51 protein-coding genes (1 of these 51 running past the window's edge) are annotated in these 57,589 nt (G+C 72.7%); 33 read left to right on the top strand and 18 right to left on the bottom strand.

Going from position 1 to position 57,589, the window contains the following annotated elements:
• Nucleotides 1–195: 195 nt before the first annotated feature.
• The 13 genes from DEI82_RS07205 to DEI82_RS07145 all read left to right on the top strand — a co-directional run bounded on the left by DEI82_RS07205 (nucleotide 196) and on the right by DEI82_RS07145 (nucleotide 14,044).
• Nucleotides 196–1,521: an FAD-binding oxidoreductase gene (locus tag DEI82_RS07205; RefSeq protein WP_111036324.1), complete on the top strand. Its 1,326-nt coding sequence runs from the start codon at nucleotides 196–198 to the stop codon at nucleotides 1,519–1,521.
• Entirely contained in the window at nucleotides 1,518–3,041 is a 1,524-nt protein-coding gene (locus tag DEI82_RS07200; protein WP_111036323.1) for an aldehyde dehydrogenase family protein, read from the top strand. The genes DEI82_RS07205 and DEI82_RS07200 overlap by 4 nt, the downstream gene beginning before the upstream one ends.
• Entirely contained in the window at nucleotides 3,038–3,628 is a 591-nt protein-coding gene (locus tag DEI82_RS07195; RefSeq protein ID WP_111012917.1) for a UbiX family flavin prenyltransferase, read from the top strand. The genes DEI82_RS07200 and DEI82_RS07195 overlap by 4 nt, the downstream gene beginning before the upstream one ends.
• Entirely contained in the window at nucleotides 3,625–5,175 is a 1,551-nt protein-coding gene (hutH, locus tag DEI82_RS07190; protein ID WP_111012918.1) for a histidine ammonia-lyase, read from the top strand. Before DEI82_RS07195 ends, hutH begins: the two co-directional genes overlap by 4 nt.
• Nucleotides 5,172–6,599 (top strand): UbiD family decarboxylase, encoded by a 1,428-nt coding sequence (locus tag DEI82_RS07185; RefSeq protein ID WP_111036322.1) that lies wholly within the window; start codon nucleotides 5,172–5,174, stop codon nucleotides 6,597–6,599. The genes hutH and DEI82_RS07185 overlap by 4 nt, the downstream gene beginning before the upstream one ends.
• Nucleotides 6,600–6,629: 30 nt before the next feature.
• Nucleotides 6,630–7,316 (top strand): IclR family transcriptional regulator, encoded by a 687-nt coding sequence (locus tag DEI82_RS07180; RefSeq protein ID WP_111012920.1) that lies wholly within the window; start codon nucleotides 6,630–6,632, stop codon nucleotides 7,314–7,316.
• Nucleotides 7,317–7,426: 110 nt separating this feature from the next.
• Entirely contained in the window at nucleotides 7,427–8,491 is a 1,065-nt protein-coding gene (locus DEI82_RS07175; protein WP_111036321.1) for a LacI family DNA-binding transcriptional regulator, read from the top strand.
• A 1-nt stretch (nucleotide 8,492) separates the two neighbouring features.
• Nucleotides 8,493–9,995 carry a sugar ABC transporter ATP-binding protein gene (locus DEI82_RS07170; RefSeq protein ID WP_111036320.1) on the top strand — a complete coding sequence of 501 codons (1,503 nt, stop codon included), beginning with the start codon at nucleotides 8,493–8,495 and terminating at the stop codon, nucleotides 9,993–9,995.
• Nucleotides 9,996–10,101: 106 nt separating this feature from the next.
• A complete protein-coding gene (locus DEI82_RS07165; protein ID WP_111036319.1) occupies nucleotides 10,102–11,073 on the top strand; it encodes an ABC transporter permease in 972 nt (323 codons plus the stop codon).
• A 140-nt stretch (nucleotides 11,074–11,213) separates the two neighbouring features.
• The gene (locus DEI82_RS07160; RefSeq protein WP_111011669.1) at nucleotides 11,214–12,155 is read left to right on the top strand and encodes a substrate-binding domain-containing protein; all 942 of its coding nucleotides are present in this window, start codon (nucleotides 11,214–11,216) and stop codon (nucleotides 12,153–12,155) included.
• Nucleotides 12,152–13,075 carry a ribokinase gene (locus tag DEI82_RS07155; protein WP_111036318.1) on the top strand — a complete coding sequence of 308 codons (924 nt, stop codon included), beginning with the start codon at nucleotides 12,152–12,154 and terminating at the stop codon, nucleotides 13,073–13,075. Before DEI82_RS07160 ends, DEI82_RS07155 begins: the two co-directional genes overlap by 4 nt.
• Entirely contained in the window at nucleotides 13,072–13,455 is a 384-nt protein-coding gene (rbsD, locus tag DEI82_RS07150) for a D-ribose pyranase (protein WP_111036317.1), read from the top strand. Before DEI82_RS07155 ends, rbsD begins: the two co-directional genes overlap by 4 nt.
• A gap of 115 nt (nucleotides 13,456–13,570) precedes the next feature.
• Nucleotides 13,571–14,044: a GNAT family N-acetyltransferase gene (locus tag DEI82_RS07145; protein WP_181434723.1), complete on the top strand. Its 474-nt coding sequence runs from the start codon at nucleotides 13,571–13,573 to the stop codon at nucleotides 14,042–14,044.
• A 101-nt stretch (nucleotides 14,045–14,145) separates the two neighbouring features.
• Here the strand turns inward: DEI82_RS07145 and DEI82_RS07140 are convergent, their stop codons facing one another.
• Nucleotides 14,146–14,919, bottom strand: a complete 774-nt coding sequence (locus DEI82_RS07140; protein WP_111036316.1) for an IclR family transcriptional regulator — start codon at nucleotides 14,917–14,919, stop codon at nucleotides 14,146–14,148.
• A 178-nt stretch (nucleotides 14,920–15,097) separates the two neighbouring features.
• On the opposite strand from DEI82_RS07140, the gene DEI82_RS07135 reads away from it, so the two are divergent.
• The 10 genes from DEI82_RS07135 (at nucleotide 15,098) to DEI82_RS07095 (ending at nucleotide 26,383) form a co-directional block, all read left to right on the top strand.
• Complete coding sequence (locus DEI82_RS07135; protein WP_220037246.1) at nucleotides 15,098–16,786, top strand: urocanate hydratase; 1,689 nt, start codon at nucleotides 15,098–15,100, stop codon at nucleotides 16,784–16,786.
• Nucleotides 16,783–18,015: an allantoate amidohydrolase gene (locus tag DEI82_RS07130; protein ID WP_111036315.1), complete on the top strand. Its 1,233-nt coding sequence runs from the start codon at nucleotides 16,783–16,785 to the stop codon at nucleotides 18,013–18,015. Before DEI82_RS07135 ends, DEI82_RS07130 begins: the two co-directional genes overlap by 4 nt.
• Nucleotides 18,012–19,325, top strand: coding sequence for a formimidoylglutamate deiminase (locus DEI82_RS07125; protein ID WP_111036314.1), 1,314 nt, complete (start codon nucleotides 18,012–18,014; stop codon nucleotides 19,323–19,325). The genes DEI82_RS07130 and DEI82_RS07125 overlap by 4 nt, the downstream gene beginning before the upstream one ends.
• A complete protein-coding gene (hutI, locus tag DEI82_RS07120) occupies nucleotides 19,322–20,518 on the top strand; it encodes an imidazolonepropionase (protein ID WP_111036313.1) in 1,197 nt (398 codons plus the stop codon). The genes DEI82_RS07125 and hutI overlap by 4 nt, the downstream gene beginning before the upstream one ends.
• The gene (locus tag DEI82_RS07115) at nucleotides 20,515–21,174 is read left to right on the top strand and encodes a HutD family protein (RefSeq protein ID WP_181435136.1); all 660 of its coding nucleotides are present in this window, start codon (nucleotides 20,515–20,517) and stop codon (nucleotides 21,172–21,174) included. The genes hutI and DEI82_RS07115 overlap by 4 nt, the downstream gene beginning before the upstream one ends.
• An 89-nt stretch (nucleotides 21,175–21,263) precedes the next feature.
• Complete coding sequence (locus tag DEI82_RS16490) at nucleotides 21,264–21,398, top strand: hypothetical protein (RefSeq protein ID WP_258368802.1); 135 nt, start codon at nucleotides 21,264–21,266, stop codon at nucleotides 21,396–21,398.
• A complete protein-coding gene (locus tag DEI82_RS07110; protein ID WP_111011666.1) occupies nucleotides 21,398–21,598 on the top strand; it encodes a hypothetical protein in 201 nt (66 codons plus the stop codon). Before DEI82_RS16490 ends, DEI82_RS07110 begins: the two co-directional genes overlap by 1 nt.
• 45 nt (nucleotides 21,599–21,643) lie before the next feature.
• Entirely contained in the window at nucleotides 21,644–22,228 is a 585-nt protein-coding gene (locus DEI82_RS07105) for a MarR family transcriptional regulator (protein WP_111036312.1), read from the top strand.
• Nucleotides 22,229–22,300: 72 nt separating this feature from the next.
• Nucleotides 22,301–23,824 carry a sugar porter family MFS transporter gene (locus tag DEI82_RS07100; protein ID WP_309146641.1) on the top strand — a complete coding sequence of 508 codons (1,524 nt, stop codon included), beginning with the start codon at nucleotides 22,301–22,303 and terminating at the stop codon, nucleotides 23,822–23,824.
• 192 nt (nucleotides 23,825–24,016) lie between these two features.
• Nucleotides 24,017–26,383, top strand: coding sequence for a protease pro-enzyme activation domain-containing protein (locus DEI82_RS07095; RefSeq protein ID WP_111036310.1), 2,367 nt, complete (start codon nucleotides 24,017–24,019; stop codon nucleotides 26,381–26,383).
• Nucleotides 26,384–26,401: 18 nt separating this feature from the next.
• On the opposite strand, the gene DEI82_RS07090 is transcribed toward DEI82_RS07095, so the two are convergent.
• The gene (locus DEI82_RS07090) at nucleotides 26,402–27,592 is read right to left on the bottom strand and encodes an ATP-binding protein (RefSeq protein ID WP_258371993.1); all 1,191 of its coding nucleotides are present in this window, start codon (nucleotides 27,590–27,592) and stop codon (nucleotides 26,402–26,404) included.
• 294 nt (nucleotides 27,593–27,886) lie between these two features.
• Here DEI82_RS07090 and DEI82_RS07085 point away from each other — a divergent pair, with 294 nt between their 5' ends.
• On the top strand, nucleotides 27,887–28,102 hold the full coding sequence (locus DEI82_RS07085) for a hypothetical protein (protein ID WP_111012934.1): 216 nt from the start codon (nucleotides 27,887–27,889) through the stop codon (nucleotides 28,100–28,102).
• Between the two features lie 30 nt (nucleotides 28,103–28,132).
• Nucleotides 28,133–28,549: a hypothetical protein gene (locus DEI82_RS07080; RefSeq protein ID WP_111010561.1), complete on the top strand. Its 417-nt coding sequence runs from the start codon at nucleotides 28,133–28,135 to the stop codon at nucleotides 28,547–28,549.
• A gap of 171 nt (nucleotides 28,550–28,720) precedes the next feature.
• Here DEI82_RS07080 and DEI82_RS07075 read toward each other — a convergent pair whose 3' ends face one another.
• From DEI82_RS07075 to DEI82_RS07055, 5 genes are all read right to left on the bottom strand, one after another.
• Nucleotides 28,721–29,719: an ABC transporter permease gene (locus DEI82_RS07075; RefSeq protein WP_111012936.1), complete on the bottom strand. Its 999-nt coding sequence runs from the start codon at nucleotides 29,717–29,719 to the stop codon at nucleotides 28,721–28,723.
• The gene (locus DEI82_RS07070) at nucleotides 29,716–30,657 is read right to left on the bottom strand and encodes an ABC transporter permease (RefSeq protein WP_111010563.1); all 942 of its coding nucleotides are present in this window, start codon (nucleotides 30,655–30,657) and stop codon (nucleotides 29,716–29,718) included. Before DEI82_RS07070 ends, DEI82_RS07075 begins: the two co-directional genes overlap by 4 nt.
• Nucleotides 30,654–32,390 (bottom strand): ABC transporter ATP-binding protein, encoded by a 1,737-nt coding sequence (locus DEI82_RS07065; protein WP_111036308.1) that lies wholly within the window; start codon nucleotides 32,388–32,390, stop codon nucleotides 30,654–30,656. Before DEI82_RS07065 ends, DEI82_RS07070 begins: the two co-directional genes overlap by 4 nt.
• Entirely contained in the window at nucleotides 32,387–34,051 is a 1,665-nt protein-coding gene (locus DEI82_RS07060; RefSeq protein WP_111036307.1) for an ABC transporter substrate-binding protein, read from the bottom strand. The genes DEI82_RS07065 and DEI82_RS07060 overlap by 4 nt, the downstream gene beginning before the upstream one ends.
• A 93-nt stretch (nucleotides 34,052–34,144) precedes the next feature.
• A complete protein-coding gene (locus DEI82_RS07055; RefSeq protein ID WP_111036306.1) occupies nucleotides 34,145–35,680 on the bottom strand; it encodes a hypothetical protein in 1,536 nt (511 codons plus the stop codon).
• A gap of 277 nt (nucleotides 35,681–35,957) precedes the next feature.
• Here DEI82_RS07055 and DEI82_RS07050 point away from each other — a divergent pair, with 277 nt between their 5' ends.
• The 4 genes from DEI82_RS07050 (at nucleotide 35,958) to DEI82_RS07035 (ending at nucleotide 41,394) form a co-directional block, all read left to right on the top strand.
• Nucleotides 35,958–37,661 (top strand): bifunctional 3'-5' exonuclease/DNA polymerase, encoded by a 1,704-nt coding sequence (locus DEI82_RS07050; protein WP_111036305.1) that lies wholly within the window; start codon nucleotides 35,958–35,960, stop codon nucleotides 37,659–37,661.
• 204 nt (nucleotides 37,662–37,865) lie between these two features.
• On the top strand, nucleotides 37,866–38,846 hold the full coding sequence (locus DEI82_RS07045) for a hypothetical protein (protein ID WP_146242855.1): 981 nt from the start codon (nucleotides 37,866–37,868) through the stop codon (nucleotides 38,844–38,846).
• 107 nt (nucleotides 38,847–38,953) lie between these two features.
• The gene (locus DEI82_RS07040; RefSeq protein ID WP_111036303.1) at nucleotides 38,954–39,718 is read left to right on the top strand and encodes a hypothetical protein; all 765 of its coding nucleotides are present in this window, start codon (nucleotides 38,954–38,956) and stop codon (nucleotides 39,716–39,718) included.
• Nucleotides 39,719–39,729: 11 nt separating this feature from the next.
• Complete coding sequence (locus DEI82_RS07035) at nucleotides 39,730–41,394, top strand: serine/threonine-protein kinase (RefSeq protein ID WP_111036302.1); 1,665 nt, start codon at nucleotides 39,730–39,732, stop codon at nucleotides 41,392–41,394.
• Between the two features lie 69 nt (nucleotides 41,395–41,463).
• Here the strand turns inward: DEI82_RS07035 and DEI82_RS07030 are convergent, their stop codons facing one another.
• Both DEI82_RS07030 and DEI82_RS07025 read right to left on the bottom strand, forming a co-directional pair.
• A complete protein-coding gene (locus DEI82_RS07030) occupies nucleotides 41,464–43,056 on the bottom strand; it encodes a hypothetical protein (RefSeq protein WP_111036301.1) in 1,593 nt (530 codons plus the stop codon).
• A 160-nt stretch (nucleotides 43,057–43,216) separates the two neighbouring features.
• A complete protein-coding gene (locus DEI82_RS07025) occupies nucleotides 43,217–44,410 on the bottom strand; it encodes an FAD-dependent monooxygenase (RefSeq protein ID WP_111036300.1) in 1,194 nt (397 codons plus the stop codon).
• 74 nt (nucleotides 44,411–44,484) lie between these two features.
• Here DEI82_RS07025 and DEI82_RS07020 point away from each other — a divergent pair, with 74 nt between their 5' ends.
• On the top strand, nucleotides 44,485–44,997 hold the full coding sequence (locus DEI82_RS07020) for a MarR family winged helix-turn-helix transcriptional regulator (protein ID WP_258371992.1): 513 nt from the start codon (nucleotides 44,485–44,487) through the stop codon (nucleotides 44,995–44,997).
• On the opposite strand, the gene DEI82_RS07015 is transcribed toward DEI82_RS07020, so the two are convergent.
• On the bottom strand, nucleotides 44,982–45,749 hold the full coding sequence (locus DEI82_RS07015; RefSeq protein WP_111036299.1) for an SDR family NAD(P)-dependent oxidoreductase: 768 nt from the start codon (nucleotides 45,747–45,749) through the stop codon (nucleotides 44,982–44,984). The two genes, DEI82_RS07020 and DEI82_RS07015, sit on opposite strands and share 16 nt — an antisense overlap.
• A gap of 177 nt (nucleotides 45,750–45,926) precedes the next feature.
• On the opposite strand from DEI82_RS07015, the gene DEI82_RS07010 reads away from it, so the two are divergent.
• Both DEI82_RS07010 and DEI82_RS07005 read left to right on the top strand, forming a co-directional pair.
• Nucleotides 45,927–46,136 carry a hypothetical protein gene (locus DEI82_RS07010; protein ID WP_111036298.1) on the top strand — a complete coding sequence of 70 codons (210 nt, stop codon included), beginning with the start codon at nucleotides 45,927–45,929 and terminating at the stop codon, nucleotides 46,134–46,136.
• Between the two features lie 98 nt (nucleotides 46,137–46,234).
• Nucleotides 46,235–47,419, top strand: coding sequence for a methionine synthase (locus tag DEI82_RS07005; protein ID WP_111036297.1), 1,185 nt, complete (start codon nucleotides 46,235–46,237; stop codon nucleotides 47,417–47,419).
• 59 nt (nucleotides 47,420–47,478) lie between these two features.
• Here DEI82_RS07005 and DEI82_RS07000 read toward each other — a convergent pair whose 3' ends face one another.
• Nucleotides 47,479–47,658 (bottom strand): hypothetical protein, encoded by a 180-nt coding sequence (locus DEI82_RS07000; RefSeq protein WP_146242854.1) that lies wholly within the window; start codon nucleotides 47,656–47,658, stop codon nucleotides 47,479–47,481.
• 113 nt (nucleotides 47,659–47,771) lie between these two features.
• Here DEI82_RS07000 and DEI82_RS06995 point away from each other — a divergent pair, with 113 nt between their 5' ends.
• Nucleotides 47,772–48,635 carry an oxidoreductase gene (locus DEI82_RS06995; protein ID WP_111036294.1) on the top strand — a complete coding sequence of 288 codons (864 nt, stop codon included), beginning with the start codon at nucleotides 47,772–47,774 and terminating at the stop codon, nucleotides 48,633–48,635.
• Between the two features lie 93 nt (nucleotides 48,636–48,728).
• On the opposite strand, the gene DEI82_RS06990 is transcribed toward DEI82_RS06995, so the two are convergent.
• From DEI82_RS06990 to DEI82_RS06955, 7 genes are all read right to left on the bottom strand, one after another.
• A complete protein-coding gene (locus tag DEI82_RS06990; RefSeq protein ID WP_181435135.1) occupies nucleotides 48,729–49,658 on the bottom strand; it encodes an aldo/keto reductase family oxidoreductase in 930 nt (309 codons plus the stop codon).
• Nucleotides 49,659–49,722: 64 nt separating this feature from the next.
• Nucleotides 49,723–52,245: an ATP-binding protein gene (locus DEI82_RS06985; protein WP_111036293.1), complete on the bottom strand. Its 2,523-nt coding sequence runs from the start codon at nucleotides 52,243–52,245 to the stop codon at nucleotides 49,723–49,725.
• Between the two features lie 11 nt (nucleotides 52,246–52,256).
• Entirely contained in the window at nucleotides 52,257–52,865 is a 609-nt protein-coding gene (kdpC, locus tag DEI82_RS06980; RefSeq protein ID WP_111036291.1) for a K(+)-transporting ATPase subunit C, read from the bottom strand.
• Between the two features lie 25 nt (nucleotides 52,866–52,890).
• Nucleotides 52,891–55,032, bottom strand: coding sequence for a potassium-transporting ATPase subunit KdpB (gene kdpB / locus DEI82_RS06975; protein ID WP_111036289.1), 2,142 nt, complete (start codon nucleotides 55,030–55,032; stop codon nucleotides 52,891–52,893).
• Entirely contained in the window at nucleotides 55,029–56,714 is a 1,686-nt protein-coding gene (gene kdpA, locus DEI82_RS06970) for a potassium-transporting ATPase subunit KdpA (RefSeq protein WP_111036287.1), read from the bottom strand. Before kdpA ends, kdpB begins: the two co-directional genes overlap by 4 nt.
• Nucleotides 56,714–56,803 carry a potassium-transporting ATPase subunit F gene (locus DEI82_RS06965; RefSeq protein WP_111036285.1) on the bottom strand — a complete coding sequence of 30 codons (90 nt, stop codon included), beginning with the start codon at nucleotides 56,801–56,803 and terminating at the stop codon, nucleotides 56,714–56,716. Before DEI82_RS06965 ends, kdpA begins: the two co-directional genes overlap by 1 nt.
• A 255-nt stretch (nucleotides 56,804–57,058) precedes the next feature.
• Nucleotides 57,059–57,589 carry the 3' portion of a CAAX protease gene (locus tag DEI82_RS06955; RefSeq protein ID WP_111036282.1) on the bottom strand. 123 nt of this gene lie beyond the right edge of the window, so 531 of the gene's 654 nt are visible here — the last part of the coding sequence; the start codon falls outside the window, past its right edge; it ends in the stop codon at nucleotides 57,059–57,061.

Genomic DNA, 57,589 nt, shown 5'->3' with positions numbered 1-57,589 from the left:
GGGGCTGGGTGCCGGTGGGTGGTGCGACGAGCGGGTGGTTCCGGGGTGGGGGGAGCGCCGGGGTGGCGTTTGTTAACTCCCCGTTACGAGTTGGCGGTCCGACCCTGGACGGCGTTTGCCGCTGTGTGGGATGCAGTACCGTCAGGCAGCAAACGTACTGGCGGTGGCAGCACGCCCTCTACCCGGAAACAAGAAATGAACCAACTCGTAACACGCCCGAAAAACTCGGGCCGCACGGCGGACGTCGTCGTGATCGGCGCCGGGGTGCTCGGTTGTGCGATCGCGGTGAGCGCGCTCCGCACGGGGCGGCGCGTGACCGTGGTCGACGGGAACCGGACCGCGGGGTTCGGGTCCACGAGTTCCTCCGCCGGCATCATCCGCGTCCACGCGTTCGACGCCGAGAGCTCGGCGATGGCCGCCGAGTCGGTGCTCGCGTGGGAGGACTGGCGGACCGTCACCGAGACCCCGGCCGAGCAGGAGGTCGCCCGGTTCGTGCGGTGCGGCTCCTACCTGCTCGAGGACGACGGGGTGCTCGACACCATGGCCGGCGTCATGGACCGGGCTGGCGTGCGGTACCACGAGGTCGACGGCGACGCGCTCGCCGCGGCCCTGCCGTGGATCGACACGCGCCGGTTCGGGCCCCCGAGCCGGACCGACGCCGCCGAGTTCTGGCGCGAGCCCGACGGCCGGTTCGAACGCGCCCTGCACACGCCGTCCTCCGGCTACGTGGGCGACCCCGCCCTCGCGGCGCAGAACCTCGCCGGACAGGCCGCACGGCTCGGCGCCGTGTTCCTGCTCGGTGCGCGCGTGGTCGCGATCGACGACCCCGTCGCCGGGTCGACCGTCCTCCGCCTCGCAGACGGGTCGACGGTCGAGGGGGCGACGGTCGTGAACGTGGCCGGGCCCGGCTCGCGGGCCGTGAACGCCCTCGCGGGCGTGGGCGGCGACTTCCGCGTCCGGCTCGAGGCGCAGCGGCACGAACTGCACTGGTTCCGCATGCCCGAGGGCGTGGACATGGCCCGGGACGGCGCCCACATCGTCGACGGCGACCTCGGCCTCAACTTCCGTCCCGACGGCGAGGGGGCCGTGCTCGTCGGGGGCAACGGTGCCGCGGTCGACGGGGTCGAGACGATCGACGACCCCGACGCGCTCGTCGCCACCCCCACGCGGGCCTCGTGGTTCCGCGACGCGGCGCGCCTGGCCCGCCGGGTCCCCGGACTGCGCGTCCCCGCGACGCCCAGCGGACTGGCCGGTGTGTACGACGTCACCGAGGACTGGTTGCCCATCTACGACCGCACCGACCGCGACGGCTTCTTCGTCGCCATGGGCACGAGCGGCAACCAGTTCAAGACCGCGCCCGTGGTGGGGGACCTCGTCGTCGCGCTGCTCGAGGCCACCGATGGCGGGCGCGACCTCGACACCGATCCCGTGGCCGTGACCCTCCCCCGGACCGGCCGGACCATCGACACCGCGGCGTTCTCCCGGCGCCGCACCCCGCAGACAGGAGCGTCCCGAGGATGACGACCACCCCCACGACCCCCGCCGGCGCGACCGACGCCGACGCCACCGCTCCGCGGTACGCGGAGGCCCTCGCCGCCTTCTGGCCGGACGGCCGCCCCCGCAACTTCGTCGGCGGACGGTGGACGGACGCCGCGGCCCGCGCGGTGACCCACGACCCCTCGACGGGCACCCCCTACACGGACGTGCCCGAGACCTCGCGCGCCGAGGTCGACGAGGCCGTCGCGGTGGCACTCGCCGCGCAGCCCGCTTGGGCCGCCCGGACGGTGAGCGACCGCGCCGCCGTGCTCGGAGCCCTGCGCGCGGCGCTCGCCGAGCACGGCGAGGCCCTGGCCCGACTCGAGGCCATCGACAGCGGGAACCCGATGCCGTCCACCCGCCGCGACGTCGGCCTCGCCCTGCGCTACCTGCAGGAGTGGCCGGGGATCGCGCTCGCCCAGGCGGGGCGCGTCACCCGCCCGCACGCGGACGGCATCTCGATCGTCACGAGCGAGCCGTACGGGGTGGTCGGCAAGATCATCGCCTACAACCACCCGAGCCTGTTCGCGCTCGCCGGTCTGGTGTTCCCGCTCCTCGCCGGCAACACCATCGTCATCAAGGCCGCCGCGCAGACCCCCGTCGCGACGCTCGCCCTCGGCGCGCTCCTGCAGGACACGGTCCCGCCGGGCGTCGTCAACATCGTCTCCGGCGGTGTGGAGGCCGGGGACGCGCTGGTCGTGCACCCCCGCGTCAAGCGCATCGCGTTCACCGGCAGCGACCGCACGGCCGTCGCCATCCAGTCCCGCCTGTCCGAGAGCGGGACGGTCAAGCACTTCTCCGCCGAGCTCGGCGGCAAGAACCCGTTCGTGATCTGCGCCGACGCCGACCTCGACGAGGCCGCGGCCGCCGCCTTCGCCGGGCTGAGCTTCACCGTCAGCGCCGGCCAGTCCTGCCAGGCGACCGCGCGGATCCTCGTGCACGAGTCCGTGCACGACGCCGTCGTCGAACGGATGGCGGCCCGCATGGACGCACTCCGGCTCGGGGCCGCGTACGACGAGACCACCGAGATGGGTCCGCTCGTCTCCGCCGCCCAGCGGGACCGGGTGCTCGACCACGTGCGCTCGGCGGTCGACGAGGGCGCCCGGCTCGTCACCGGCGGGCACGTGGTGGACCGCCCGGGGTACTTCGTCGAGCCGACTCTGTTCACCGACACCACCGCCGCCATGCGCATCGGCCGTGAGGAGGTCTTCGGCCCGGTCGCGATCACGCAGCGGTTCCGCGACGAGGCCGAGGCGATCGCGCTGGCGAACGAGGGTGCCCTCGGGCTCAGTGCGGCGGTCTGGACGAACGACCTCGACCGCGCGCTCCGGCTCGGCAGCGCGATCCGCGCGGGGTACGTGTGGGTCAACGACGCGAACCGGCACTACCCCGGATCGCCCTTCGGCGGCGCGGGCGGCAGCGGTGTCGGGCGCGAGGAGTCCGTCGAGGAGTACCGCAGCTACTCCGAGTCGAAGGCGCTCAACATCCGGGTGCGTCCCGCATGACCCGGCGCATGGTCGTCGGCATCACCGGCGCGAGCGGCGCCGCGTACGGCATCCGGCTCCTCGACGAACTCCGCGTGCTCGGGATCGAGTCGCACCTCGTCATGTCGAAGGCCGCGGAACTCACGCTCGCGTACGAGTCCGACCTGACCCCGCGCGAGGTCCGCGCGAAGGCCGACGTCGTCCACGCCGTGCACAACGTCGCGGCGAGCATCGCCTCGGGGTCCTTCCGGACGATGGGCATGGTCATCGCGCCGTGCTCGGTCCGCACCCTCGGCGAGATCGCGAGCGGGGTCTCCTCGAGCGTCCTGACGCGCGCCGCGGACGTCACCCTCAAGGAGCGCCGGCCCCTCGTGCTCATGCTGCGCGAGTCACCGCTCAACCTCATCCACATCCGCAACCTCGAGACGGTGACGCTCGCGGGTGCGACCGTGTGCCTCCCGGCCCCCGCCTTCTACAACCGCCCGCAGACCGTCGACGAGATCGTCGACGACGGTGTCGGGCGGCTCCTCGACCAGTTCCACCTCGAGTCCACGCTCATCCGGCGTTGGACCGACGACCACCCAGCCCCGACGGAGGACGCATCGTGACCACCACCATCGACATCAGCCCCGACGGCGCCACCCTCGCCGAGCTCCGCGCCCCGTTCCGCGGACCCGTGCGCGTGCGGCTCCGTCCCGAGGCCGCCGAGGCCGTGGAGGCCGGCCACCGGGTCATCGCCGACGCGATCGAGCGCGGTGACGTCGTGTACGCGGTGAACACGGGCTTCGGCAAGCTCGCCGACCGCCGCATCTCGCCGGAGGACCTGGTCGAGCTGCAGCGTCGACTCATCGCCTCGCACATGGTCGGCGTGGGCGACCCGCTCCCCGACGACGTCGTCCGGGCGGCGCTCTTCATCAAGCTCCTCTGCCTCGTGCAGGGGCACTCGGGTGTGCGCCGCGTCATCGTCGACACGATCGTCGCGATGCTCGAGGCCGACGTCCTGCCGGTCGTGCCGAGCCAGGGATCCGTCGGTGCGTCCGGCGACCTCGCCCCGCTGTCGCACCTCGTCGGCGCGATGACCGGGATCGGCGCGGTCCGCATCCAGGGCGTCGAGCACCCGGCGACCGAGGGCCTCCGGTCCGTCGGGATCGACCCGGTCGTCCTCGGGCCGAAGGAGGGCGTCGCGCTCATCAACGGCACGCAGATGTCGACCGCGCTCGCGCTCCGCGGGCTGTTCCAGGCCGAGAACGTGCTCAACGCGGGGCTCGCAGCCGGTGCGCTCACGCTCGAGGCGACGGCCGGGCGCCAGATGGCCCTCGACGAGCGCATCCAGCGCATCCGCCGCCAGCCCGGACAGATCCGGACCGCGGCAGCGCTCCGCGCGCTCGTGGCCGACAGCGTCGTGCTCGACACCGAGTTCGAGGGTCGGCGACTGCAGGACCCGTACAGCCTGCGCTGCATGCCGCAGGTGATGGGGGCCTCCCTCGACCTGCTCGAGAACGCGTCGCGCGTACTCGAGCGCGAGTCGAACGCCGTCTCCGACAACCCGCTCATGTTCCCCGAGGACGGGATCGTGCTCTCCGGCGGCAACTTCCACGGGCAGCCCGTCGCGTTCGCCGCGGACACGATCGCCATGGCGCTCTGCGAGGTCGGCTCGCTCGCCGAGCGCCGCACCGCCATGCTCATGGACACCTCGATGAGCGGGCTGCCGCCGTTCCTCGTGCAGGGCGCCGGTCTCAACTCGGGATTCCTCATGGCGCAGGTGACGTCCGCCGCGCTCGTCGCCGAGAACCGCGCGAGCGCGTTCCCGGCGAGCGTCGACTCGATCCCGACGTCCGCCGGCCAGGAGGACCACGTCAGCATGGCGACGCACGCCGGCACCCGACTGGCCCGGATGGCGCGCAACGCGGCGTACGTCGTCGCGATCGAGCTCCTCGCCGCGGCGCAGGGCAGCGACCTCCGGAGCGAGGGCGCCTCGGCGCCCGGACTCGTCCCCGTCTACGAGGCGGTGCGTGAGCGTGCGGCTCGTCTCGACGACGACCGCGTGCTCGCCGGCGAGATCGAGGCGGTCGCCGCGGACGTGCTCGCCGGGCGGTACAACACCGCCGGGTCGGTCGTCGTCGCGGGGCTCGCACAGGACGGCGACGCGCGATGAGCCGCCCTGACCTGCGGAGTTGGCTCGCGACGCTCGGCGCCGACGAGCTGCTCGAGGTCGACCGCCGGGTCCGCCCGGGCGGGGAGATCGCCGCCGTCGTCAAGGGCCTCGAGCCGCACGGGGCACCGGGCGTGCTCTTCCGCGACGTCGAGGGTTCCGAGCTGCCGGTGCTCATGGGCGTGTTCGGCAAGCGCTCCCGTGTCGCGTCGGCTCTGGGCGTGCCCGTGCGCCAGGCGCTGGACCACGTGCTCGCGGTCCAGCGCGGACCGGTCCCGGACGCGGTCGTCGTCGACGACGCACCGGTGCACGAGGTCGTCGTGACCGGCGACGACGTCGACCTCGGCGCACTGCCCTTCGCGGTGCACTCGCGCGCCGACGCGGGGCGGTACATCACCGCGGGGGTCGTCATGGTCCGGGATCCGGCGACGGGGTCGATCAACACGGGGATGTACCGGCTGATGATCACGGGCCGGAACACGATCACGGTGAACGCCGCGCCCGACCACGACCTCGGGCGTGTCCTCGCCGCCGCCCGCGAGGACGGCCGGACGGTCGAGATCGCCGTCGTCATCGGTCACCACCCCGCCTACGCGATCGCCTCGCAGCTCAAGAACCCCGTGACGATCGACGCGCACGGCCTCGCCGGGGCCCTGCTCGGCGACCCGCTCGCCGTCACGCCCGGGCGCACGGTGGACCTGCCGATCCCGGCCGACGCCGAGCTCGTGCTCGAGGCCGTCGTCGACCCGGCCGACCGCGTCGACGAGGGCCCGTTCGGCGAGTTCTCGTACCACTACGGCAAGGCGCAGGCGCCGGTGGCGACGATCACCGCGGTCACGCGACGGGCGGACGCGCTGTTCCAGGACCTCCACCCGACCCATGCCGAGCACCTGTGTCTGTGGCTCTTCCCCGGACGGGAGGCGCGCCTCCTGGACGCCGTCCGGCGTGCGGTCCCCGGGACGGTCGACGTCCGCATCCCGTTCCGCGGCGGCGCGTTCAGCGCCTACATCGCGGTGCGGAAGCGTCGTCAGGGCGACGGCAAGCAGGCGCTGCTCGCGGCGTTCGCCGCCGACCACTTCCTCAAGACCGTCGTCGTGGTCGACGACGACATCGACGTGCACGACGAGCCCGGGGTGCTCTGGTCCGTGAACGTCCGGTTCCAGGCGGATCGCGACCTCATGGTGCTCGGCGACATGAAGGGCATCCGGATGGACCCGAGCGCACACCAGTTCACGACGGAGCGGGGGTCGGACGCGCTCACGGCGAAGCTCGGGTTCGACACCACCCGGCCGCTCACGGGGTTCCCCGAGCGCTCGGACCTGCCGCCCGAGGGCTTCGAGGACCTCGACGCGCTCGGGTACCTCGACCCGTCGCTCCGGGAGCGCATCACCGCCGCGGCCCGCGTCCGACAGACTGTGGGGGAGTGAGCGGCGGCATGAGGGGGAGGGGCGGCGCGGATGCCTGACCAGAGCGACGGGACCGGTGGCGCGCGGAGCGTGGAGCGCGCACTGCGGTTGCTCGAGGCCATCGCGTCCTCATCGTCCGGGATGACCCTGAGCGAGGCGGCGCGCGCCGTCGACCTGCCGACGAGCACGGTCGCGCGCCTCCTCCGCACCCTCGAGCCGAGTCGGTTCCTCGCGCGCGACGGCGGGACCTACACGGCCGGTCCGCGGATCCTCCAGATCGGCGCCGTGGCGATCTCGAACCTCGCGCTCTTCGACATCGCGGAGCCGCACCTCGTCGACCTCTCGGACTTCACGGGCGAGACGGCCTACCTGGCGGTCCCCGACGGCCCGGACCACGCGGTGTACCTGCGCCAGGTCGAGAGCCGGAGCGCGATCCGGCACGCGACCTGGACCGGCCGGTCCATCGACACCACAGGCACCGCACTCGGCGCGGCGCTCACCGGGGACACCGGCGACCAGGGCTTCGCCGTCTCGCGGGGGACCGCCGTGGAACCGGACGCCGCCGCCGCCGCGGCCGCGGTGCACGACGGCGATGGCCGCACCGTCGCCGCGCTGAGCGTCATCGGCCCGTCGTTCCGGATCTCGGACGACGACCTGCAGCGGTTCGGGCGGCGGGTGCGGGAGCGGGCGGACCTGCTCGGGCGGCAGCTCGCGGGCGGCGGTCACGGCGCGCGCTGACTCACCCCTCGGGGACCGAGTCATTTGACATCCCCGCGGCGCTCCCCGTACAGTCATGGAATCGATCCCATGGAATCGATTCCACGACTCGCCCAACGGAGTGCTCACCGATGAACACCGTCACCATCAAGGACGTCGCCGCGCGCGCCGGCGTCTCGGCGGCGACCGCGTCGCGGGTGCTCTCGGGCAACCCGGCGACGTCCGAGGACTCCCGTCGGCTCGTGGAACAGGCCGCGCGCGACCTCGACTTCCGGCCGAACCTGCAGGCCCGGGCGCTCCGCTCGACCCGCACGGACACCATCGGCCTCCTCGTCTCGGACGTGCGGAACCCGTTCTTCGCGGACCTCGCGCACACCGTCGAGCAGGCCGCGCTCGAGACCGGGTACGTGACCATGCTCGGCAACGCGAACGAGCGTGCCGAGCAGCAGAACCGGTACCTCGACACCCTCATCGCCCGGCGGGTGGACGGCGTCATCGTGGCGCCGCAGGGCGACGACACCGAGACGGTCCAGCAGCTGGTCGACCGGGGCATCCCGACGGTGTTCGTCGACCGCGTCGTCCCCGGCATCGACGTGCCGACCGTCACGACGGACAGCAGCACGGGCATCCGCCACACGGTCGAGCACCTGGCCGCCCTCGGGCACACCCGCATCGGCTACATCGCCGGCCCGCAGAGCGTCTCGACCGGTCGCGAGCGGTTCGAGGCCTACCAGGACGCGATCGTCACGGCAGGGGTGAGCGCCGACCCGGACCTCGTCGTGTTCGGTGACTTCCAGGCCGCGTCCGGGTCGGCCGGGGTGAGCGCGCTGCTCGCCCTCGACGAACCGCCCACCGCGATCTTCGCCGCGGACAGCCTCATGGCGGTGGGTGCGATCGCGATCCTGAACCGGCTCGGCCTCCGCATCGGCGTCGACATCGCCCTCGTCGCGTTCGACGACATCGAGTGGTTCTCGCTGCTCGAACCGGCGCTCAGCGTCGTCGCCCACAGCGTCGAGGACATGGGCCGCGTCGCCGTCGAACTCCTGCTCGACGTCATCGCCGGCAACCACCCCGCCTCCGTCCGCCTGCCGAGCGAGCTCATCGTCCGGGCCTCGTCGGCCGACCCCATCGCCACCGATCGGCAGACCGCATCGTCGCGCTCCGCCGCCGAACCGTCCCGTCCCGGGAGGAACTGACATGTCCCCGCAGCCACTCATGACGCTCGATCGCGTCAGCAAGTCGTTCGGACCGGTCCAGGTCATCACCGACGTCACCCTCGAGGTGCACGCCGGGAAGGTGCAGGTGCTGCTCGGCGAGAACGGCGCCGGCAAGTCGACGCTCATCAAGATGATGTCCGGCATCCACCAGCCCGACGGCGGTCGCATCCTCGTCGACGGCCGCGAGGTCACGATCCCGTCCGTGACCGCGGCCGAGGAGCTCGGCATCGCCACGATCCACCAGGAGCTCAACCTGGTCGGGTCGCTCAGCGTCGCGGAGAACGTGATGATGGGCCGGATCCCGACCCGGTTCGGCCTGGTCGACCGGAAGGCACTCCGTCGTCAGGCCGAGGCGGCGCTCGCAACCATCGGTCTCGACGTCGACGTCATGACGCCGGTGTCGAGCCTGGGGATCGCGCGGCAGCAGCTGGTCGAGATCGCGAAGGCGCTCAGCCAGGAGGCCCGGATCCTGATCCTCGACGAACCCACCGCCGCGCTGACCCGCCACGAGACCGAGGCGCTCTTCCGCGTCGTGGCGGACCTCCGCGCCCGCGGCGTCGGCATGCTGTTCATCAGCCACCACCTCGACGAGATCGCCGAGATCGGGGACACGGTCGCCGTGCTCCGGGACGGACACTTCGTCGCCGAGGTGCCGGCCACCACGCCCGAGCAGGAACTCGTCGGGCTCATGGTCGGCCGGAGCATCGAGGAGCAGTACCCCTCGGGTACCGCGGTGATCGACACCGCGTCCGAGGTGCTCCAGGTCGAGCACCTGACCTCGGCCGGTCGCTTCGAGGACGTCAGCTTCTCCGTGCGCGCCGGCGAGATCGTCGGCGTCGCGGGCCTCGTCGGCGCCGGGCGCACCGAGCTCGTCCGTGCCATCGCGGGCGCCGACGGCTACGACTCGGGAACGGTCCGCGTCCGCGGTCAGGTGCTGCCGAAGAAGAGCATCGCGGCAGCGGTCCGCGCGGGCATCGGACACGTCCCCGAGGACCGGAAGGCACAGGGCCTCGTCCTCGGTGCGTCCGTCAACGACAACCTCGGGTACGCGACCCTCGCCTCCACCGCGCGCGGTGGCCTCGTCGACTTCGCCGGGCAGAAGCGCCGGGCCGAGGAGGTCGCGAACCGGCTGCGGATCCGGATGCACGACATCGGCCAGCCGATCGGCTCGCTGTCCGGCGGGAACCAGCAGAAGGCCGTGTTCGGTCGGTGGATCCTCGCCGGGTCGAGCGTGCTGTTGCTCAACGAACCCACCCGCGGCGTCGACGTCGGCGCGAAGGTCGAGATCTACGAGCTCATCAACACGATCACGGCGGCGGGCGGTGCGGTCGTCATGGTGTCGAGCGAGCTGCCCGAGGTGCTCGGCATGAGCGACCGCGTGCTCGTCATGCGGGACGGCCGCATCGCCGGCGAGATCCCCGGGTCCGAAGCGACCGAGGACCGCGTCATGACCCTGGCCGCCCGCGACGTCGAGACCGTCTGAGTCCCGGGGCACCGCCCCCACCCCGCCACGTCACGACCGCCCCGAGCGGACGGTCGTTCCTGCCCCCACGCGTACAGCGCAGTACCCATCAGAAAGCACCCGTCGCATGTCAACGACCACCGTGAAGGCCCCCGCGCGGTCCTTCTCCTTCAAGAAGTTCCTCGCCGACAACGGGGCGCTGGTCGGCCTCGTCGTCCTCTGCATCGCCCTGTTCATCGCGACACCGGACTTCCTCACCGGCCGCAACATCATCAACATCGGCATCCAGGTCTCGACCGTCGCGGTGCTCGCGTTCGGCGTCACGTTCGTCATCGTGGCCGGCGGGATCGACCTCTCGGTCGGCTCGGTGGCCGCACTGTCCGCGATGGTGTCCGGCTGGTTCTTCAGCACCGCGGGCCTCCCGGGCTGGCTCGCCCTGCTCGGCGGCCTCGTCGCCGGCCTGCTCGCCGGGGTCGTGAACGGCCTCGCCGGCGCCTACGGCAAGCTGCCCTCGTTCATCGCCACCCTCGCGATGCTCAGCGTCGCCCGCGGCCTGACCCTCGTGATCTCCGACGGCAACCCCGTGCCGACCTCGCCGCAGGTGTCGTTCCTCGGCGGCGACATCGGGCCCGTCCCCGTGCCGATCATCGTGCTCGTCCTCGCGGCGCTCGTCGCCTCGTTCATCCTCAACCGCACCGTCCTCGGCCGCTCGATGTACGCCGTCGGCGGGAACGCGGAGGCCGCGCGCCTGTCGGGTCTGCCGGTCAAGGGCATCGTCGTCATCGTGTTCGGCCTGTCCGGGCTGTTCGCCGCGCTCGCCGGGCTGCTGCTCGCAGGGCGCCTCGACTCCGCCCAGCCGCAGGCGGCCAGCGGGTACGAGCTCGACGCGATCGCCTCGGTCGTGATCGGCGGCGCCTCGCTCGCGGGCGGTGTCGGTCGGATCTCGGGCACCTTCATCGGCGCGCTCGTGCTCGTCGTGATCCGCAACGGCCTCAACCTGCTCAACGTCAGCTCGTTCTGGCAGCAGGTCGTCATCGGCCTCGTCATCGCGCTCGCCGTCGGTGTCGACGTGCTCCGCCGCAAGACGCGCAGCAGCTGACCGCGAACCGCCCCGGCGGGCGCCGGCGGGCCGGTGGCCGCCAGCCGGTCGGGAGGCGACCCTCCCGGCACACCGACCCCCCACCAGTACGACTCCCTCATCCCCCCACCAGCACCACAGACAGACCAAGGACCCCAACGATGCAGTTCTCCTCCTTCCAGAAGGTCGCCACCGTCGGCACCGTCGCCGCCCTCGTCATGCTCGGCGCCTCGGGCTGCAGCCGCTTCGGCGGCGGCTCCGGCGGCGACCAGAAGGTCGTGCTCGCGCTCTCGACCCTCAACAACCCGTTCTTCGTCGAGGTGCGCGACGGCGCGAAGGCCGAAGCGAAGAAGAAGGGTGTCGACCTCGAGGTCGTGGACGCGCAGAACGACTCCGCGCAGCAGGCCAACCAGCTGCAGACCGCGTCCTCCGGCAGCGCCAAGGCCATCATCGTCAACCCCGTCGACTCCGACGCCGCCGGCCCGTCGGTCAAGGCGCTCAACAAGGCGGACATCCCCGTCGTCGCCGTCGACCGCACGGTCAACGGTGCGGACGTCGACTCGTTCATCGCGAGCGACAACGTCGCCGGCGGCAAGCAGGCGGCGGACGACCTGGCCAAGGCGATCGGCAAGAAGGGCGACATCCTCGTCCTCGAGGGCCAGGCGGGCACGTCGGCCGCCCGTGATCGCGGCAAGGGCTTCACCGAGGGGATCAAGCAGTACCCCGGCATCCACGTCGTCGGCGAGCAGACGGCGAACTTCGACCGCGCCACCGCGCTCGACGTCACCACGAACCTGCTGCAGGCCCACCCCGACATCGTCGGCATCTTCGCGCAGAACGACGAGATGGCCCTCGGGGCGATCAAGGCACTCGGGTCGAAGGCGGGCTCGAGCGTCGAGGTCGCGAGCTTCGACGGCGAGGACGACGGCCTCGCGGCGATCAAGGACGGCACGTTGAGCAGCACCATCGCCCAGCAGCCGGCGAAGCTCGGCTCGCTCGCGATCGACCAGGCGCTCAAGGCGATCGACGGCAAGGCCACGAAGACCGTGTCGGTCCCGGTGCTGTCGGTCACCAAGAGCAACGTCGACACCTTCAGCAAGTGAGCACGGCCGCCGGAACCGTGGTCGTCGTCGGATCGCTCAACGTCGACCAGGTCGTCACCGTCGACCGGCACCCGTCCCCGGGTGAGACGCTGATCGCCACCTCGATGACCCTCCTGCCCGGCGGCAAGGGCGCGAACCAGGCCGTGGCGGCCGCCCGTCGGGGCGCCGCCACGGTCATGGTGGGGCTCGTCGGGGATGACGGATCCGCGGAGGTCGCCACGGTCCTCCTGGCCGAGAGCGGGGTGGACGTCGCGCACGTCGGCGTCGTCGACCAGCCCACCGGGCTCGCGACGGTCACGGTCGACGCGACGGGGGAGAACACCATCGTCGTCGTGCCGGGGGCCAACGCCGCGATGACCGCGGAGGCCGTCGATCGCGTCGCGTCCGTCGTGGCCGAGGCGGCCGTCGTCGTCATGCAGGGTGAGATCCCGGCCGCCGGGATCGCCGCCGCGGCCCGTCACGCCCGTGGTCGCGTCGTGCTCAACCTCGCACCCGTCATCGACATCGACGCCGCGGTCGTCCGTCTCGCCGATCCGCTCGTCGTGAACGAGCACGAGGCGGCCCTCGTCCTCGCGCGACTCGTGCCGGGAGGCGCGGTGCCGGCGGACGAGGAGGCGCTCGCGATCGCGTTGCTCGCGCAGGGCATCCGCACGGTCGTCATCACCCTCGGCGCGCGCGGCGCGGTCGTCGCGGACGCGACCGGCACCACCGCGGTGCCGTCACCCCGGGTCGACGCGGTCGACACGTCCGGCGCGGGCGACGCGTTCGTCGGTGCCCTCAGCGCGAGCCTCGCGGCCGGGGAGTCCCTGCTCGACGGCGTCCGGCACGCGGTGCGGGTCGGTGCGTTCGCCGTGCAGGGGGCCGGGACGCAGCCGTCGTACCCGACGCTCGACGACACCCTGCCGGAGGTGACCGCGTGAAGCGCGCCGGCATCCTCAACGCCGAGCTCAACGCCGGTCTGAGCCACCTGGGACACGGGGACCTCGTCGTCGTCGCTGACTGCGGTCTGCCGATCCCGCCGGGCGTCCCGCTCGTCGACCTGGCCGTCGTCCACGGGGTGCCGCGGTTCGAGGACGTCCTCGACGCGCTCCTCGGCGACGCCGTGTTCCAGGACTGCATCGCGGCGGAGGAGGTCGTGGGCACCGAGGCCGAGGGGTGGATCACTGGACGCTTCGACGGCGTCCGGCACGTGGATCACGAGGCGCTGAAGCGGATGTCCGCGGGCGCCAAGCTGTTCGTCCGCACCGGTGAGGCGACGCCGTTCGCGAACGTCGTGCTCGTGTGCGGCGTGCCGTTCTGACGCGCTCGGGCTGGTGCCGGGCGGACGCGCCGGGCGTGCCGACGCGCCCGGTGGACCCGTCGCCGCTAGCGTGAGCACACTCCCGAACCGTGCGCATGGAACGAGGCGATCCCCGGTGCCCTACCTCAAGCCCGAGCCCTGGTCGTTCACCATCGCGCCCGAGCCGTACGACGCCGAGAGCGCGATCCGCCTCCGTGCCGCTGCCCGGATCGAGCTCAACAGCGTCAACGCCGGACCGGACCTCGGTCCCGAGCTCACGGCCGACGAGGTGCCCGTGCACCTGCTCGCCCGGGACAGCGCGGGCGTCCCGATCGGGTGTGCGGGGCTCACGCCGGTCCAGGACGGGGTCCACGAGGTCCGGAAGCTCTACGTCCGGTCCGACGCGCGGAGTCTCGGCGTGGCCGATGCGCTCCTGGAGCACCTGATCGCTGCCGGCCGCGAACTGGGCGCCCCGGCCCTGGTCATGGAGACGGGATCCCAGGCGACGCAGACCGTCCGGTTCCTCGAACGATCCGGGTTCTCGCGGATCGCGCCGTTCGGCCGCTACGCCGACAACCCGAGCTCGGTCTGCTTCGCGCGGGTGCTCTGACCGCCTGCGCCCCTGGTGACCCGCCATGAGTCGACGGTGTTGGTGTCGGACGACGCGCACCCCGTCGGAAACAGGCGGATCCCGGGGCGGGGGATGGCGGCTCAGCCAGTGGTGGCGGGGCCCGCCACGCGGCGCTGCAGCTCCCGCGCGAACGGCCGGACGCGCTCGGCGAGCTCGGGCCACCGTTCCTCGGCGTAGTCCTCGGTGCGGAACGTGACGGCGATCGACGCGACGGGCCACCCCGTGCTGTCGCGGACGCAGAGTGCGACGGACGCGAGCCCGGCGCTCACGCCCTCGTGCTCCCACGCGAACCCGCGCGCCCGGGTGGCGGCGAGCACGGTGCGGAGACCGCGGGGGTCGCGGGGGTCGTCCCCCTCGGCGAACACGGTCCGATCGGGGAACAGGGCGCGGATCTGGGGGGCGTCGAGCTCGGCGAGCATCGCCCGACCGCTCGCGGTGACGTGGCTCGGCAGTCGGACCCCGACGTCCGAGACCAGGACGGGGCGGTGCGGGGCGCGCTCCTCGAGGACGTAGACGACGTCGCGGCCCTGGAGAACGGCGATGTGCGCGCTCTCGCCGAGTCGGTCGACGAGCGAGCCGAGGACGGGGGCGCCGAGCCGGGCGAGCGGCGCCTGCCGGAGGTACCCGGACCCGAGTTCGAACGCGGCGACGCCGATCCCGTACCGCCGCTCCTCGGGGTAGTGCACGACGAACCCCTCGGCCTCGAGCGCGGCGAGCAGGTGGTACGTCGACGACCGGGGCAGGCGGAGTTCGCGGGCGACGGCCGCAGCGGTCACGGGCCCGCGTTGGGCGCCGAGGTACCGGAGCAGCCGGACCGCGTTCGTGGCGGCGGGGACAGGGCGGGGCTCGGCCACGGTCCTCCCGTCCGTCCTGCGGCCGCCGGGGTGCGTGACGGGCCGGATCGACCGCCACGTGACGGGGCTGTTTCCGCCACGTGACGCGTCTCGTATCCGAGACCCTAGTGCCTCCGGACTCGCTGTGCCGGCGACGGGGGTGCGCTGTCATGGGGACGACGACGATCCGGAGGACCCCTTGACCGACACCACCACGCACTCGGTGCGCGCGCCGCGCGGCCCCGAGATCACCGCCCGCTCGTGGCAGACCGAAGCCCCGATGCGGATGCTCATGAACAACCTCGACCCCGAGGTCGCCGAACGCCCCGAGGACCTCGTGGTCTACGGGGGCACCGGGCGGGCGGCGCGCAGCTGGGCCGCGTACGACGCGATCGTGCGGACGCTGCGTGCGCTCGAGGCGGACGAGACCCTGCTCGTCCAGTCGGGCAAGCCGGTCGGTGTGTTCCGCACGCACGAGTGGGCGCCGCGGGTCCTCATCGCGAACTCGAACCTCGTGGGCGACTGGGCGACCTGGCCCGAGTTCCGGCGCCTCGAGCAGCTCGGGCTGACGATGTACGGGCAGATGACCGCGGGCTCCTGGATCTACATCGGGACGCAGGGCATCCTGCAGGGCACGTACGAGACCTTCGCCGCTGTCGCGGCGGAGCGCGCCGCGCGAGCGGGCGAGGACGAGCGGACCGCGTCGCTCGCGGGCACGCTGACGCTGACCGGTGGTGCCGGTGGCATGGGTGGCGCGCAGCCCCTCGCCGTCACGTTGAACGGCGGCGCCGTGCTCGTGGTCGACGTCGACGCGGCACGGATCGCCCGCCGCGTCGACCACGGCTACCTCGACGAGATGACCGAGGACCTCGACGACGCGCTCGACCGGGTGCTCGCCGCCAAGGCCGACCGTCGGCCGCTGTCCGTCGGACTGGTCGGCAACGCCGCCACCGTGTTCACGGAGATCCTGGAGCGGGACGTCGCCGTCGACGTCGTCACCGACCAGACCAGTGCGCACGACCCGCTGAGCTACCTGCCCGAGGGCTACACCGTCGACGAGTGGCACGAGCGGGCCGCGGCCGACCCCGAGGGCTTCACCGCCGACGCGCGGGCGAGCATGGCGAAGCACGTCGCCGCGATGGTCGGGTTCCTCGACGCGGGTGCCGACGTGTTCGACTACGGCAACTCGATCCGACGCGAGGCCGAACTCGGCGGGTACGACCGGGCGTTCGCGTTCCCCGGGTTCGTGCCGGCGTACATCCGCCCGCAGTTCGAGGAGGGCCGTGGACCGTTCCGCTGGGCGGCGCTGTCCGGCGACCCGGAGGACATCGCCAAGACGGACCGCGCGATCCTCGAGCTGTTCCCCGAGAACGAGCGCCTGCGCCGGTGGATCGAGGCCGCGGGCGAGACGGTGCACTTCGAGGGACTGCCGGCCCGGATCTGCTGGCTCGGTTACAAGGAACGGCACCTCGCCGGCCTCGCGTTCAACGCGATGGTGGCGAGCGGCGAGCTGAGCGCACCCATCGCGATCGGCCGCGACCACCTCGACTCCGGATCGGTCGCGTCGCCCTACCGCGAGACCGAGGCCATGAAGGACGGCTCGGACGCGATCGCCGACTGGCCGCTCCTCAACGCCCTGCTCAACACCGCGTCGGGCGCCACCTGGGTGTCGATCCACCACGGCGGCGGCGTCGGCATCGGCCGGTCGATCCACGCCGGGCAGGTCGTCGTCGCCGACGGCACGGACCTCGCCGCGCAGAAGATCGAGCGGGTGCTGACGAACGACCCCGGCACCGGGGTGATGCGGCACGTCGACGCCGGGTACGAGCACGCGGCGGACGTCGCCCGCGAGCGCGGCCTGCACATCCCGATGATCGAGGAGGCGTGACCACGAGCCGCACGGACGCCGTCACGCTCCTCCGCGAGCTCGAGGACATCGGACGCGACCCCGTCCGCGGTGGCCACAGCCGACACCTCCTCGACGACGCCGACCGCGCGATGCGGGCGTGGTTCGTCGCGACGGCGGAGGGCCTGGGCCTCCGCGTCGAGGTGGACGGGAACGCGAACGTGTGGGCGACCTGGGACGTCGACGGCGTCGCGGACGACCTCCCCGCGGTCGTCACCGGCAGCCACCTCGACTCGGTGCCCGGCGGCGGCGCGTACGACGGTCCGCTCGGCGTCGTGACCGCACTCGCCGCGGTCGCACGGTTGCAGGCGGACGCGCACCGGCCCTCCCGGCCGCTCCGGGTCGTCGTGTTCGCCGAGGAGGAGGGCGCCCGCTTCGGCGTGGCGTGCCTCGGATCCGGCTTGATGACCGGCGCCGTGTCGCCCGAGCGGGCCCGCGCGCTCACCGACGGGGCGGGCGTGCGGCTCGCCGACGCGTTCACGGAGGCCGGGCTCGACCCGGCGCGGATCGGTCCGGACCCCGATCGGCTGGCCGGCATCGCCGCGTTCGTCGAGCTGCACGTCGAGCAGGGACGGCAGCTGGCGCCGCTCGGCGCGTCCGTCGGACTGGCGACGACGATCCTCGCGCACGGACGCTGGTCGATCCGCGTCGACGGTCGCGGCGACCACGCGGGCGCGACCGAGCTCGCCGATCGGCATGACCCGGTGCTCGTCGCCGCCGAGATCGTCTGCAGTGCGCGGGCACGGTCGCTGGCGGCGCCCACGGAGGCGCGGGCCCGGGCGACCGTGGGCCGGATCGGCGTCGTCCCGGGAGGCACGAACGCGATCGCCTCGTCGGTCACCGTCTCGCTCGACGCGCGAGCCGAGCAGGACACGGACGTCCGCGCGCTCGTCGATGCGATCGGCCGGGAGGCCCGGGCAGCGGCCGCCGACGAGGGCTGCGTCGTCGAGGTGGCCGAGGAGTCGTTCAGCCCGCGTGTCGCGTTCGACACCACGCTGACGGACCGCATGGCCATCGTGCTCGGCGAGCCCCCACGGGTTCCAACGGGCGCGGGGCACGACGCCGGTGTGCTCAGCGCCCACGTCCCGACCGGCATGCTGTTCGTCCGCAACCCGGACGGCGTCTCGCACGCACCGGGGGAGTCCGCGTCCGACGACGACGTGCGGGCCGGCGTCGACGCGCTCGTCGCCGTGCTCCGGGAGCTGACGTGAGGGTCCAGCTGGGGCGCCTGGTGCTGCCGGACGTCGTCACCGGGCCGCTGACCGTCGACCTCGACGGCGACGGCGTGGTGACCGCGGTCGAGCCCGGTACGGGACGCGCGGACCTCGCGGTCGACACGGCGGTCCCCGCGTTCGCGAACACACACTCGCACGCGTTCCACCGCCTGCTCCGCGGCCGGACGAACGCGGGCGGCGGGGACTTCTGGACGTGGCGGACCCGCATGTACGCGGTGGTCGCGGCCCTCGACCCGGACACCCTGCACGACGTGGCGCTCGCCGTGTACGGCGAGATGGTCGCCGCCGGGTACGGCGCGGTCGGCGAGTTCCACTACCTGCACCACCGGGACGACGGCACCCCCTACCCCGCGCACGACATGGAGCTGGCGCTCGCGGCCGCCGCGGCGAGCACCGGGATCCGTCTGACCCTCCTCGATACCTGCTACCTGTCCGCCGGGTTCGGAGCCCCGCTCGAGGGCGCGCAACGTCGGTTCGGCGACGGCACGGTCGAGCGCTGGGCGGAGCGGTGGTGGGCGCTGCGGGACGTCCTGGCCCGCGAGCACCCGACCGTGACGCTCGGAGCCGCCCTGCACTCCGTCCGGGCCGTGTCCGAGCACGAGGCCGCACGTGCCGTCGAGCTCCTGCCGCCCACCGTTCCGCTGCACGTGCACCTGTCCGAGCAGCCGGCCGAGAACACCGCGAGCACGGCGGCCACCGGACTGACGCCGACCGCGCTGCTCGACCGGGCCGGCGCCCTGGCCGCGCGGACGACCGTCGTCCACGCGACCCACCTGACCGACGAGGACGTCCGCCTGCTCGGCACCGCGCGGGTCGGGGTGTCGATGTGCCCGACGACCGAGGCCGACCTCGGGGACGGACTCGGCCGCGCCTGGGACCTGGCCGACGCCGGGGCCGTGGTCAGCATCGGCTCGGATCAGAACGTCGTCGTCGACCCGTTCGAGGAGCTCCGCGGTGTCGAACGCGGTGCGCGGCTCGCGGCCGGGCGTCGCGGCGTCTTCACCCCGTCCGAGCTCTGGCGTGCCGGCGGGGTGGACGGGCACCGGGCACTCCGGCCCGCGGGTGCCCCCGTCCCCACCGGCGGGCCGGTCGTCGGCGCCCCCTTCGACGTCGTCGGCATCGATCCGCGGTCCGTCCGCACCGCCGGATCGGCCCCGGAGGAGCTGCTCCACACTGCGACCGCGGCGGACGTCACCGCGGTCGTGCTCGGCGGACGGCTCCGCGACCCGGCCCGAGCGCGCGCCGACACCGTGGCCGTCACCGATCGGTTCCGAGGTGGAGCATGAGCGAACTCGTCACCGGGATCGGCCTGCTCGCGACGCTCGACCCCGGACTCGGCGAGGGGCCGCTCGGCCTCCGCCACGACGCCGCGCTCGTGCTCGACGGCGACCGGGTCGCCTGGGTCGGGGACGCTGCCGCCGCGCCGGCCGCCGACCGCCGCACCGACGTCGCGGGCGCGTGTGTCGTGCCGGGGTTCGTCGACAGCCACGCGCACATGGTGTTCGGGGGTGACCGCACCGACGAGTTCGCCGCCCGGATGGCGGGCCGTCCCTACGCCGCGGGCGGCATCCGCACCACGGTGCGCGCGACCCGGGCGGCGACGGAGGAGGCCCTGGTCGCCCGGACGTCCCGCCTGCTCGACGAGGCCCTGCGCTCGGGCACGACGTCGGTCGAGATCAAGAGCGGCTACGGCCTGACCGTCGAGGACGAGGCGCGGCTGCTCCGGATCGCCGCGCGGTTCACCGACGATACGACGTTCCTCGGCGCGCACGTCGTCCCCGAGGAGTCCGCGGGTGACCGGAGCGCCTACGTCGACCTGGTGGCCGGTGCGATGCTCGAGGCCTGCCGACCCCACGCCCGGTGGATCGACGTCTTCTGCGAGGAGGGCGCGTTCGACGTCGACGAGGCACGACGGATCCTGCTCGCCGGGCAGGCGGCGGGGCTCGGTCTCCGGGTGCACGCGAACCAGCTGACCGCGTCCGGAGCGGCACGCCTCGGGGTGGAGCTCGGGGCCGCGAGCGTCGACCACTGCACGTTCCTCGACGACGACGACGTGGACGCACTCGCCGGGTCGAGCACCGTCGCGACGTTCGTGCCCGGGGCGGAGTTCTCGACACGGCAACCGTTCCCGTCGGTCGCGCGCCTCCGCGACGCGGGTGTCCGGACGGCGATCGCGACGGACTGCAACCCCGGATCGTCCTTCACGACCGCGATGCCCTTCTGCATCGCGCTCGCGGTGACGCAGATGGGCATGACGCCGGACGAGGCCCTCGCGGCCGCGACCACCGGGGGTGCCGCCGCACTCCGACGGGACGACGTCGGCGTCCTGCGCGTGGGCAGTCGCGCGGACCTCGTCGTGCTCGACGCGCCCTCGTACGTCCACCTGGCGTACCGGCCGGGCGTGCAACTCGTCGCGGGGGTCTGGCGTTCCGGCGTCCGGACGGAGCGCTGGGCCGCCGCGGATCCCGCGGTCCGGTGACCGAGCTCGTCCGGTTCGCCGACGTCGAGCCCGGGCCCTGGGCCAACGGCGGCGGCGTGACGTGGGAACTGGCCCGCGGGCCCTCGGCGTCCCCCAGGTGGGACTGGCGGATCAGCATCGCCGCGGTCGAGGCACCCGGTCCGTTCAGCACGTTGCCGGGTGTGGACCGCACGCTCGTGTGCCTGGGGCCGGAGCCGCTCGCGCTCACGGTCGCGGATGCCGTGCAGATCGTCCCACCGTTCGGATCGGTCACGTTCACCGGCGAGGAGGCCGTGGCCGCGACGAGCACGACCGCGACCCGCGACCTCAACGTGATGACCCGGCGGGGGCGCGCGGTGGCGGAGGTCGCCGTGGTCGACGTCGATCCGGGTGTCGAGGCGGAGGTCCTCGCGGACGCGGCCGATCTGACCGTCGTCGTCGCGCTGGACGGCCGGACAGCGATCGCCGAGCCGGCCGCGCTCGGTCCGGACGGGCCTCCGACGCCACTGGCGCCGGGCGATGCTGTCCTCTTCGACCACCTGGACGCGCGCCTCCGCGTCCGGGGATCCGGGCTCGTCTGCCTGGTCCGGATCCAGACGCGCCGCCGACGCGGTTCACGATCTGTCCGTTTTCCGAACGGAACGAACAGGTCGGCTACTGTTTCGTTGCGCGAGTAGTTCACGATGTGGCATTCTTTTGCCGTGCCCGACCCCCGGGCATCATCACCCCGATCGCGCCCGGCGACGCCGCCAGAAACGAGACCATGATGAGCATCGCGCAGCCCCACCCCCGGGTCTCCGGGACCTCCTTCATCGACCCGTCGAGCGCCGCGCTCGACCGGTTCCCGCCGACGCAGCCGATCGACATGCGGCCGCTGCTCGCCGATCGGGGTGTCTGCTGATGCACAGCACGTACCAGGCCTGGTCCGGCGCCGGCACGATGCGCGCGGGCGCGGGTCGACGCTACGGACTGACCGACCCGGCCGTCATCGACGCCTACGTCTCGCGTCGGGTCGAGGACCCGCGCCTGCTGTCCGGGCGGGGATCGGGCGCCGCGAGCGGCCCGAGCTACGCCGACTTCTTCGCGGCACCCACCGCGTAGCATCCACGCCACCGGAACGACCGACCAGAAGGACCACATCCGCCGATGCCGTTGACCGTCGTCCGCCGCGAAGCGCGGCACCTGTACGCACGAGAGCCGCGGAGCGCGGCCGCTCGCCAGGCCGTCGACGCGCTCCTGGGCGTGCAGAGCGCCGAGGAGCAACAGATCGAACGCGCCCGGGTCGCGAGCGGCCTGACGAAGAACGAGTTCCACGCCATCCGCTACCTGCTCCAGGCGCAGCGTGACGAGCGGGCCATGGGCCCCAAGGACCTCGTCGTCATGCTCAACGTGTCGAACGCGTCGGTCACCAAGATCGTCGACGAGCTCGAGCGCAAGGGCGACCTCCGGCGGGTGGCGCACCCGAGCGACCGGCGCGCGCAGGTCCTCGAGCCGAGCGAGCAGGCCGCCCGCAAGATCGACGCCGCGTACGAGCGGTTCCACGAGTCCGTCGTGGACGTCTTCGACCGGCTGTCCGACGAGGACAACGCCGTCGTGACCCGTGTGCTGACGACCCTGACGACCGCCATGGCCGAGCGGGCCGCCGCCGAGACGGCCTCCACACCGGCTGTCCTCGCCGACGGATCCACCGGACAGGAGCAGCTGAGCGACCACGCGGACGCCGCTCGATAGCGTCGATTCCTCCCCCTCCGAGCGACGGCCCGACCGTCGGGTCTCCGACGGGGCGGATCACGAGGAGCGATGGTGGCGACGCGGAGCACGACAGCCGGGGGAGCCGACACGACGGGGCGACCTGCACCGGGCGGACGGGCCCTGCCACCGCTGACCCCGGGTCCGTACTCGCGACGGCTCGGGTTCGTCGCGGTCGTCGCGACCTTCGGCGGTCTGCTCTTCGGGTACGACACCGGCGTCGTCAACGGCGCGCTCGACTCGCTCACCGCGGATCTCGGGCTCACACCCACGACCGAGGGGCTCGTGACGTCGGCGATCCTCGTCGGGGCGGCGCTCGGCGCGTTCACCACGGGTCGCATCTCCGACCACAACGGTCGGAGACCCACCATCCGCACGCTCGCCGTCGTCTTCTTCGTCGCCGCGCTCGCGTGCGTGCTGTCCCCGACGTGGGAGGTCCTCGTCGCGGCGCGGTTCGTCCTCGGCATCGCCGTCGGCGGGGCGTCCGTCACGGTCCCGGTGTTCCTGGCGGAGCTGTCGCCGACCGAGAAGCGCGGCGGTCTCGTGACCCGGAACGAGCTCATGATCGTGACGGGACAGCTGGCCGCATTCGCGATCAACGCCGTGATCGGGTCGATCTGGGGCTCCCACACCGACGTCTGGCGGTACATGCTCGCGGTCGCGCTGATCCCCGCCGTCGCGCTGTTCATCGGCATGCTCCGCGTGCCGGAGAGCCCGCGGTGGTTGCTCGGCAAGGGGCGCGAGGACGACGCGCTCGCCGTGCTCCGCACCATCCGCTCGGACGAGCGCGCGGTGGCCGAGATGGCCGAGCTGCACGACCTCGCCGCGGAGGAAGCGGAGGCCCGCTCCGGCCGGATCCGCGATCTGTTCCGCGAGCCGTGGCTCCGCAGGCTCGTGTACATCGGCGGCGGACTCGGCATCGCCCAGCAGGTCACCGGGATCAACTCGATCATGTACTACGGCACGCAGGTGCTGCAGGAGTCCGGGTTCAGCCAGCAGGGTGCCCTGATCGCAAACGTCGGCTCGGGGGTGATCGCGGTCCTCGCCGTCGTGATCGGCCTCCGCTTCATCAACCGACTGGGCCGGCGCACGTTCCTCATCAGCGGGTTCGCGGGCACGACCCTGTTCCATCTGCTGATCGGTCTGGCGTCGGTGGTCCTGCCGCAGGGCACCCTCCGCGCGGTGGTCGTCCTCGTGTTCATCATCTGTTTCGTCGGCATCATGCAGGGCACCATCGGGCCACTCGTGTGGCTCATGCTCTCCGAGGTGTTCCCGCTGCGCCTCCGTGGGGCCGGCATGGGGCTCACCGCACTCGTGCTCTGGCTCGCGAACTTCGGGGTCAGCCTGACGTTCCCCATCGCCGTCGCGGCCTTCGGGATCTCGACGACGTTCTTCGTGTTCGCCGTGCTCAACGCCGCCGCGCTCGTGTTCGTGCTCACGGTCGTCCCCGAGACCCGGGGGCGATCACTCGAGCAGCTCGAAGCCGACTTCGCCACGGGGGCGATCTCGATCCACGGGTCGACGAACGACGTCACGAACGCCCGGTACCAGCAGGACGGCGGGCCGTCACGCCCCTGATCACGCTCCGGCCCACGCGCCCCTGACCGCCTCCGGACGCCCACCACGCCGACACGACCCCGCCAACTGGGGGTCTGTGAGGTCGCACAGGGGCTGTTGTCGGGCCTCCGCTCGGGCTAGCGTCGTCAGGTCGGCGATCGCAACCCGAATCGGCGCCGGGCACCCCCGACCGCTCAGCCTCCGAGAGTGACCATGCGCACCGTCCGTCTGCCCCTCATCGTCGTCGCCGCCGCCGCCCTCACGGTCACCGGCTCGGCCCTCCCCGCGGTGGCGGACGAGCCGGGAGGCGCGACCACCGCCACGACGTCCGCCGCGTCGACGTCCACCCCCTCCGCCGCGGCGCCCGCGCCGTCGGCGGCCTCGCCCGCGTCCGGGGCCACCGCATCGACCGCGCCGACCGCGTCGCCGAGCCCCTCGGCCACGACGCCCGCCCCCTCCGCGACCGCGACGGCCCCGGCCCCCAGCGGTGCTCCGATCGACATGACGGTCGTGCTGCAGCCGTCCGATCGCGGTGAACTCCGCGACCTGGTCCGCCAGGCGGACACCATGACGAAGGCCCAGCGGAAGGACGCGCTCACCGACGTCGCCCCGACCACGGACACCCGGGACGACGTGGTCGACGCACTCCGTGCGGCGGGCCTCCACGTCACCGCGCAGGACACGTGGGACGTCCAGGTCTCGGGCACGGTCGCCCAGGCGGAGTCCGTGTTCGGCGTCGACCTCGCGGGCAAGGGGGACACCCTGCACCCGACGACGGCGCTGGACCTGCCGTCGGGCCTGTCCGGCGCGGTGACGACCGTGCTCGGCCTCGACCAGCGCCCGGTGTTCGAGCACCACGCACTCCCCGGCGGCAGGACCCCGGCCGACCTGGCCAGCGCCTACGGCGTGACGCGCTCCGGGAGCACCGGTGCCGGGACGACGATCGCCACGGTGCAGTTCTCCGGCTGGTCGAAGAGCGATCTGACCACCTACGCGAACGCCGTGGGCGTCACGTTGCCGTCGATCACGCAGGTCGCGGTCGACGGCGCGTCCACCACCACGTCCGTCGACGGTGGCGGCTCCGAGGTCGCCCTGGACCAGGAGATGCTCTTCGCCACCGCGCCGAAGGCGTCCCAGCGCATCTACGTCGCGCCGAACTCGGCCCAGGGCATCTACGACGCGTACGACCGCGTCGCGACCGACGTCACGAGCAGTGGCATCGTCGCGCTGAGCACCTCGTGGGGGATGTGCGAGTCGTCGCTGTCCTCGTCGTTCGAGAGCGCCGTCCAGGACGCCATCGATCGCGCGGTCGTCGCCGGTGCCACCACCTTCGCGGCCTCGGGTGACGACGGCGCCTACGACTGCGGTGGCGGAACCTCGAGCACGCCCGACGTCGACTTCCCGGCCGTCGTGCCGTCGGTCGTCGGTGTCGGCGGGACCAGCCTCACGGGGAGCGGCACGAGCTGGCGCGAGACCGCCTGGAGCGACCGGGCCGACGCGGTCGGCAGCGGTGGTGGGTCCTCGACCCGGACCGCGCGGCCGACGTACCAGAGCGGTGTGGGCCTCCCGGGCAGCACGCGGCTGGTACCGGACATCAGCGCGGTGGCCGATCCCGACACCGGCCCCGGCGTCTACATCGGCGCGGAGGGCGGATGGGTCCTCGGCGGTGGGACGAGCGCGGCGGCGCCGATCATGGCGGGGCAGCTCGCCGCCACCCTGTCGAGCCTCGGCTGCAGTACCGGCGTCGGCGACGTGCACGCGACGCTCTACGGGAACCGCGGGGACTTCCGCGACGTCACGAGCGGCAACAACCTGCTCTACAGCGCGACCACCGGCTACGACATGGCGACCGGTCTCGGTTCCCCGAACTGGGCGGCCCTGGCGACCGCGCTGCCCGGGACGAGCAGCTGCAGCACCTCGCTGACCGCGCCCGCGACCCTCGCCGTCGGCCACTCGATCACGTCGCCGAACCAGCAGTACACGCTGACGATGCAGGCCGACGGCAACCTCGTGCTGTACGGCAACGGGCGCGCGCTCTGGTCGTCCGGGACGAACGGCCGTGGTGGGACCTCGCTCGCGGTGCAGGCCGACGGCAACGCGGTCATCTACACGGCCGCGCAGAAGGCGGTGTGGCAGTCCCGCACGAGCGGCAAGGGCAGCGGTGCCGTGCTCGCGGTCACGAACACGGGCGACCTCCGCCTGACCAGGGGGAGCACGGTGCTCTGGCACACGGGGTTGTCCGGCCGCGACACCCTCAAGGCGCCCGTGACGCTGACCGGCGGCCAGTTCATCCAGGACGGCTCGGGCACGCGGCAGTTCATCATGCAGGCCGACGGCAACCTCGTCATGTACATCGGCGGCCGAGCGCGCTGGGCGACGAACACGAGCAAGTACCACGGCGCGTACATGAGCCTGCAGGCGGACGGCAACCTGGTGGTCTACGACACCTCGGGCAAGGCGCGGTGGGCGTCGAACACCAGCCGGGCCGGGTCGGGCACGACGCTCGTCGTGCAGGGCAACGGCAACGTCGTGCTCAAGAAGGGCTCGACGGGCATCTGGTCGACGGGCACGAAGGGCTGAGTTGCCAGGAGGGCTGGGTCAGTCGACGCGCGGCCAGTCCGTCGTCAGGTACGCCTCGACGGCACGGTTGCGGAACGAGTAGGACTTGCCCCGGTCGATGATCCCGCGGACCGTGTCCAGTCGCTGCGAGAACGGCCCCACCTTCGTCGCGGAGGTCATGCCCATCTGGGCGGCGATCTTCGTCAGCGTGCGGTCGGCCGGCGGCAGCGCCGCCATCGCCTCGACGAACTCGTGTTCACGAGCCGGCAGCCGGTTCAGGATGCGCTCGACGTGTGCCGAGGCCTCACCCTGAGCTCCGCGCCACCCGGCCACGACCTCCTCCTGGGAGATGGTCGAGGCGCTCCCTGCATTCCAGGCGCGTTGACCGGCGAGCTGGAACAGGAACGGCTCCCCGCAGCAGAGAGCCACGACGGCTCTCGCAGCCCCGGAACTCATCTGGATGGATTCGAGACCGCCGTTCCCGTCGGGGGTGGCCCAACCGTCGAACACGAATGGCTGCAGCGCCTGCAGGAGATCCGCCTCGTCGAGGGCGGCAAGCGTGATGGTGCGGAATCGCCGGGCGAAGGTGGCGCCCTTCCGAGCGCCGGCCATGTCCTCGAAGTCCGGCAGCCCCGTCAGGTACACGGCGAGGGGCAGGTGTCGCTCGACGAGGACACCGCCCGGAGCCGTGACCTCGACCTGGTGCGACAGCGCGTCACCGAGAGCGATGAGCAACTGCGACAGCGCTGCCTCGTCGGTGATGTTCTGCACCTCGTCGATGTGGATCAACACCACGGCGTTCTGCGCGATGGCGGCCTGCCCGAGTTCGACCAGCAGGTCGAACAGTGCGGTGAACGGCTCTGGTCCTGCTTCTCCGCGCACCGCGACGGAGAACCCCGACACCGCGATCTGTTCGACTCGCGCGAGGACGTCCAGGACCCGTTGCCGACTCGTTGCCAGGAGGCCGGCCTTGTCGGCCAGCCGCAGCACTGCGGACGCGACGATCTTCAACGGATCAGCACCGGCAGGTATGCGCAGTTGGGGGGTGACCCAGTCGCCGCCCTCTGCGGCATCGCGTGCGATCCGGCGTACCAGGCTCGACTTGCCGGTACCAGGTTCACCGAGGATGGTTCGGCCTGTCTCGTACAGGCCCGCATGACGACGCGGGCGAACGACGTCCCGCCAATCGGCCAACTGCTCGACACGACCAGCCCATACATCTGGAACCACATCGGAACCCGGTTGGAACGGGTTCGTGAGAGGTGAGCGCACTTGATAAATTTAGCACATCCGGCAGATGACAGTGTTAATTTTAACAAGCAACCTGTTCCTCATGGACCGTCGTCCCGGTCTCGTGATGGACGGCGCGGGTCAGCTCGTGCGACATCCCGCCAGCCGAGCCGACAGGGCCGGCGGCCGCCCCGGCTGCACGTCGGCATGCAACTCCACGAGATGGAGCTGGAGCTGGTGGCATCGGTGCTGCTCACGCATCCAATTCGTGTAGCGGCGGGTAGCGTCCCTCGTATGACGGATGCTCGCGATCCCCTCGAGACGACCGACGACGGCGTGGACATGACGTTCTCGGAGCGGCGCCACGACGAGCTCACCCGGGCTTCGGGGTCGACCGAGGCGGATGCGGCCCCGCGGATCACCACCGAGGACCGTGGCGACGGCATGACCCGGATCGACGTCGCCGACACCGCCGCGGTGCGACCGGGTGGCGTCGACACGGAGGACTGAGGGCACGGCCCGGGAGACGGAGGGTACGGCATGTGGCGACTGCTGTGGACACTGACCCGTTGGGTGGCGCTCCTGGGGCTGGTCATGGCCGTCGGTGCCGCGCTCTGGTTCAACAGGACTCCGTGGGCGATGGTGCTCTTCGACCTGGGGGCTCTGATCTGCGCGGTGGCGGGCATCGGTCAGTCCGTTCTCCGCAGTCGCCGGTGGTTGTCGCGGTACGACGTCCAGCCGGCGGCGCGCTCAGACCGGTCGAACACGCGGGCGCTCGTGCTCCGGGGTGCCGCGATGCTCCTGGCGGTGGTCGGCGTCGTCCTCGTCGTCGGGACCGTTCATGCCGTCGACGCCCGGACGTACGACGGGGGAACGGACGCGCTCGGCTTCTTCTTCGCGGTCGTCGTGTTCGTGACGAGCGCCTGGTTCTGGTCGGGTGCGCGGGTGCGACGATGAGGAGACCGGTGCGGAGCGACACGGTTGGCCGAGGTCACGGCACACGGCGGACCGGCTGATCTGGTCGCGTTGCCCGTGTCGGCCCTCGGTCACCTGGTTCAGATCGGACCGTGCCTCGGGGAAGTCCGACGGCGGAGGAACCGGGACCCGGGTGGGGCGCGCCGCTCGACCTCAGCGCCCCGTCCGCACCCGCGGATCCACGACCCCGTACACCAGGTCGACGATGACGTTCGCGGTGACGACCAGGAACGCCGCGAACAGCGTGAACCCGACGACGACCTGCAGGTCCAGCGAGTGCACCGCGTCGATGAGCAGTGCGCCGAGCCCCTGCATCGAGAACACCTTCTCGGTGATCACCGCACCGCCGAGCAGGGTGCCGAGGTCGAGCCCGAACAGGGTCACGACGGGCAGGATCGCGGTGCGGAGCCCGTGCCGGACGACGACCTGCGACTCGCTCAGGCCCTTGGCGCGGGCGGTGCGGATGTGGTCCTGGCCCATCACCTCGAGCATCTCGCCGCGGGTCAGTCGGGCGTAGATCGCGGCGCTGATGAACGCGAGCACGCACCAGGGCAGGAGCAGGTGCAGGAACCACTGCACGGGGTCGTCGGTGAACGCGACGTAGCCGCCGGTCGGCAGGATCCGGAGCACGAACCCGAACAGGAGGATCGCCAACAGTCCCACGAGGTACGCCGGCGCCGAGACCCCACCGACGGCGATCGTCATGACCGCCCGGTCGAGCACCGATCCACGTCGGAGCGCGGACACGGTGCCGCCGGCGACACCCGCGACGAGCCACAGCACGGCGGCGCCGATCGCGATGGAGGCCGTGACCGGCAGGCGGGACAGGATCAGCGTCGTGACACTCTGGTGGAGCTGGAACGAGTACCCGAAGCACGGTGCGCCGCAGACCACGGCGGTCGAGCCGCTGCCGAAGTGCCGCCCGACGAAGATGCCCGACAGGTAGTCGAGGAACTGCTGCCACCAGGGCAGGTCGGTGCCGATGAACGCCTTGACCTGCGCCAGGCGGTCGGGCGTGCAGGGCTTGTCGCACATCGCGCGGGCGGCGTTCGTCGGCAGCAGGGTGAACAGCGCGTAGGTGACCGCGGCCACGACGAACAACACCACGATCGCGCCGAGGACGCGGAACAGCACGAAGCGCCAGGTCCTCATCGCGACACCTCCGTCCGGCGCGGGTCGAGGGCGTCGCGGAGGGCGTCCCCGAGCAGGTTGAACGCGAGCGTGATGACGAACAGGGCGGCTCCGGGGAACACGAGGTACATGGGGTCGGTCTGCACCCACCCCACGGCGTCGCCGATGGTGCGGCCCCAGGACGGCGTCGGGGGCGTCACCCCGACGCTGAGGAACGACAGCGCGGCCTCGGCCCCGATCATGCTCGGGATCGAGATCGTCGCGTAGACGGTGATCGTCGCGGCGAGGTTCGGCAGGAGCTGGCGGATGATGACGTGCCAGGAACCGGCGCCCATCGCGGTCGACGCGACGACGAAGTTCCGCTGCCGCAGGGACAGTGTCTGCCCGCGGATCACCCGGGCGACGGCCGGCCAGCCGAAGAACCCGATGACGAGCACGACGAGCACGGGGGCGGGGAACCGGTTCGGCACGATGGCGGTCAGCGCGATCATGAACACGAGCGACGGGAACCCGAACATGACGTCGACGACCCGGCTCATCCCGCGGTCGTACCAGCCGCCGAAGAACCCGGTGGTGACGCCGACGAGCACGCCGAGCACCATCGACAGGATCGTCGCGGCGATCCCGACCCCGAGCGAGGTCCGGGCGCCGTAGGTGACGATCGCGAACAGGTCGCGGCCGGTCAGCGGCTCGACGCCGAACCAGTGCGCGGCACTGATCCCGCCGCCCGTGCCCTTCGGTGCGCCGAACCCGGTGAGCGTCCCGAGGTGGTACCGGTACGGGTCCTGCCCGCTGAGCCCGGCGATGAGCGGTGCGCCGATCGCGACGAGCGCGAACACGACGATGACGATCGCGCTGGCGAGTGCCCAGCGGTCCCGGCCGACGCGGCGGGCGACGGCGCGGAACCCGGTGGCGGCGGGCGTGGGGGCGACGGGGCGGTCGACGACGTTCGCGGTCATGCGCGGGCCTCCTCGGTCGTGCCACCGGCGGCGACGAGCCGGCGCCAGGTGGACCGCCGCTCGGCCTGGCGGACCGGGTCCGCGACGGGGGCGGCGGCGAGCAGCATGCGTGTGTACGGGTCCTGCGGGTCCTCGAGGACCTCGGCCGCCGTGCCGCGCTCGACGACGTGGCCGCGGCGGAGCACGACGACCTCGTCGGCGAGCTGCCGGACGACGGCCAGGTCGTGGCTGATGAGCAGGCACGCGAACCCGAGTTCCGCCTGCAGCGTCGCGAGCAGGTCGAGCACGGTGCGCTGCACGGTGACGTCGAGCGCGCTCGTCGGTTCGTCGGCGATCAGGAGGACCGGGTGCAGGGCGAGCGCGCGCGCCACCGCCACGCGCTGCCGCTGCCCGCCGGAGAGCTGGTGCGGGAACCGGTCGGCGTACGCGGGGTCGAGCCGCACGGCCTCGAGCAGCTCGCGGACCCGGGCCCGGCGGGCGGTCTCGCCGAGGTCGGTGTGCAGGCGCAGCGGCTCGGCGATGCTCCACCCGATCGTCGCGCGGGGGTTGAGCGAGGACGCAGGGTCCTGGAACACGTACCCGACGCGGCTGCGGACCGCGCGGAGCCGCCGCCGCCGCGCGCGCCGGAGATCCGTGCCGGAGACCTCGACGGTCCCGGACGACACCGGGACGAGGCCGGCGAGCGCCCGCCCGATCGTCGACTTGCCCGAGCCGGACTCGCCGACGAGCCCGAGGACCTCGCCCGCGCGGATCGCGAGGTCGATGTCGGCGACGGCGGGTGTCGCGCGCCGTCCGCCGTACGTGATGGCGACGTCGGTCAGGCGGGCCACGACCTCCCGGTCCATGGACCCGGCCGTGGATCTCGGTCCGGACGACGACGTGCCGGTGGTGGGCCGCGCCTCCGCGTCCGGCCGGGAGGCCCGGCTCGGCCCACCGAGTACGGGGACCGCGGCCAGGAGCTCGCGGGTGTAGGCGGCGTGCGGCGCCGCGAACAGGTCGGCGGCCGACTGCGCCTCGACCGCCCGCCCGGCCCGCATGACGAGGACGTCGTCCGCGACGTCGGCGACCACGCCCATGTCGTGGGTGATGAGGAGCACGGCGAGGTCACGCTCGCGACACAGGCGGCGGAGCAGGTCGAGGATCCCGGCCTGCACGGTGACGTCGAGTGCGGTCGTCGGCTCGTCGGCGATGAGCGCGACCGGGTCGGCCGCCAGCGCCATCGCGATCATCGCGCGCTGGAGCTGCCCGCCGGACAGCTCATGGGGGTAGGCGCGTCGGACCCGGGCGGGGTCGGCGATGCCGGCGGCGGTGAGCAGCGCCTCCGTCCGGGCGACGACGTCAGCGCCGGACCGGTGCGCACGGACGGCCTCGGCGATCTGCGTGCCGATCGACAGCACGGGCGTGAACGACCCCATGGGCTCCTGGAACACGGTGCCGATGCCCGCACCGCGCACACTGCGGAGGACGTCCGCGTCCGCCCCGACGAGCTCGACGGGCTCCGCGTCGGGCGTGCGCCGGAAGCGGATGCTCCCCGACACCGCGGCGGTCGACGGCAGGAGCCCGAGGACGCTCATCGCCGAGACGGACTTGCCCGAACCGGACTCGCCGACGAGCGCCAGGACCCGGCCGGGGTGGAGGGCGAACGTGATGTCGTCGACGACGGGGGCACCGCCGCCGAAGGCGACACGGAGCCCCCGGACGTCGAGGACGGGCGCGGTGCGGTCCTCGCTCACTTGGCGAGCGTGACCTTGAGGTAGTTCGGGTACGCGGGGAAGTCCGGCACGAAGAAGTGCTGGACGTCCGAGCCGCGGAGGAACGACTGCTTCGCGTAGGTCAGCGGCACGATCGGCGCGTCCTGCATGACGCGACGGTCGACCTGGGCCCACAGCGCGTTCGCCTTCGAGCGGTTCACCGTCGCCGTCGCCTTCGTGATGAGGGCGTCGACGTCGCTGTTGCTGTAGTGCGACACGTTGTTCCCGCCGTTCCCGATCTGGGACGAGGCGAACAGCGGCTGGATGTTCGCGTTCGCGCTCGGGAAGTCCGGCTGCCAGCCGTACAGGACGAGGTCGTACGACGAGTCGTTCGTGGCGTCGGTGTAGAAGCTGTCGACGTCCTCGGGCTTGAGCGTCACCGCGATGCCCGCGCGCTTGAGCCCCTGCTGGAGCGCCTGCGCCTGGGCGAGGTACGACGGGTCGTTCTGCGTCAGGAGCGTGAAGTGCAGGTCCTTCTGGCCCGCCGCCTTGAGCAGCGCCTTCGCCTTCTTCACGTTCCCGGACGCCGGTGCCTTGTACAGGTCGTACGACGTACGGCCCGCGATGCCCGGTGTGATGAGCGTCGACGCGTACGTGCCCGCCTGGGCGCCACCGGCGGCGATCCGGAAGGCGCGCTTGTCGGTCGCGTACTCCAGGGCCTTGCGCACCTGGAGGTCCTTCAGTGCGCCACGCTGCGTGTTCATGGCGAGGTACGTGATCGGGCCGGCCTTCGACGTGGCGACGCGCGACGCGGCGGACGGGTTCTGGCGGACCTGGTTGAGCTCGGCGGCCCCGAGGTAGGTGGCGGCGAACGAGTCCTTCGCGTCACCCGAGTCGGCGATGAGGCTCTGGGTCACGGTCGACTCGTCCTGGCTCTCCTCGAACACGATCTTCGCGGGGCCCGCGGTGCGCACCGTGTCCGTCCCGGCGCTCCAGTGCTTGTTCCGCACGAGGGTCAGCTGGGAGCCCTGCTGGTTCGACTGCACCTGGTAGGGGCCCGACGCGACCGGCTTCGCGTCGTACGTGTTCGGGTCGCCCTTGCCCTGCGGCACGGGCGCGAACGCGGGCATCGACGCGATCCACGGCCAGTCGCCGTAGGCCGCATCGAGGTGGAACACGATCGTGCGGTCGTCGGGCGTCGCGATGCTGTCGAGCTGCTTGCCGTCGAACGGACCCTGGTAGCTCGAGCCGCCGACGAGCAGCGACTTGTGGTAGCTCAGGCCACCGGTGAGGGTCGGCGCGAAGGAGCGCTCGACGCCGTACTTGATGTCCTGGCTGGTGATCGGGGTGCCGTCCTGGAACTCGATCCCCTTCTTCAGGTGGTAGGTCCAGGTCTTCCCGCCGTCGCTCGGCGTGCCCGTGGTCGTGGCGAGGTCCGGCACGACCTTCGCGGTCTTCCCCGGCCGGATGTCCCACGTGGTGAGGCGTCGGACGACCAGGCCGAGCGTCGTCGTCGACAGGTTCTGGCTCGTCGCGGGATCGAGGTGCACCGCCGTCGCGGTGGTCAGGATGTGGAGCGTCCCGCCCTTCGTGCTGCTGGCGGCGCTCGCCGGCGCGGTCCCCGTGGCGCCGGAGTACCCGGTGAGTGCGAGTGCGAGTGCCGCGGTGGCGGCGACGACGGTGGCGGTTCTCAGGTGGTGCATGGGGTTCCCTCGGTGCGTTCGCGGACGTTCCTGGAACCCAGCCTGGACCGCGCCCATTCCCGCGCCACTCGAGAATGACGAATTGTGTCCGGTTCAGGCGGACGCCCCGGTCACGGAGAACGCGACGGAGTCGTTCGAGTCGTCGCGCAGTCCCACACCCGGTGCGATGGCCGGGTCCGCACCGGTGAGGACACGCGTGTAGTCGTCGGTTCTGGAGTTGTTCCCGCCGTAGTGCCACCGCCACACCTCGCCGGTCGTCGTGACCCCCACGACCGCGAACCGGTTGTGCGCCTCCGCGTCCGCGGCGAGATGCGTGAAGCGGCCGGTCGCCGCCGGGAAGACGGGCGTACTCGACCAGGTCGAGTACGCCCGGCCGTCCGTCCCGACCCAGACGGGAACGTGGTCGTTGGCGTCGGAGCGGATCCCGACCACCGGTGTGACCGTGGGGTCGGCGCCGGTGGCGACGCGGTCGATGAGGGTCGGCGCGCTGCTGCGGTAGCCGAGGCGCCACACCTCGCCGGTGGACGTCACGGCGACGAACGCGTAGTGGTTGGCCAGCGTGCTGGTCGCCGACGCGCCCACGAACCGCGCCGTCGTCGGGAAGGGAGTCGCGTCTGCAGTACTGCGGGAGTGGAGGACGCCGTCCCGGGTCACGAAGACCTGCGAGGAGTCCTTGCTGACGGATCTGATCGCCGACACCGGCGGGATCGTCGGATCCGCGTCCGACGCGACCTGCGCCACGCTGGAGGACGTGTTGCCGTAGAAGTACCGCCAGACGGCACCGGCAGACGTCACCGCGACGACGCAGTACAGGTTGTCCGCAGTACTCGTCGCGGTCAGGTGCGTGAACGGTCCCGGTACCCCGGGGAACAGCGGTGAGCCATTGTCGTTCAAAGCCACGCCTCCCTTCACGTAGTGGGTGAAGCTGTCGTTCGAGTTCCCCCGGAGGGCGATCGCCGGCGCGATCGACGGATCGGCACCGGTGGCGACCCGTCGCACCGTGTTCGTCCCCGAGTAGTAACTCCACACCTCGCCGGCCGAGGTCACGCCAGCGACGCCGTACCGGTTGTTCGACGTGCTGTTCGAGGCGAGTGCGGTGAACGCGCCGGTCGCCGCCGGGAACCGGACCGCGGCCTCCTGGTGGAGCACACCCTGATGGAGGACGCTGATCGTGGCGGTGGCAGTCCCCGCACCGGTCACGGTCGCAGTGAGCGTCACCGTGCCGTTGGTCGTGCCCGCGGTGAGACCGGCGGCAGTCGCCTGGCCTGCGGCGTCGGTGGTGACCGTGATCGTGGTGGTCCCCGGGGGGCCGAAGGAGGCGGGTCCGGAGACCGTGAGGACGACGGTCTCGTTCGGCAACGGAACTCCGCTGCCGGAGCGGACGGTCGCGGTCCCGTCGGCGAGCGAGGAACCCGGTGCGCGAGGCGCGGAATCGGCGAACGAGACCGTGATGGTGGCGCTGTCACTGGCCGCATGTGCAGGGGTCGCGGTGGCGATGGCGATCGCGGGAACGCTCCACGCCCCCGCGAGGACGATCGAGCGACGGCTGGGACTCCCTAATCGATCCTCCGACGCCGTCGCCGGCGAGAGGGTGCGGGGTTGCTGCTGGACGGGTCGGTCATCGCTCATGTGGATCGGTGCTCCAGTTCGGTCGGAGGGGGTCGGGAAGCGTCCGGGCATGGTCACATCCGGTCCTCACCCCGTCCGCGTCGGGCCCGGGGGTCGGGGCATCGGCGGCTGGACCTTCACCCGATGTGTCGCCCGTCGTCGCTCCACCGCCACGCCCTGCACGACCCCGCCGTCGTGCGTACGGTGCTCGCGGACGGCGCCCTCCGGAAGTACCTCGTCGGAACCGAGGAGGGCTGACCGTGCCGGCCGTGCCGGTGGTCCCGGGCATGATCGACGGGTGCACATCGTCCTGAACCGCGTCGACGGCGGCGCGCTCGCGACCGTCCTGTCGGACGCGGGGACCGCCCAGGGCGCGCCGGTGCACGTGGCCGCCGCGGGCCTCCCGGCCTGGATCGCGGCACACGAAGCGCCGGGCGTGCGGTGGGTGTGGGACGACACGGCCCGCTGGTACCCGCAGGTGCTCGCGGCGGGCGGCCGTGTCGCGCGGTGCGTCGACCTGCGGCTGTGCCACCGGATCCTGCGCACCGCGGTCGCGACCGCGGGCTCGCCGCTCGCGACGGCGCCGGACGGCCCGTGGGACGACCCGGGGCAGGCCACCCCCGCACCGCGCGCGGACGCCCTGTTCGACGACTCGATCTTCGCGTCGGGGCCGTCGTCCACCGGACGGATCGCTGCAGATCCGGTGTCCGGCGCCGATCCCGTCGCCGAGTTCCGCGCGCAACAGGAGGCCGTGGCCGGGTCCCGGGATCCGGGTGCGCTCCGGCTGTTGCTCGCGGCCGAGTCGGCCGGGGCACTCGTCGCCGCGGAGATGCGCTTCGGGGGCTTGCCGTGGCGGGTCGACGTGCACGAGCGGATCCTCGAGGACGTGCTCGGCCCCCGCGTGCCGTACGGCGTCCGGCCGCAGCGGCTCGAGGACCTCGCCGCCGTGCTGCGGGAACGGCTCGACGACCCGGCGCTCAACCCCGACTCGCCCACGGACGTCCTCCGCTCACTCCGCCGGGCCGGGCTCGTCGTCGAGTCCACGCGCAAGTGGGAGCTCGCGCGCCACGACCACCCGGCGATCGAACCGCTGCTCGACTACAAGCGGCGCTCCCGGTTGCTCACCGCGAACGGCTGGACGTGGCTCGACGAGTGGATCGAGGACGGCCGGTTCCACCCGGAGTACGTCGTCGGCGGTGTCGTCTCCGGACGGTGGGCGGCCAGCGGCGGCGGAGCCCTGCAGCTGCCGAAGCAGATCCGGGCCGCGGTCGTCCCCGACCCCGGCTGGAAACTCGTCGTCGCGGACGCGGCGCAGCTCGAACCCCGTGTCCTCGCCGCGCTCGCGCAGGACCGTGCGATGGCGGAGGCCGGGCGGGGCCGCGACCTGTACGACGGCGTGGTCGCCTCGGGTGCGGTCGAGACCCGGCAGCAGGCCAAGGGCGCGATGCTCGGCGCGATGTACGGCGCCACCCAGGGCGAGGGCGGACGGCTCGTGCCCCGGCTGGCGCGGGCGTACCCGAAGGCGCTCGCGCTCGTCGAGGCAGCGGCCCGGGCGGGCGAGCGGGGCGAGGTCGTCACGTCGCGGCTCGGGCGGACCTCGCCGGCACCGTCCCCCGACCAGCTGGCCGCCCAGGCCCACGCGTTCTCGGCCGAGGGTTCACCGGCACTCGAACGGGCGGCGCGGAGTCGTGGGCGGAGCTGGGGTCGGTTCACCCGGAACTTCGTCGTGCAGGCGAGCGCCGCCGAGTGGGCGCTGTCGTGGCTCGCCGGACTCCGCACGCGCTTGATGGCCGAGTGGCCCGGACCGGTCACCGCCGGCCCGCACCTGGTGTTCTTCCTGCACGACGAGATCATGGTGCACACGCCCGAAGGCGACGCCGACCGTGTCGTCGAGCACGTCCGGGCCGCGGCCGCCGATGCCGGGCGCCTGTTGTTCGGGGACTTCCCCGTCGAGTTCCCGCTGCAGGTCGCGGTGGCCGACGACTACGCGTCGGCCAAGTAGGCGGCGCGACACTCGTCGGGGAGGGTGAGGCGCTCCCCGGCCATCACCCGACGTCGGCTGACACGGCGAGTGACCGAGATCCGGTGGATCCCCGTCGACGTGGGGATCCACCGCGGACCCGGTCGTCCTCGGCGCCCTGTGCACCTACCGTTCCGATCACCTCCGGCACGGGCCGGAGTCCGACGACGAGAGGTGGACGACCGGATGAGCGACGACGACGAGCGGCGGGCGGGCCCCGACGGGCGCCCGCAGACGATCGCACGCCGCACGCTGGTGGGTGCAGCGGCATGGAGCATCCCGGCCATCGCGCTGAGCGCGACCACGCCCGCAGCGGCGGCGAGTGCTGGAGCGAGCCTCCACGTGGTGTTCGACGAGCCCGACCAACGGCCGACGGGCGGTGATCTGTCGGACGGCCGCGCGGTGCTCGTCGGCGCGGACGGGAAGCCCGTGGCTGGCGAGACGATCGTCCTCCGGGTCTCCGGGCCCGCCTTCTTCGGCGCGCCCGGGGTGACGCAGCGCACGGTGACGACGGACGCCTCGGGGACCGCACGGGCGACCGACCTGACGGCGGGGACGGCAGCCGGGACCGTGACGCTCACCGCGACCGTGAGCGGCATCGCCCCGGCGAGTGCCACCCGGACGGTGGTCCCGGCCTTCGACATCGCCGTGGTCAGTGCCGGCGGACCGACATGGCCGTTCCTGCAGGGCCCCGGCACGACGATCAGCGGGCAACCCGCGTACCGGGTGAACGGCACCTACACGTTCCGCAGCGTGATCCGGAACGCGGGCAGCGTGCCACTGCCCGCGGGGTCCCTGCTCACGTACACGTTCGGCACGATCTCGATCGGCGGCGCCACCATCGTGTCGGCCATCGAACTGGTCGGCGTCGGCGCGGACGGTGCTGCGATCGGGTTGACGACCGGCAACGTCGTCCCGACGGGTCCTGCGACCTTCCCGGACGGGACGGACGGCATCAAGCGCGAGTACCGCGTCGACGCACCGATCCCCGCGGGGGCGAGCTTCACCCTCGAGCACTCGGCGCACATCCCGAACCGGGCCCTGCCGTTGCGGACCACCAACGGGCAGGTGCTCGTCGAGGCCGCTGGGGTCGGGGCGCCGGGCAGCGACCCCGATGCCGGGAACGGCCGGGCGTACGGGCCGCTCTTCGCCACCTACGTCATCTGAGGCCGACGCCCGCGGAGCTTCACGAGGCTGATCCGATCCCGTCACGCCGGAACTGCGTCCCGCTGCCCGCTGTGGGCGCGTGCGGGGAGCGCTGGCATCGTGGGCACATGCACACCGAGGACGCCAGCCGAGTACCGTTCGCCGCCGCCGCGGCCGGCGCGCTCGCCGCAGCGGGCACCGTTGCCGTCCGAGCGGTGCGTCGCGGCCGCCCGGTCCACCCGCACGGGGTCGCACTGCGGGGGCGGATCGACTGGTACCGACGTTCGGAGCCCAGTGGCATCGGGTGGATCGACGACGGCGCTGCCGATGGCCAGGTCGTCGAGGCACGGTTGTCGCGGGGGATCGGCCTGCCGGCGGTGCTGCCCGACATCTGGGGCCTCGCTGTCCGCGCCACCACCCCGGGCGGGCCCGCAGACCTCCTGCTCGCGGCCACCGGGCTCGGGCTGCCGGATCGCTGGATGCTCCGCCCTGCCCGCACCCCCGACGGTCTCCGCTTCACGTCCCTGGTGCCGTACCGCGGCGCGCTCGGCCCCGTGCTCGTCGCCGCACGTGCGCTGCCCGGACCGACGCTGCCGTCCGATCCGAGCGCCAGCGCAGCCGTGCTCGACGAGGGCTCGTGGGTCCTCCAGCTCCTGCACGCGGAACCCCTCGGCGTGTGGCACCCCTTCGCGCGACTGGTGCTCGCCCGCGACGCCGGCACGACGGACACGGACACCGGCACGCGGTTCGACCCGATGCTGCGACCGCTCCCGGGGAGTGGGACCTACCCGTGGACCCGCGCCCTCCGTGAACCCTCCTACGCCGTCGCACGCGAGGGCCTGGCCGGCAGTGCTTCCGTCCCGCTCGGAACCACGCGGCCCCTGCCTCGGTAGCGTTGGGCAGCATGAGCGACGACGGACGTGCCCCACGGACCATCGGCGGCCGCTACCAGGTGCTCGGGACGCTCGGCCACGGCGGCATGGCGACCGTGTACCGCGCGCTCGACGAGCAGCTCGGCCGCGAGGTCGCCGTCAAGGTGTTCCGCACCGGGCCCGTCGACCACGGTGAGCGCAGCCGGGCCGAAGCCGAGATCCGCGTCCTCGCGAGCCTCCGGCACCCCTCGCTCGTCACCCTGTACGACGCGGCGATCGCCGACGGCGACGGTGAGTCGTTCCTCGTCATGGAACTGGTGCCGGGCACCGACCTGGCCACCCGCATGCGCGACGGTGCGCTCCCGCGGGGCGTCGTCGCGCACATCGGCGCGCAGGTGGCCGACGCGCTCGCCGCCGTCCACGCGCAGGGCATCGTCCACCGCGACGTCAAGCCCGCGAACGTCCTGATCGAGGACGACGCGACAGCACCGGGCGGCCTCCGGGTGAAGCTCGCGGACTTCGGCATCGCCCTGCTCCGCGACGCCGCCCGGCTGACCGGGACCGGCATGGTCATGGGCACGGCCGCGTACCTGGCTCCCGAGCAGGTGACGAACCAGGAGCTCACCGGCGAGGCGGACGTGTACGCGCTCGGGCTGCTGCTGCTCGAGGCACTCACCGGACGGCAGGCGTTCCCGGGCGGCGTCATGGAGTCCGCCACCGCGCGACTGACCCGGGCCCCCGAGATCGATCCGTCGCTGCCCGTCGCGTGGCGCACCCTGCTCCACACCATGAGCGCGATGGCGCCGGAGGACCGGCCGACCGCCGCCGAGGCCGCCGCCCGACTCCGCGCCCTGGGCCGCGACGTCGACACGGCCGCCGCGCCGACTGCCCTGCTCGATCGACCGGGAGGTCCGGGGCGCGCCGCCGCCGCAGCCGGTGCGGCTGCCGGGGTGGCCGGTGCCGCGGTCGGCGCCGTGGGCGCGGACGCTGCGCACGCGGACCGTCCGACGGCCGCGATGGACGCGCCGACGCGGGCGATGCCCACCGGAGACGCGCCGACGCGCTTGCTCACCGGCACCCAGGGCGGCGGGGCCGACGCCCCGACCGCCGTGCTCGGTGGCGGCGTGGCTGGTGCCGACGGTGGGGGTGGAGGCGGCGCCAGGGCCGGCGGGGCCGGCGGGGCCGGCGCGGGATCCGGTGGACGTGGCGCGGGATCCGGCGGTGGTGGTGCCGGGCCGGGCGGACCGGGCCCGTCGGGCTCGGGAGCCGAGCGCGCGCGGCGCCGCCGGACCGCGTGGATCGTCGTCGCGGTCGTCGCCGCGCTCGTCGTCATCGGCGTCCTCGTCGCGCTCGCCGTCCGGTCGCGGGGTCCGGCGACCCCGGAGCCGACCGGGACCGCGACGACCATGACGTCCGGGCCGGTGACGTCGCCCCTGCCGTCCCAGGCCCCGAGCAGCGGTCCGAGTGAGCCGGCCCAGCCGACCCAGCCGGCCCAGACCGCCGAGCCCGCGCCGCAGCCGTCCGTCACCACGACGACCGTGCCGCAGCCCGAGCCGACCGTGCCCGTGGCGACGCCGACCACTGCCGCCGGCACCGTGAAGCAGCACCCCGGGAAGGGCGTCGGCAACGTCGTGGAGGACGCTGCGGACGGGCACGGGAACGGGCACGGGAACGCGACCGGCAACGGCAAGCGCTGACTGGCGGCCCCGGGGCGCACAGCTGCACGATGCGACGCCCGTCACGCCACCGGTGGCGTCCGGGTCGGATCATCGACCGCGAGCGGATGCGTGCTCGTGGTCACGGTGGAACCGCATCACGCTCGTGGCACCGCCGCGGTCGGGCACGTCGATCCGGTACCCGGTCGACGTCAGGGCGGCGACGACCCGTGACCGCCACGCCCGGTCCTCGCGGGTGGTGACCACCCAGACCGTGCCGTGGGCGCGGGCACACCGGAGTACCTGCGACAGGGGCCGCCGACTCGGGAACAGCGTGTCGCGCGTGTCGGCGGAGCGCCCGGCTCTGCAGTCGACCGCGCCGGGGAACGAACGCGGGTAGAGCAGGGGGATGACGTCGAGGGTCGAGTCCGCGTCCCCCTCGACGTCGCCGTACAGCGCGGCGGTGGTCCTCGGCGCCGCACGCACCGCGCTCGATTCCCGGGCCACACGCGCCCAGTCGGTGTCCTTGCCCTCCTCGGTGCGCTGTCGCGCGTACGCCGGCGCCGCGAGGACCGCCGCGAGCACGAGGACCACGACGATCCGGCTCGGACGCCAGCCACGGATCGCCACGGCGGCGAGCAGCGCGACGGCCGGGCTGCAGAAGGCCAGGTACCGAGCCTGGTAGACGGGGGTCCAGACCACGGACACCGCGAGCAGCATGATCGTCGGGACCAGGAGCCACGCCACGAGCAGCGGGCCGGTCGTCGACCGCTCCCGCCAGCACCGCGCCAGGCCGAGACCCACCAGGAGCACGCCGAGGACCGCGAACGGCGGATCGGCGGAGAACCACTGTTCGACGACGATCTGCTTGACCGTGCCGAGGTCGGGGCGATGGAGCCAGGAGACCTGGCCCACCTGCGAGGCCGCCATCCGGACGAACGGGACGCACACCACCGCGGCCCCACCCGCGGCGCTCACGAAGCCGACGGCGAGGCGTCGGCTCGCGGTGCGGTCCGGGCAGCGGGTCGTCCACACCGCGACGGCGATCGCGTGCACGACCAGCATGAGCACGTCGTGCAGGAACACGACGACCGCGAGCACCGCCACGATGCCGTACACGGTCCAGAGCAGCGTCGTCCCTGGCCGTCGTCCGAGCGGGTCCTCCCCCTGCTCGCGCAGGAGGCGACCGGCCACCGTCACGAGCACCAGGGTGAGCAGGACCGAGACGAACGCGGAGGCGGCGCCCGACCGTCCGTCGGTGGCGGACAGCGTGACCCGCGGGAGGAGCACGAAGAACGCACCCGCGAGCAGCCCGGCGGATCGGCCGAGCACCACCCGTCCGAGGACCGTGACGAGCCCGGCGGTCGCACCGACGCAGAGCACCGACACGGCGCGAAGCGCGAGCGGCGAGTACCCGACGAGGTCGAACCAGCAGTGCATCGTCGCGTACCAGGCCAGATGCACGAGATCGACGGTCCGGGCCAGGGCGAACAGCTCCGACCACGACCGGGTCGCCGCGCTCACCGTCGCACCCTCGTCCCACGTCGCGGACGGCACCCAGCAGCCGGCTCCGGTGACGAGCGTCGCGATGGCGGCCACCACGAGGGCGTCCGACCAGGGGGACCCCGCCCCTGTCCACGCCCGCCGACGCTGGCCCACGACGTCGTCGACCGGCGGGGTCCGCGCCCGCATGGTGCTGCTCATCGCGGAAGGGTCACACGCGGGACGGGCCCACCTCGCGCTCGTCCCGGACCCTGTGGGGGTCACCGCGGGTCGAGGTCACCCCGGATGTCACCCGCTCCGGACGCCTGCACGGGGTGTCCCTCGCCCGGAGTGGCTGGCGGTCGGCGGCCAGTTCGCCACGCTAGGGCGCGTCGACGACGATCGGCGGCAGCGGTCGATCCGTCTCGGCGACCCGCGTGAGCCGCGCGGCGAGCGGGGCGAACAGGGGGCTGGTGAGCACGTGGTCGAGCCCCTCGCGGATCGCGAGTCCGAGCCGGCTCTGCGGATAGGCGAAGTACTGGATGCCGCGGGGCAGGTGTTGCACGTCGTCGACGAGCGGCCGCATCCACGACTCGTACGCCGCGAGCGCGTCGTCGAGTGTCCGGGTCTCCGGGTCGGACAGCGATGCCGCCAGCACGTACCCGCTCGTGAGGGCGAGCGAGGCGCCGCCGCCGCCCATCGGCGTGACACACCACGCCGCGTCGCCGGCCAGGCAGACCCGGCCGCGATGCCACGTCGGCATGCGGATCTGCGTCAGCTGGTCGACGTAGACGTCGTCGGAGGTGGCGAACCCGTCCAGCACGCGCCGCGCCTCCCAGCCGGCGTCGTCGTACCGGTCGCGGAGGTGGGCCATGACGGCGTCGCGGTCGAGTCCGGCGATGTCCTCGCCGCGGCCGTGCGCGAGGATCGCGCGCGTCGTGCCGTGGTTGTCGGGCCGGAGGTGGACCTGCCGCCCGCGCACCGCGTTGTACCAGCGCCAGCGGTCGTCGTCGGCGTCGGTGCGCGGGATCGTGCCGAACACCATCGTGACGCCGAGGTCGTCGCGACGCACGTCGTCGAAGAGCAGGTCGCGCGTGGTGGACCGCACGCCCTCGGCGATCACGAGCAGGTCGGCGTCGAGCGTCCGGCCCGACCTGGTCGTCACCCGCACGCTGTCCGCCAGGTCGTCGACGTGCTCGATCTGTTCCGCGTGGTGGAACGTGACGTCGGCAGGCAGGGAGTCGAGCACGACGCGCGCGAAGTCACCGCGTAGGACCTCGAGTTCCGCCGTCGCGCCGTCGGTCCCGTCGGACGGCAGCGTCGCACGGACGCTCCCGTCCCCGCGGACGAGCACGGTGGCCGTCTCGGTCGTGTTCTGCGCCTTCACCGCGTCGAACAGCCCCATGCGGTCGAGGACCTCCCGCGCGACGCCGCGGACGTCGACGTTCTGTCCGCCGTCGCGGAACTCCGGTGCCCGTTCCAGGACGGTGACCGCCCAGCCCGCCCGACGGAGCCAGTGGGCGACCGAGAGTCCTGCGATACTCGCTCCCGAGATCACTACGTGCCTGCGGTCCACGGCGTCCTCCTCCGTCGGCGCAGCCAACTGCCGTGCTTTACAGTGAAGCTACTACAGAGTGAAGGAGTCGCCCGGTGGGAACCGATCCGCTGACCGTCGACTGGACGGAGGCGCAGGTCGCCGTCATGCACCGGCTGCGCGACTGGGCGGTCGGCTTCACGGAGCTGAACCAACACCTGTCGACGTGGATGCGCCTCCCGACCTCGGACGCGAACGCGCTCGGCAACATCATCTGGGCCGACGAAGCAGGTACGCCGCTGTCGCCTGCGGAGCTGTCCCGGCAGATCGGCATGACCTCCGGTGCGACGACCGTGCTGCTCAACCGTCTCGAGGCCGCCGGGCACATCGTGCGATCGCGCGAGGGCAGCGACCGCCGTCGCGTCACGCTCCGGCCCGTCCGGGAGGCCCGGGAACAGGCCCGCGCGTTCCTCGCCTTCGCGGGTGCGGAGATCGCGGCGTCGCTCGGTGACACGCCGGATCCGGAACTGACGACCGTCATCGCGTTCCTGGAACGGATGACGGCGGCGGCCCGGCAGGCGAACACCCGTCTCGCTCGTGGCGAGCGTGGCGATCAGAAGACGGTGTAGCCGCCGTCGATCGTCAGCACCGACCCGGTCACGAAGCTCGATGCGTCACTCGCCAGGAACACCATCGCCGGCCCCAGCTCGTCGGGCTCCCCGGCGCGCTGCTGCGGTGTGTCCTCGATCCAGTGCCGGTGGAACTCGGGAGCGTCGACGGGTGCCATGTCCGTCCGCATGTAGCCGGGGGCGATGGCGTTCACGCGGACGTGCATCGGCGCCCACTCGGCAGCGAGGCTCCGCGTGAGATGGTGGACGGCCACCTTCGAGGCGTTGTAGGCGGGCTGCCACTGCGGGCGGTTGACGATCGCACCCGACATCGATCCGACGTTGACGATCGATCCACCACCCCGCTCGATCATGTGCCGCCCGAAGACCTGGCTCGCGATCCAGAGCCCGTCGACGTTGACGCTCATGACCTCGTGCCACTCCTCGTCGGTCACGTCGAGGGCGGGCTTGTGGATGCAGGCGCCCGCGTTGTTGACGAGGACGTCGACCCGCCCGAACCGGTCGACCGCGGCGGCGAGGAGCCGCTCGACGTCCTCGCGGCGGGTCACGTCCGCGAGGACGGTCAGGACGTCGGCACCGAGCGCGCCGAGTTCGGCCTCGACGGTCGCGGCAGCGTCCGCGTCCCGCCCGACGACCACCACGTTCGCCCCGGCCTCCGCGAGGGCCGTGGCGAAGGCCCTGCCGAGCCCCCGGGTCGAACCCGTGACGACGGCGGTCCGTCCGGTCATGTCGAATCGGTCCAGGACGGGCATGGCGTTCCTCTTCCTCGGGGAGTCGCTGGGTGGTGTGCACCCAGCGTGCTCCCTCGGTGCGACGGCGGTGCCGTCGGCCGCGCCTCCCGGACCACTGACCCGAGCTCGGGTGAACAGCGGGTGACGGCCCGCCGCGGCCCCGGGCGCGGCGGGCCGTCCGAGGAGCATGCTCGGAACATGTCGATGATGGAACCCCTGACACCCGGCGGTGGCGATCCCGAGGGCGGTCTGCCCGAGGGCGTCGACTTCGACGACGCGGACTTCGAGGACGAGGACCCCGCGGCCCCGAGCGTGTTCCGCACGCCGGTCGTGGGCCGCGGCCTCACCGAGGAGGAGCTGCAGGACGACCTCCGCGACGAGGAACGCGACGACCAGCTCGGGGACTGACACCGGCGAACCCGGTCGTCGGGCTGGCGCCGGCCCGCGGTGTTGCCCTCGGTGACGGTCGGTCGTCGGGGGTCCCGGGGGTGCGGCAGGATCGACCCATGACCGACCGCATCCTCACCACGCACACCGGGAGCCTCCCGCGTTCCCCCGAGCTCACCCGGTTGCTCGTGGCACGCGATCAGGGTCACGACATCGACGTCGACGCGCTCCGTGCGGAGACCGACCGCGTGCTCGCGCACACCGTCGAGCAGCAGCTCACCACGGGTCTCGACGTGGTCAACGACGGTGAGGTGCCTCGGGTGGGGTTCTCGACCTACATCCGCGACCGCATCGACGGGTTCGGCGGGGTCGGCCACCGCAAGCCCACGCTGGACTCGATCAAGTTCCCGGAGTACGCCGCCTTCCAGGCACGGCAGATCGACGAGGGCGCCGAGTTCGCCCGGGTCTGGGACACCCCGCTGGCGCAGGGACTGCTCCACTACGACGAGGAGCGTGCCGGGGTCCGGTCCGACCTCGACGCGTTCGAACGGGAGCTGGCGCGGAACGCCGAGGCCGGGCGTCGTCCCGCGGGCACGTTCGTGTCCGCCGCGACCCCGGGCATCGTCGCGACGACCCTGCTCCTCGACGAGGCGAACCCCCACTACGGCGACCACCGCGAGTACGTGTTCGCGCTCGCCGAGGAGCTCCGCGTCGAGTACGAGGAGATCGTGGCACGCGGGCACACGCTGCAGCTCGACGCCCCGGACCTCGCCATGGAGCGGGTCATCCACTTCGGCGACGCGACGCTCGACGAGTTCCTGGCCGCCGTCGACCTGCACGTCGAGGCGATCAACCGGGCCCTCCGGAACATCCCGAAGGACCGCGTGCGGCTCCACGTCTGTTGGGGCAACTGGCAGGGCCCGCACCAGGACGACGTCCCCGTCGACGAGCTGCTCGAGCACCTGTACCGGGCCGAGGTCGGGGCGTTCAGCATCCCGTTCGGGAACCCCGCCCACCAGCACGAACTCCCCGCCTTCCGGCAGCACCCGCTGCCCGACGACGCCCTGTTGATCCCGGGCGTCATCGACGTCACGACCAACTACCTCGAGCACCCGCAGGTCGTGGCGAACCGGATCGTCGAGGCCGCCGAGGCCGTGGGCGACCCGGCGCGCGTCATCGCGGGGACCGACTGCGGGCTCGCCACCTTCGCGAGCTACGAGTTCGTGGCGACCGACGTCGCGTGGGCCAAGCTCGGCGCACTCGTCGAGGGCGCGGCGATCGCCTCCCGGCGCCTGTTCGGCTGACGCTGCCGACCGGGGCGGTCAGGCCGCGGGCCTGCCGGTGACGCCCTCGGCCGGGGCGGTCAGGCCGCGACGGCGGCGTCGTGTCGGGGCTCGACCCAGACGACGGTGACCCCGACGCCGAGCACGTCGAGCGCACGCCGCACGGCGTCCTCACGGTCGCACGCACCGAGCACGGCCACCGCGACCTCGGTGCTGCCGGACTCGGTGTAGGCCACGGTCCAGAACGGTGTCGGAGCCACGTCGACCACCTCTTCCCTCTCGCCGATCGCTGCGTGTCGCTGTGCAGGGTGTTCGGAACGGGGTACCGGGGCGGTTGGGTGTCGCCCCAGGCGCCGGGAGTTCCATCGACGGCATGACGACGCTCCCCGGTGGAACCCTGACCCTCGCCGACGACCTCACCGTGACCCGCTTCGGCTATGGTGCGATGCAGCTCGCGGGACCCGGGGTGATGGGTCCGCCCGAGGATCGCCAGGGTGCCGAGGAGGTCCTCCGCGCCGTGATCGAGCTCGGCATCACCCACATCGACACGAGCGACTACTACGGCCCGTTCACGGTCAACGAGCTCATCCGCGAGACCCTGCACCCGTACCCCGAGGGACTGCACATCGTCACGAAGGTCGGCGCGCGGCGGACGGCCGACGGCGACTGGCCCTCGGCGCTCGGCCGCGAGGACCTGCGTGAGGCGATCGACGAGAACCTCGAGCACCTCGGCGTCGAGGCCATGGACGTCGTGAACCTCCGCGTCGGCGGGGCGTTCGGTGCCGAGGAGGGCTCGATCGCCGAGCCGTACGAAGCGCTCGTCGAACTCCAGCAGGAGGGCCGCATCCGGCACCTCGGCATCAGCAACGTGACGATGGCGCAGTTCGAGGAGGCCCGGAGCATCGCCCCGTTCGCCACCGTGCAGAACCACTACAACCTCGCGCACCGCGACGACGACGCGCTCGTCGACCGCTGCGCGGAGCTCGGCATCGGGTTCACGCCGTTCTTCCCGCTCGGCGGCTTCAACCCGCTCCAGTCGGACACGCTGGGACGGGTGGCGGCGCGCCTGGGTGCGTCGCCCCTCCAGATCGCGCTCGCCTGGCTGCTGCAGCGCTCGCCGGTGATGCTGCTCATCCCGGGCACGAAGTCGGTGCAGCACCTGCACGAGAACGTCGAGGGCGCGGGCATCGAGTTGCCCGCCGACGCGCTCGAGGAGCTCGACACCATCGGGCGCTGACGACCTCCGCGGACGTCGCACCGCGCGGTTCCCGTTGCACCACGGGATCGCGCGGTGCAACGGGACGAACGCGGTGCGACGCCGAGCGCCCCGCTACGGGACCAGGTGCCCGGCGGCGGTGAACAGCCGGTACCAGTCCGGCCGCGACAGCCGGACGTCCGACCCGGCGGCCGAGTCCCGCACACGCTGCGGGTTCGTCGTGCCGAGGACGACCTGCATCTGCGCGGGGTGGCGGGTGATCCAGGCCACGGCGATGCCGGTCGGGGTGCAGTCGTACGCGTCGGCGAGCTCGTCGATGACGTCGTTGAGCTCCCCGTACTGCTCGCGGTCGCCCAGGAACACGCCGTCGAAGAACCCCTTCTGGAACGGCGACCACGCCTGCAGGGTGATGTCGTTGAGGCGCGAGTAGTCGAGGATGCCGTTGTCACGGTCGACCGACTGCTCGAGCCCGGCCATGTTCGCGGCGACGCCCTGCGCGACGAGGTTCGCGTGCGTGATGCTCAGCTGCACCTGGTTGAACGCGAGCGGCTGCCGGACCGAGCGCTTGAGGAGCTCGACCTGACCGGGCGTGTGGTTCGAGACACCGAAGTGCTTGACCTTGCCGGCCGTGTGGAGCTCGTCGAACGCCGCGGCGACCTCGTCGGGCTCGACGAGTGCGTCGGGCCGGTGCAGGAGCAGGACGTCGATGTGATCGGTGTGCAGGGCCTCGAGCGAGCCGTCGACCGACTCGAGGATGTGCTCCTTCGAGAAGTCGAAGTACCCGTCGCGGATCCCGACCTTGGTCTGGATGACGATCTCGTCCCGCTCGGAGGACGAGAGTCCGAGCGCCTCGCCGAACCGGCGCTCGCAGTGGTGCATCGCGCCGCCGTACACGGCCGCGTGGTCGAACATCGTGATCCCGGCGTCCCGGGCGGTGCCGACGAGGGTGCGGATCTCCTCGTCGGACATGTCGGTGATCCGCATGAGTCCGAGCACAATGTCGGACGCGGTCAGGTCGGTCTGTGGCAACTCCAGTGTCTTCACGCTCCGATCTTCCTCCCTCGGCCCGCTTCGCGCGCCAGCGACCGGGAGGCGCGGTACGGCCCCGTCACGTGCTCGTCGCCGTGCCGTGCGTGTGCGTGGTGACGGTTCCGACGCCGAGGTGTCCCGCGATGGGGAGCCGCACGACGACGGTCAGGCCGCCGCCCGGGGTGTCGTCGACCTCGACCGACCCGTCCATGGCCTCGATGAACCCGCGGGCGAGCGCCAGTCCGAGGCCGAGCCCCGTGTCGTTGTCCGTGTCCCCGAGTCGCTGGAACGGCATGAACACGTCGTCCCGACGCTCCGGTGGGATGCCCGGGCCCTGGTCCGCGATGCGCAGCTCGACCATGCCGCCGAACGCACTGGCCGCCACGCGGACGCGGGTCCCCGCGGGGGCGTACCGCTCGGCGTTCGCGAGCAGGTTCACGACGACCCGCTGCAGCAGCACCGCGTCGGCACGGACCGGCGGGAGCTCGGCGGGCAGGTCGAGGTCGACGGCGCCCGGGCCGAGCTCGAGCTCGTCGAGCGCCGGTGCGACGACGGTGTCGACGCCGATCGGTGCGGTCGCCACGGCGAGCGCGCCCGCCTGGACCCGCGAGACGTCGAGCAGGTCCGCGAGCAGTGACCCGAGGGTCCGCAGGCTCTCGTCGGCGGTGGTGAGGAGGACCTCCCGGTCGTGGTCGGACAGGGTGACGTCCTGCGCGCGGAGGCCTTGGATCGCGGCCGACGCGGCGGCCAGCGGCCGACGCACGTCGTGCCCGACGGCGGCGAGGATGGCGCTGCGCACCCGGTCCGCCGCCGCGATCCGTTCCGCCTCGCCCGCCGTCCGCGCCAGGGTGCGGTGGTCGAGTGCCACGTCGATCTGCCGCTCGACGACGCGGAGCAACCGCTGTCCGCCCGGGTCGGCGGAACCGTGGAACTCGACCGTGCCGCCGGACTGGAGGCGCGTGGTCGCGCTCGGCGCACCATGCACGGCGCCGGCCTCGGCGACGATGTCCTCACCCTGCCGGACGAGCACACCGTCGAACCCGAACGCCTCACGCGCTCGGTCGACGAGTGCCTGCAGGGCGTCGTCCCCGCGCAGGACGCTGCCGGCGATCCCGACCAGGAGCGCGGACTCGGCGGCGGCACGGCGGGCGGCGCGCGATCGTCGCGCGGACCGGTCCACGACCCAGCTCACCGCGACGGCGCTCGCCACGTAGAGGATGAGGGCCGCGAGGTGCCAGGGCCGCTGCACGGTCACCGTGTACAGGGGTTGCACGAAGAAGAAGTCGAGGGACAGCCCCGACAGCACCGCCGCGAACACGGCCGGCCACATCCCGCCGACGAGCGCCACGACGAGCACGAGCATCTGGTAGGCGAGCACCTCGACCGTGATCGCGTCGCGGTCGCCCACGGAGGACAGCACGAACGTCAGGAGCGGCCCGATCGCGAGGGCCAGGAGGAACGCGGCCACGACCCGGGAGCGCGACAGACTGCCGCCCAGTCGGGGGAGTGCGAGGCGGCCCCCGGCGGCGCTGTGCGTCACGATGTGGACGTCGATGTCACCGGACTCGCGCACGATGGTCGTGCCGATGCCCGGACCGGTCAGCGCGGCGAGCACCCGCGACCGACGGCTCACCCCGATCACGATCTGGGTCGCGTCGACGGATCGGGCGAACCGCACGAGCGTGGTCGGGACGTCGTCCCCGACGACCTGGTGGTAGGTGCCGCCGAGCTGCTCGACGAGTGCGCGCTGGCGACCGAGCGCACCCGGATGGCGCTCGCGGAGGCCGTCGCTCGTGGTGACGTGCACGGCGGCGAGCTCGCCGCCGGCGGACCGGGCGGCGATCCGTGCCCCGCGGCGGAGCAGGGTCTCGCCCTCGGGACCGCCGGTGAGTGCGACCAGGACGCGATCCCGGGCCTCCCACTTGTGCTGGATGCCGTGCTCGGCGCGGTACTTCTTCAGGGCGTCGTCGACCTCGTCGGCGAGCCAGAGGAGCGCGAGCTCGCGGAGCGCCGTCAGGTTCCCGAGCCGGAAGTAGTTGGACAGCGCGGCGTCGATCCGGGCCGCGGGGTAGACCAGCCCGTCGGAGAGCCGGTCTCGCAGGGCCTGCGGCGAGAGGTCGACGACCTCGATCTGGTCGGCGGCCCGGACGACCGCGTCGGGGACGGTCTCGCGCTGCACCGTGCCCGTGATCTCCTGCACGACGGTCGACAGTGACTGCATGTGCTGCACGTTCACCGTCGAGATCACGTCGATCCCGGCGGCGAGGATCGCCTCGACGTCCTGCCAGCGCTTGTCGTGCGGACTGCCGGGCGCGTTCGTGTGGGCGAGTTCGTCGACGAGCGCGACGTCCGGGCGGCGGGCGAGCACGGCCTCCAGGTCCATGTCGTCGAGCCGGACGCCGCGGTGCAGGACCGTGCGCCGCGGGACCAGCTCGAGCCCCGCGACGAGGGCCGCGGTCGCCGCGCGGCCGTGGGTCTCCACCACGGCCACGACGACGTCACGGCCCTCGTCGCGGAGGCGGCGGCCCTCCTCGAGCATGGTGTAGGTCTTGCCGACGCCCGGGGCGGCGCCGAGCAGGACCCGGAGGCGTCCCCGCTGCATGCTCGTCGTCCTCAGCGCAGGTCGGCGAGCGCGAGGTTGAGCTCGAGCACGTCCACCGTCGGGTCACCGAGGAACCCGAGCTGGCGTCCGGCGGTGTGGTCCTCGACGAGCTGCCGGACCCGCGCCGCGGACAGGCCGCGGGCGTGGGCGACGCGGTCGACCTGCTCGAGCGCGGACGCCGGGCTGATGTCGGGGTCGAGGCCCGAGCCGGACGCGGTGACGGCGTCGGCCGGCACGGCGGAGACGGGCACGCCGTCGGCCTTCGCGATGGCGGCGCGGCGCTCCCGGACGGCCGTGACGAGGTCGGGGTTGTCCGGGCCGAGGTTCGAGCCGGAGGACGCGTTGGCGTCGTACCCGTCCCCCGCCGCGGAGGGGCGCGACCGGAACCAACGGTCGATCGTGGCGCCCTTCCGCGTCGTGAACGACTGGCCGACGAGCGACGAGCCGACGACGTGGCCGGACGAGTCCCGGACCATCGAGCCGTTCGCCTGGTGCGGGAACGCGACCTGCCCGACGCCCCAGACGGCGATCGGGTACCCGACGCCGAGGACGATCGTGCTGAGGACGGTGAGACGGAGGGCGACGCCCGCCGTGCGGAGTGTGGTGCGTGTCGATGCCATGGTGTGGAACTCCTCGTTGCCAGGCTCAGAAGCCCGGGATGAGACCGACGATGAGGTCGATGATCTTGATGCCGATGAACGGCACGATGACGCCGCCGAGGCCGTAGACGAGCAGGTTCCGGCCGAGGATGCTCGACGCGGACGCCGCCCGGTACGTGACGCCGCGGAGCGACAGGGGGATGAGCGCGACGATGACGAGCGCGTTGAACACGACCGCGCTGAGGATCGCCGACGCCGGGCTGTGCAGGTGCATGACGTTGAGCACCGCCAGGCCGGGGAACGCCACCTGGAACATCGCGGGGATGATCGCGAAGTACTTCGCGACGTCGTTCGCGATCGAGAACGTGGTGAGCGCCCCACGGGTGATGAGCAACTGCTTGCCGATCCGCACGACGTCGATGAGCTTGGTCGGGTCCGAGTCGAGGTCGACCATGTTGCCGGCCTCCTTGGCCGCGGTCGTGCCCGTGTTCATCGCGACGCCGACGTCGGCCTGGGCGAGCGCCGGGGCGTCGTTCGTGCCGTCACCGGTCATCGCGACGAGGTTGCCGCCCTCCTGCTCCTGCTTGATGAGCCGGAGCTTGTCCTCCGGCGTCGCCTCGGCGAGGAAGTCGTCGACGCCCGCCTCCGCCGCGATCGCCGCAGCCGTGCGCGGGTTGTCGCCCGTGATCATGACGGTGCGGATGCCCATGGCGCGCATGTCGGCGAAGCGCTCGGCGATGCCGTCCTTGACGACGTCCTTGAGGTGGACGACGCCGAGGAGGGCCGTGGTGCCGTCGGCGCCCCGGCGCGCGACGACGAGCGGGGTCCCGCCCTGGTCCGAGATCTCCGCCACGGTGGCGTCGACCTGGGCGACGACGGCGCTGTCCGCCGTCCCGGCCCAGTCGAGCACCGCGGCGGCGGCACCCTTCCGGACCTGCGTGCCGTCGCGGAGGTCGACCCCGGACATGCGGGTCTGTGCCGTGAACGGGACCTCGACCGCGCCCGCGGGAGCGCCGGTCGGGGCGCCGGCCTGGGCGGCGAGCTCGACGATCGACCGGCCCTCCGGTGTCCCGTCGGCGGCCGACGAGAGCGCGGCGGCGGCCATGAGTTCGGCCTCCGTCACCGCGCCGACCGGGACGACCCGGGAGGCCCGGCGGTTGCCGTAGGTGATCGTGCCGGTCTTGTCGAGGAGCAGGGTCGTGATGTCGCCGGCGGCCTCGACCGCGCGGCCCGACATCGCGAGCACGTTGTGCTGGACCAGCCGGTCCATGCCGGCGATGCCGATCGCGGAGAGCAGCGCACCGATCGTCGTCGGGATGAGGCAGACGAGCAGGGCGATGAGCACCGTGACGCTGACGGTCGACCCGACGAGGCCGGCGAGTGGCTGGAGCGTGAGGCAGACGATGACGAAGATGATCGACAGCGACGCGAGCAGGATGTTGAGCGCGATCTCGTTCGGCGTCTTCTGCCGTGCCGCGCCCTCGACGAGCCGGATCATCCGGTCGATGAACGTCTCGCCCGGCGTCGACGTGATCCGCACGACGATCCGGTCGGACAGCACGCGCGTGCCGCCCGTGACGGCCGAGCGGTCGCCGCCGGACTCGCGGATGACGGGGGCGGACTCGCCCGTGACGGCCGATTCGTCGACCGAGGCGATGCCGTCGATGACGTCGCCGTCGCCCGGGATCACGTCGTTCGCCTCGACGAGCACGACGTCGCCCTTGGCCAGGTCGACGCTCGCGACCTCCTCGGTCTGTGCCCGGTGGGCAGCGGGGTCCCCGGCTCGGTCGTACGCGACGACACGGCGGGCCGTCGTCGTGCTGCGGGTCTTGCGGAGCGCGTCGGCCTGCGCCTTGCCCCGCCCCTCGGCCACGGACTCGGCGAGGTTCGCGAACACGACCGTGAGCCAGAGCCAGATCGCGATCGCCCAGGTGAAGGACGCGGGGACGGCCGCGGCGCCCGCTGCCGGCTCGTGCGAGAGGGGGTCGACGATCGCGGTGACCGTCGTCAGCGCGGCGCCGACCTCGACGATGAACATGACGGGGTTCCCCCACATCATGCGGGGGTCGAGCTTGCGGACGGCGCCCGGGAGGCCGGCGGCGAGCTGCCGGGGGCCGAACGCGGCGTTCCGCCGGGTGGGGTGGTCGGACACGGTCGTGTCCTCGGTGTCGGGAGCGATGGTGCTCATCGGACGAGTCCTTCTGCGAGGGGTCCCAGTGCGAGGACCGGGAAGTAGGTCAGGGCGGTGACGATCACGGCGACACCGGCGAGCAGGACGATGAACAGCGGACGGTGCGTCGGCAGCGTCCCGGAGGTGGCGGGCACGTGGTCCTGCCGGGCGAGGGACCCGGCGAGCGCGAGCACGAGCACGATCGGGACGAAGCGGCCCAGGGCCATCGCGACCGCGAGGGCCGAGTTCATCCACGTCGTGTTCGCGGTGATGCCGCCGAACGCGGACCCGTTGTTGTTCGCGGCGCTCGTGAACGCGTAGAGCAGCTCGGAGAACCCGTGGTTGCCCGGGTTGGAGATCGAGGTGTGCTCGACCTGCTGCGCGACGCCGGGGATCACCAGGGAGAGTCCCGCGCCGAGCAGGACGATCGCCGGTGTGACGAGCACGTACAGGGACGCGAACGTCATCTCGCGGGCGCGGATCTTCTTGCCGAGGTACTCGGGCGTGCGGCCGACGAGCAGGCCGGCGATGAACACCGTGATGACGGCGAGGACGAGCATGCCGTACAGGCCGGACCCGGTCCCACCCGGCGCGATCTCGCCGAGCATCATGTTGATCATCGCCATCATGCCGCCGAGCGGGGTCTGGCTGTCGATCATGCCGTCCACGGCGCCGGTGGACGTGATGGTCGAGGAGGTGTTGAAGATCGTCGTCCCGATGACGCCGAACCGGACCTCCTTGCCCTCCATCGCGGCACCCGCGAGGTGGGTCGCGGTGCCGCCGCCGGCGAGCTCGAGTGACGACATCGCCGAGAGCGAGACGAGGAAGATGACGCCCATCGTGGCGAGGATGGCGTACCCCTGGCGGCGGTCGCCGACCATCGTGCCGAACGTGCGCGGCAGGCTGAACGGGATCGCCAGCAGCAGGAACACCTCGAGGAGGTTCGTCCACGGCTGCGGGTTCTCGAACGGGTGGGCGGAGTTCGCGTTGAAGAACCCGCCGCCGTTCGTGCCGAACTCCTTGATGGCCTCCTGCGACGCCGCGGGGCCACCCGCGATCGTCTGCGTGCCGCCCGCGAGCGTGTGCACGGTGGTCGGGTCGAGGAAGTTCTGCACGGCGCCGCCCGCGATGAGGACGATCGCGAACACGAAGGACACCGGCAGCAGCAGACGCCACACCGTGCGGACCGTGTCCACCCAGAAGTTGCCGAGGGTCCCGGTACGTCGCCGGGCGAATCCGCGGACGAGCGCCGCGGCGACCGCCATGCCGACCGCGGCCGACAGGAAGTTCTGCACGGCCAGGCCGGCCATCTGGACCGTGTAGCCCATCGTGAGCTCGGGGGAGTACGACTGCCAGTTCGTGTTCGTCACGAACGAGACCGCCGTGTCGAACGCCAGGCTCGGCGTGACCGCGGGGAGTCCGAGGCTCGCGGGGAGCACGGCCTGCAGGCGCTCGAGCGTGTAGATGGCGAACACGCCGACCACGCTGAACAGCAGGACGCTCCGCAGGTACGCGGGCCACGACTGCTCCGCGTCGGGGTCGACCCCGATGAGCCGGTAGACGCCGCGCTCGACCCGCATGTGCTTCGTGGGGGTGTAGATGCGGGCCATGTGGTCGCCGAGCGGGCGGTGGACGACGACGAGGAGCAGCACGAGTGCCGCGACGGACGCGATGCCCGCCCAGGTCTCCGCGGCGCTCATCAGAATCGCTCCGGGCGGACGAGCGCCCACACGAGGTAGCCGATGGCGGCGATGCCGAGTACGGCCGCGGCGATGGTGATGACGATCACAGGCGTTCCACCCCCTTGCCGATGAGCGCGATCACGCCGAACAGCGCGACCGTGCCGAGGACGACGAACACGTCGAGCACGAGGACCAACTCCTGGTTGTCAGCTGGCCGAGGCCGGAGCCGGGGCCGCACCCGATCTGGATGCCGGAAGCGATCGTGCGCCTGGCGCGGAGTCCGACCGGCCGTCCTCACGGATCCCTAACGCCCCCGGAGCGAAGCCGTACGGACCACTAACACCGCGGCCCCCGCCCGGCCGTCACGGGCGCTCGTGGAGGAGTCGCGCGACCTCGCTCCGTCGAGCGAGGTCGCGCGCGGCCTCCTCGGATAGCCGGCGCACCTGCCCGACGAGCCGACGGCGCTGGGTCTCTGCGCCCTGCATGATGCACTCGTGATGGGCGACCCGGTTCCGGAACCGTCGGAGGGTGTCGAGCGCGTCGCGCACGTCATCGCGGTGGGTTCCCGGTCCGTACACACGGTGCAGGTACGGTCGCCAGACTCCCCGTTCCAGACGGTCCGTGGGCATCAGTGCCCAGAATCCGAACGGCAGCTCGGCGATGATCTTGCCGGGGAGCACGGTGCTTCCGTCTGCTGGTCGCGCCCGTGCGGTCGCCTCGGCCACCCTTCGGCGCGCGATGGCGTTGGCGTCTCGGATCCCACCGGTGTGTCGATCTGGACGCGCCTGGACCGGGAACAGCTGACGGAGCGTCCGGCGGTCCGTCCAGTGGTCGTCGCCATCGAGGACCGCGTCGCAGAGCGCGCGGTCGAAGGCGTTCCGCAGACCGACCTC

This window comes from Curtobacterium sp. MCBD17_019 (genome assembly GCF_003234555.1).
Taxonomy (GTDB): Bacteria; Actinomycetota; Actinomycetes; order Actinomycetales; family Microbacteriaceae; genus Curtobacterium.
The sequence above is the reverse complement of the archived record's forward strand: the minus strand, read 5'-3'. Positions and strand labels throughout refer to the sequence as shown.

Bases quoted from the DNA above. Each gene is read 5' to 3' on its own strand.
- DEI82_RS07205 (WP_111036324.1), top strand. From the start codon at position 196: ATGAACCAACTCGTAACACGCCCGAAAAACTCGGGCCGCACGGCGGAC.
- DEI82_RS07200 (WP_111036323.1), top strand. From the start codon at position 1,518: ATGACGACCACCCCCACGACCCCCGCCGGCGCGACCGACGCCGACGCC.
- DEI82_RS07195 (WP_111012917.1), top strand. From the start codon at position 3,038: ATGACCCGGCGCATGGTCGTCGGCATCACCGGCGCGAGCGGCGCCGCG.
- DEI82_RS07185 (WP_111036322.1), top strand. From the start codon at position 5,172: ATGAGCCGCCCTGACCTGCGGAGTTGGCTCGCGACGCTCGGCGCCGAC.
- DEI82_RS07180 (WP_111012920.1), top strand. From the start codon at position 6,630: ATGCCTGACCAGAGCGACGGGACCGGTGGCGCGCGGAGCGTGGAGCGC.
- DEI82_RS07175 (WP_111036321.1), top strand. From the start codon at position 7,427: ATGAACACCGTCACCATCAAGGACGTCGCCGCGCGCGCCGGCGTCTCG.
- DEI82_RS07170 (WP_111036320.1), top strand. From the start codon at position 8,493: ATGTCCCCGCAGCCACTCATGACGCTCGATCGCGTCAGCAAGTCGTTC.
- DEI82_RS07165 (WP_111036319.1), top strand. From the start codon at position 10,102: ATGTCAACGACCACCGTGAAGGCCCCCGCGCGGTCCTTCTCCTTCAAG.
- DEI82_RS07160 (WP_111011669.1), top strand. From the start codon at position 11,214: ATGCAGTTCTCCTCCTTCCAGAAGGTCGCCACCGTCGGCACCGTCGCC.
- hutI (WP_111036313.1), top strand. From the start codon at position 19,322: ATGAGCGAACTCGTCACCGGGATCGGCCTGCTCGCGACGCTCGACCCC.
- DEI82_RS16490 (WP_258368802.1), top strand. From the start codon at position 21,264: ATGAGCATCGCGCAGCCCCACCCCCGGGTCTCCGGGACCTCCTTCATC.
- DEI82_RS07110 (WP_111011666.1), top strand. From the start codon at position 21,398: ATGCACAGCACGTACCAGGCCTGGTCCGGCGCCGGCACGATGCGCGCG.
- DEI82_RS07105 (WP_111036312.1), top strand. From the start codon at position 21,644: ATGCCGTTGACCGTCGTCCGCCGCGAAGCGCGGCACCTGTACGCACGA.
- DEI82_RS07095 (WP_111036310.1), top strand. From the start codon at position 24,017: ATGCGCACCGTCCGTCTGCCCCTCATCGTCGTCGCCGCCGCCGCCCTC.
- DEI82_RS07085 (WP_111012934.1), top strand. From the start codon at position 27,887: ATGACGGATGCTCGCGATCCCCTCGAGACGACCGACGACGGCGTGGAC.
- DEI82_RS07080 (WP_111010561.1), top strand. From the start codon at position 28,133: ATGTGGCGACTGCTGTGGACACTGACCCGTTGGGTGGCGCTCCTGGGG.
- DEI82_RS07075 (WP_111012936.1), bottom strand. From the start codon at position 29,719: ATGAGGACCTGGCGCTTCGTGCTGTTCCGCGTCCTCGGCGCGATCGTG.
- DEI82_RS07070 (WP_111010563.1), bottom strand. From the start codon at position 30,657: ATGACCGCGAACGTCGTCGACCGCCCCGTCGCCCCCACGCCCGCCGCC.
- DEI82_RS07060 (WP_111036307.1), bottom strand. From the start codon at position 34,051: ATGCACCACCTGAGAACCGCCACCGTCGTCGCCGCCACCGCGGCACTC.
- DEI82_RS07055 (WP_111036306.1), bottom strand. From the start codon at position 35,680: ATGAGCGATGACCGACCCGTCCAGCAGCAACCCCGCACCCTCTCGCCG.
- DEI82_RS07045 (WP_146242855.1), top strand. From the start codon at position 37,866: ATGAGCGACGACGACGAGCGGCGGGCGGGCCCCGACGGGCGCCCGCAG.
- DEI82_RS07040 (WP_111036303.1), top strand. From the start codon at position 38,954: ATGCACACCGAGGACGCCAGCCGAGTACCGTTCGCCGCCGCCGCGGCC.
- DEI82_RS07035 (WP_111036302.1), top strand. From the start codon at position 39,730: ATGAGCGACGACGGACGTGCCCCACGGACCATCGGCGGCCGCTACCAG.
- DEI82_RS07030 (WP_111036301.1), bottom strand. From the start codon at position 43,056: ATGAGCAGCACCATGCGGGCGCGGACCCCGCCGGTCGACGACGTCGTG.
- DEI82_RS07015 (WP_111036299.1), bottom strand. From the start codon at position 45,749: ATGCCCGTCCTGGACCGATTCGACATGACCGGACGGACCGCCGTCGTC.
- DEI82_RS07010 (WP_111036298.1), top strand. From the start codon at position 45,927: ATGTCGATGATGGAACCCCTGACACCCGGCGGTGGCGATCCCGAGGGC.
- DEI82_RS07005 (WP_111036297.1), top strand. From the start codon at position 46,235: ATGACCGACCGCATCCTCACCACGCACACCGGGAGCCTCCCGCGTTCC.
- DEI82_RS06995 (WP_111036294.1), top strand. From the start codon at position 47,772: ATGACGACGCTCCCCGGTGGAACCCTGACCCTCGCCGACGACCTCACC.
- DEI82_RS06985 (WP_111036293.1), bottom strand. From the start codon at position 52,245: ATGCAGCGGGGACGCCTCCGGGTCCTGCTCGGCGCCGCCCCGGGCGTC.
- kdpC (WP_111036291.1), bottom strand. From the start codon at position 52,865: ATGGCATCGACACGCACCACACTCCGCACGGCGGGCGTCGCCCTCCGT.
- kdpB (WP_111036289.1), bottom strand. From the start codon at position 55,032: ATGAGCACCATCGCTCCCGACACCGAGGACACGACCGTGTCCGACCAC.
- kdpA (WP_111036287.1), bottom strand. From the start codon at position 56,714: ATGAGCGCCGCGGAGACCTGGGCGGGCATCGCGTCCGTCGCGGCACTC.